This window comes from Escherichia sp. MOD1-EC6021, from assembly GCF_002965245.1.
Lineage (GTDB): Bacteria > Pseudomonadota > Gammaproteobacteria > Enterobacterales > Enterobacteriaceae > Escherichia > Escherichia coli_F.
Map to the genome: position 1 here is coordinate 1 of NZ_PTRU01000030.1, position 42,889 is coordinate 42,889.

Here is a 42,889-nt window from a genome sequence, read left to right on the forward strand (position 1 = left end):
TCCCACTACTTATTTGGTGGACACCACTTTGTCTAATTCGTCAGATTCTGACCAGACGGTTCAGGCTGTACGCTTACCAATACGGCGCTCCGTTGACGCTTACTGCCATGCGACACCGTGTCTCAAACGGAAACGCGGAGGCGCTTAACAGTAAGATCAGGCTACTGAGGATAAAGGCCAGGGGATACCGCAATCGGGAGCGCTTTAAGCTGGGCGTGATGTTCCACTACGGGAAACTGAATATGGCGTTCTGAGCCTTCCCACCATGATCAGGGAAGACCCATATATATTAAGCACATCCTTCGATGTGACTGGCGATATAGACTGACTACCCGGAAAACCGGAGTGATTTCTGACGGTTTAAATCGTAAGTGAAATACTGTAGTGCGCCATCATCATCAATGGCGCTAAAGTGTAGAGTTGCCTTTCCTGCCGGTAAGACTCCCGAGTGTATTGTCAGTGGAAATGCTTTATCCGAAAACGGGGCAACTGCCTTGTCTGCGCCGAGATATACTTTGTTCTGCCACGAACCAATGGTGATGTTCATCTGTCCGGGGGTAAAGTAATAGGGCGTTGGATTAATGACAGTTAGCATTATTTTCCCCGCCATCTGTTGTGTTTGGAACTTCAACTTCTGTGTTCTTTCCCTGAAATTGTATGAGTCCCTGAAGGGGCGGTTGATAATTTTAAGCTGTGTATTCATCGCCAAATTAAACTTATTCAGCTTCTGTTGGGCTATATTTTTTTTCACTGCGCTGATTTCATAAATATTCAACCAGTAAAGAGACTCTCTGTCTGCGGGTAAGCTCGCGGACTGGGCACTTCGAATCAGGGTTATCACCCTTTTTTCCGCCTTGTTCAACCTGAAGACTGCAGGAAGTGCCACGAAAGGAAAGTTTTTCTCTCCGGGCTTCTTATCTGGCCTCCCCAGATCCACCCAGCTTTGTACCAGAACAGGGGCATCCTCGTTGTTAACTAGGAGAAGGGAACGCTTAACCTCTCCTGGATGAAAAATAACACGGCTCTGTTGTGGCATTACTGTTGCTTGGCAGCTTACAGAAAGCGCAACCAGCATATACGCTATTTTTTTCATTTTACTGAAGCCTCACTAACAGATAGGCAGTAGCATCTATACGCCCGGCGCTAATGTCTTTGCCCGGTAGCTTTGTCAACCGGGCAGTGAAGTTCCTTTGGTACATTCTACTCGCTTTATCATTGCTGTTTATCTGATGGGCATCCTCCAGCACGGGCCGCCATCCAATGCTACTGTTGCTCAGGTCATGCCAGCCCAGAAACGACACTTTATTGCCTAGTTCGGTGTTCAGTTGGATACCAACGCCTTTGGCCAGTGTTGTGTCCATGTTGTAATGGTCAGAAACCAAGTAGTCAGATGTACCATCGCTGCTGGTTAAACCAAGCTGCTGCGCTTGCAGCCATGCTGGATAGCTGGCCTGAAATCCCAGTGAAATCTGTCCGTTGCCGACGCCCGATATTACAGAAGCACCGGATGAACATTCCAAGGTTACACTGAGAGGCGCGCTGACTGATTGCCCCTGCGAAAGCGCAGCAGGACTGATGGCCGGAAACGACACGTTCGACGTGTAACTGTCTACTCGGCATCCTTGCGAGAGATTCTGCGTCATGGTAGCTACAGGTGAGGTATTCATACCGAAAGCCATATAACGTCCAGTAAACCATGTGTCAAAATGGTTATAACTGTCTTTGCCTGCTTCAGGAACATCCATTCCAGGTCCCTTGAAGACCACATATCCGTTAGGCTGATTACAGTTGTAAGGCCCCGTGTAGTTATCTGCAGCAGCAGCTGGACACCCCCAGCTGGCATAAGCCGCTTTGCGTTCGTTTGTGCCGGTACGAATTAGCTCTGCACTAATGGGGCTGAAGTGTTTACCTTTGATTAGGATCTTATTACCGCTTACTTCATATTCGGTCAGTGGTACCTGCTGCCAGATGCGCGTAAATGGTTTGCCGCTGCGCATATGTACAAGCTTTAGTGCCGTAAAAGGAAAATAGGTTTGAAAATGATAGTCGCCCATGTCCCAAGCCCCGCCCACATTGCTGTCACCATTGGTAGCAAAGACCTCATAAATGCTGTCTTTGTCGGCTAGGTCGCACTGATAAAGTACACGCTCCGGATCACTGTTACGTATTGCTGGAACCAGCCGAAAAACTGAGCGCGCCAGTACTGTGCCAACAGGCTGATAATTGACGTTCATTAAGCCAATGTTACCAAGGTTGAGTGATGCCCCACAAGCGTCACACCCTTGGTCAACAGGATTAACCCTAACGCAATTTGCATTGACCTGCGCACTGATAACTAACGCCAGTAACACTGCTGTAAGGTAATTCAGATATTTCATATTCATTTTCCTAGTTACGTCAGAATCGACAGACAGCGTTTGCATAGGTAATCACCGCATCTGGTTTGGGGGCAGGTATTTGATAATTGATCTGGCATGATTGACCCGGCGCGTCTCCCCAGACAGCCTTCAGAGTACCCTTCGTATCGTTCAACCGCAGGTAAGCGTTGCTGCCCTGCCCGAAGGTACCTATGGTTTTACCATTTGCATCGATAACGTCTGCACCCATTGGAACATTCTCATCCCGATTGGTGGACGCCTTCATCATTACGGCATATCCCTGCAATGTCTGGAATTTCACTCTAACCATTGCTCCAGCATAAGGTGCGACGGTTTTCTGACTACTCAATACCTCAACTTGACGATTACTTCCGCTGCTATCTAGGGCTATCGTGTTATAGTGGTAAGGCATCAGTGACGGGACCAAGGCATAGCCATTATGGTCTATCTCAATGCCTTGCCCCATTATGCGGGCACCATGGGCACCTTTTGCCTCCACAAGTGCAAAACTGTCACTGAGGTAGTTTCCGAGAGAAAGCCCTCCGCTGTGTAACACTGCTGCTCCCATCGCATTCACTGACATCTGGCTAAACTTTGAAGACTTTGATGCAGTTGTCGTCAGGTTCATCAGGTTCGTTTTTCTGTTCAGGCTACCGCTGAATGCAGTATCTCGTTGCTGTTGGTCACGGTTAATATTGATGCTATAGCTCATCTTATTATTTTCGCCCATCAATCCACTCAGCGAAGCGTTATAGCTGTTGTCACTGGAGCCTCCTAGAGTCAGATAAGATGAGTCAGACGCATTACTCAATGGAATGGAAAAGTTGATCTGAAAATGCATGTCTTTCCGGTACTCATTATACTCATTCGTTTGAGCGGCAAGGTTCTGACGGATATCACTATGCCGCGCCATCACGCTATATTGACGTGCCATGGTGAAATTCATGGAGATATTTCCCGGGAGTACTGTGCCATAACCGATCTGATACTGCGTATCATGTGAACGATGATCATAATAATTCTGTTGGGCCCATGACACGTAAAGGCTTCCCAAGTCCCCCAAAGGTTGATTAAGCGTCAATTGCATGCGGTTACGTTGTAGGTACTCACTACTGCTACCGTCGGAGCCCGGTATGGAATTATTATTTAGCACAATGACATCATTCAGATCGCGGTAACCCTGCGTGGAATACCTATATCCTGCAAATGTCAGCGTGGTGTTTGTGGGGGCAAAAGTCCGGCTGTAGTTGAGCTCATAGCGCCAGCCCCGAGACGATTCCCCATTGCGAAAATCCGCAGACGAAAACGCACTGTTCAAGCCGAAAGCGCCCAGTTCTGAGGCCCAAACACCGCCCGCCAAGACCGAACGATAGTTATTGGCCAAGCGCAATCCTCCATTCATAGTCAGAGCGTTTGTCAGGCCACGTTTGACAGTCATCTCTACAAAGTTATTGTATCTGGTGTAATCCCCGACTTTACCGGCAGAAAAGCTGTAGTCTGTTCTACCCGGACGCAATGATTCAGGCAGAATGGCATAGGGAACACGAAAACGGCGATGACGACCGTCTGACTCCTGAACTTCAACGTTTAAATCCCCTCCATAGCTCACTGGGCTAAGATTATCAATAACAAACGGTCCGGGTGGGACCGTGGTCTGATAGATCTGTTGTTTTCCTTGCCAGACGGAAACTCGAGCATTGCTGCCAGCCATGCCGCGAACTTCAGGTGCATATCCACGTAGGGAATCCGGCAACATTCGTGCATCAGAGCTGAGACGAATTCCACGGTAGCTGACTGCGTTGAACTGGCCCCCGCTGCTGAAAATATCTCCTACTGATATCTCGCTTCTTAGGGATGGAAAAGCTCTCTGCAGCCAAGTTCTGGTATGCTGCCAGTGATTGCCATATTCATTGTGCGTAAAGTTTCCCTGCTGCCGAAAGCGCCACTTACCAATATTTATTCCATCGTTAAAACCAAGGTAAGTGGATTCAAAGTGGTCAGCATTTTTATAGTTCGAGTAGAACTGGTTGACGTTGTAATTGATAAAGCCCATCGTTGAACCGGCTGTCAGGTTTTCCGGTGAAATATAGTCATCAGGCCTTATATCCAGCATGGCCTGAGGAATTATTACGTCCACACGCAGGCTGGCAGTGTCTACGCTGACCGAGGTACCTTTCAGAAGGTATTCGGGATTTGAACATTCCTTTTCAGGAAGGGCAGCTAGATAGGCTTCCCGTACTGCAAACGCCCGGTAAAGCCGAGGTGGTAGGCAGACACTGATTTTCCCTTTATCCCTTATCAAATCCAGTGATGCTGTACTCTGATATTTACCATTAAGATAGATGTCCACATCATATGTTCCAGGCTGAAAATACGGGTCGTTAGCACCATTTGTTACGCTGATCCGGCCTGGAATCGCATCACGTAACAGAGAAGGATCAAAAATATAGTCATTTACTGTTTCAGCAGCCTGCACAGAGCAAGTCAACAGAATAAATCCTGGAAGAAGAAATGGATGAATAAACGAGATTTTTTTCATGTTATTTTTTTGCAATATCTACTTTTTCATCTGCGCCGAAATCATTGATAATCAACGCGGTCATTTTCAATCCGGCATATGTCTCGCCAACTTTTTTTACTTGCACGCGACTTTCACCGTATGGCGGTACAGTTACGCTACCTGGATAATTTATATTTCCGGTTTTGCCTGTCAGGTAAAAAGAACGTATATTAGCGTAAAAAGGGGAGTTATTTTTTATCGTCACGATGTTTCCGAACTGTTCGTAAGAAAGCTGTTTGTGAAGTTTATTAACAGAAAATACCAGCCCTTCAGAACGAAAAATAACTTTCACCCGACTGCGTATGATCAGGTAAAGCTTATTTCTATTCTGGTCATCTTTTTTCACTGACGGAACTTCTATATAATCCATATAGAATAGTGATTCCCTGTCTTTAGGAATATCTCTCTTAGTAAGGCTTACCTTTACCGTCTGGCCTGCTCCTGGTAACATTCTGAATACTGCTGGCAGGGCTATAAATGGTGGACAATCGTTTTCTCCATTCTCCTGTGCCTGAATTTGAACCAGAACAGGGTTATCCCCTGAATTGGTAAATTGTACGTTTTTTTCCATTTTTGCATTGTCAATCACAATACGGGTGTTATTAAGGATCACGCTGGCATTAGCTACATTAATGACTAAAAAAGCCACTATAATCGCAGTAATATTTCTTAACATAACACTCTCTCCTTCCCTCTCTACCTGCTTAATTAAAAGGAGAGAGGGAAATTAGAAAAACGTGTGGATTTTATTATGGGTAGCTAATAGCGTACTGCACGCTGCCTAAAACAGAACCTGCTTCTACACTCCCTGTTGGGGTATAGTACTGAACAGCGAAGTTTCGTGAGGCGCTTGTACTTCCACGGGTTAGAAGCATCCCTTCTACACTTGCAGAACCTGAAGATAAATCGATTTTTTTACCTCCAACGGAATCAAGCAGTTGAAGTTCAACATTTTTCGCTGAACCGGTATTACCCAAGTTGCCACTGGGCGTAACGTTATTACCTGCTAGAACAAGATTAATTATTTGATCGCCTGCCGTGGGAGCCTGACAACCAGAAATATTAACGGTAAAGGAAGTAGCCCCTGCGCGAGCTGACGCATTTGCTAGCTGATTTGTTGATACTGTCGGTAATAAAACTACCGGACTGCCTGATGCTCCATTCACGTCGACATGGCAGGTCTGTGCATTCACTTCTCCCTGGAAACGAATAGTGTTTTGGGACATCGCGTGAGCATTAATTGTAGCAAACCCCGTACTAAGAGCAGCAAGCATGATGCACAGGGAAGACAGTGTACGGGATTTTTTTCTTGCTGAAACCAGAAGACACTTTTTTTTCATTTTTTCATTTATCCTATTAAAATCATCGATCGGTTTTATGAATGATTTATGGGAAGAGCGAAATCCCCATTCCCGAACAATAAACTAAACGCATCGTCCTGTTTTATTAACTAATGATTTTTATTTTTATCTCACATAACCTTCATGACGTTCTCATGAGAACATCATGAAGGTTATGTGAGAATCTAAATGACTCTTGACTCTTTTACTGTTTTCCTTGAAAATCAAATGATTATACATTCTTTAACATAGCTAAACGCTTATATTATTTCAAATAAAACATAAATTACGGTAAACAAAATGTCACCCTCAGAATAGTGTTGGGTGCTATTTGTACATATATCAGTTCAATGCATTTATATCATCAAATTTGATTCAGTTATATGAAGTGATTTTTGGCGTTACTCTGACTCCTGACCGGGGCCTATTCATAATGTCTATGAACCGCAATTGATATTACAGCATTGGCCATATTCTGAACATCACTCGCAATGGGCCCCGTTTGGGAAACGGAGCCCTCAATACTCGATTTTTCGCCATTAAAAACTGGCACACTGCAGTTGCAGCCAGTTACTGCCCTAATATCTGGTAATGAAGTTATTATCAGAGTTGGAACAGATTAAACAGAGGATCTATAACGGTGCCCAATCACATTTGAGGATGTGATTAATCGTGCAACAAGGTAACTGGCCGCGGCATGAGTCACGGCTAAAGGGGAAATTGCATGTATATGCATGTTGGCGATATGCTCAGGGAGCTAATCGCCATATCAGGAAAGGTGGAGAAGAAAATCACGTATCTTTTGATACCAGTATACCTCCGTGACAAGTTTATCTGATATGATCATTATCAATGAGTTAGGTTCATTACCAATTTAGGTAATGAACTCTAACTTATTTCTCACAAAGATATAGTGGTACTGGGTTAGAGAAAAACAGCCATGAATTGAGACCTATCCTGTTTATGACCCAAGTAATGTTGGTATCTGGCTTAATAAAAAAATCAGGAAGCCAAGCATTTGCTTCTTCAGGAAGCACTTCGTTTTCTGGGTAGTTATGAATAGTAACGGATTTAGCAGTGATGACATCGTTGTTCTGACTGTAGTTGAAATTAACTTTTTTGCTTATCTCCAATGACTCATTATTCCCGTTATCAAGCGTTCCAGATAAAGTGATGAATCCTTTTCCATCATCCATCTTGTTACCCACGATAAGCGATAATTTTTCTTTGCCTTTAATAAAGGTAATATTACCTGTACAATTGATCTCTTTACTCTGAAAACTGAGTATAAAAAAAGCAGATGTAAAAATTATTATAAAACACACTATTATTAAGTTATTCTTCATCAGATTTTTCCTATGTTGTAGTAAGAAATACAATTTGGCAATGAAAAAGTTGATAACGGCTTCCGGCATTGGATCAGTGACTCTCTGTCCCCTCCTTGAAAATATGTGACGTAAACATATCTTCTGTCTTCGCATTTTATCCCTGTTTTCAACACAATATCCATTGTGTTGTTATCATTAGAAGCATCACGGCTGTAGACATAGCAACCGTTAAATTCAAATCTTTTTGAATAATGTTCACCATCACTCAGGAAAACAAGATACACTGGTACAATCAGTGACAATATAGTGAGTAAGATCAGAATATAATAAAAAATGGAACTATCTATTTTTCTTTTTCTACACTGTTTGTCACGAACATATTCTGAACTGATTTCCATCATTTCTGATTCAGAGGGAATAGCCCCCCACATTTCCTTCATCAAATTTTCGCCATGTGTTTCGTTCATCTTATCTGATCCATTCAACCAATCAGAGGATTGCTCATCCATCGCTTCCTGTAAATTATCACAGGAAATGCATATTTCCTGTGATAATGAAAATCCCCTCCGAGGGGCTGTAAGGATAATATTATCCGGGGTTCCACATGTAGACAGTGCTTTCCTCAACATGGATATACTTTGATAGAGCGCGTTCGGGCCTACCTCCATACCAAATCGTCGCCAAACGTACTCATAAAAAGCTTCGTGCTCAACGATCTCTCCTTGATGTTCAATAAGTAATTCTAAACAGTACACGCAGGAAGAGTGTAATCTGACCGTTTGATTTTCTGAGTATATAATCCTGCGGTCAGGATCAAATACAATAGTCTCTCCTATGAGAAATCGTCCCATGAATAAAAAACCTCAATAATGTTGATTTATTGCTCTATATTTAAATAGGACAGTAATTTTTTACTAAAAGGCGTCTGAGTTTTTTCTTGTCATCTTGCACTTGCGAACTACACTGATATATTTCCCCTCCGTTTCTGGACTGTTTTCACTTATGTATTCTCTGATTTCCAAAAGCCAAGAGACCAGAAATGAATGATCAGTTTCCATATTCTACCGTCGATATCGCTCCTGTCGTCAATTGAATAATGGTTAACTCCCTCTCTGTTAGACTATAATGTAAGCAATGAGATGTTCTTCTCTTCTCAATCATAGTTGGTAAGCGTCAACGGAGCGCTGTATTGACGCTTATTTATTGGTGAGTACTACGTGCCATGGCAGGAGTTCATCAACACGGTTGGAAGGCCATTCCGGCAGTACGCTCAGTGTCCTTGACCCACGATATTCAGACAGTCGTTGTATCTTAAGTTGACGTTACCCGCTGACTTTTATGTGTTGAAAAACATCCATTTTAGATGTTTTTCAATCTTTTGATTAGAAATACATATCGTTAACATGCAAATCAATAGACAGCATGAATATTGATGGTTGCACCACAGGCCTGAGCATATTTTGTTAAAGTTTTCATACTGGCTCCTAAAGGATTACTTTCCAAGCGACTGATGGCTGACGGGCGTAACCCCATTCGTTCAGCCAGAGCAGACTTTGTTAACCCCGCTTTTTCTCTCATTTCGTACAACATTTCTACCATCTCCAGTTCCTTATCGGCATCTTCATACCCTTTGACAGCTTCTGGAGTATTAAGCAGTTTTTGCTTTACCTGACTGAACGGAACACCTTTTACTTTCATTATTTCATCTCCTTCAGGCGCATCCTAGCGATTTCAATAGCTTTCGTTGGTGTCTTTTGCGTCTTTTTCACAAATGCATGCAGCAGATAGATTTCGTTTCCAGTTGCATAAGCGTACAGTGTCCTTGCGATATTTTTATCCCCAACTCTCAGTTCAAAAAGTCCTCCGCCAATTACACGACTATGAGGCATTTTCATTTTGTTACCTTCTTGTTCCAGTCGTTCAATCAGCCTAGCCATGCGACCACGCAGATTATCTGGTAATTCAATCAACTCATTCAGTGCGGCCGGGTGAGTAATTACATTAAACATATTATAGCCTCCGAAAGGATAAAATACACCAGAACAGGAAAATTGCGCAAATGTCAAATTTCACTGATAAATGAAATACATGTTAAGTACAGTTTTGATGCCGCATCAGCGGCATGGAAGGCGGCATTCCGTTGTTGCATATGGCACAGGAGTAAAACCGCCGAAGCCCGGCGTCAGCCGGTACTGATTGATAGATTTCACCTTACCTATCCCCAGCCCTGCTAAGCCATACCTGCTTTCAGCCATGACAGAGCTTTTGTGCGCGGTCGGAGTGGTCCCGACGAGGGTTTACCCGAAGTCGGGGCGTATCTCCGCGTTAGCGGGCCGTCAGGGCCGCTTACGAGCGTGTACTCAATACTTCCAGCCAGAAGACTGACAGCGATGATAATGTAGTTACAACATTCATAATTAAAAGCGACTCTGTTCCGGCCCTTCGGGCCGGGGCGGCGGCGCTTTTCAGTTATGAGGAGGAGGCTTTGTGGTTTCAGTTCTGCGCGGAACTGGGGTTTTTCCGGAGTCTATGTTTGAATGTTGTAACTAAATTGGCTCCGATCGGGGCCCGCCGCTTGCGGTGGGAGGTGCATATCTGTCTATCCACAGGACAGGCAATGAATAGGTTTTTTTTTAAATGAATGTAATTAGGTAGTTTAAAGGAGATATAAACAGGTGTTTAAAAGATACATTGCACCCTGTAAGGCTGACGGCTGGCGCTTTATGACATGAACGGTTGTAACCTTATGGGGAAGTCCCTTGCAGTTAAATGTGGATAAGCAAAATCCCCCGTCTGTGAGGCGTGTTTTGTATCAAAAACAGGGGGGACCGGATGCACCAGAAGGTGGATGATGAGGTTGTTTTTTGTATGTAGTGCTGATTTTTTGTGCACTGGCGGGCTTCAGGCGTGCGAATGCCTCCGGCGCGTGCCGGATTATTCTGATGAGGTCACTTTCAGGGGGAAGCTGTGGCCAGCCGGCTGTAATTACGGTTACGTGACAGAATCATGCGCTCCTTCACACGACGCTCCACTTCGCGTTTTACCGCCTCACGACTGGCAGTGAAACGTCCTTCCGCGATTTCACGCGTCAGCTGCCGTTTCACCAGGGTGACAATATCCTGACGTTCCCTGTTCGCATCACGACGCGCACGGGCACGTTTTATTCCACGGGACTTAAGCTCTGTCTGGTAACTGCGGAAACGCTCACGCACAAAACGCCAGGCTTTCGCTATCAGTTCATCCATACCCAGGGTATCCAGCCCCTGCTTTTTGCGCTGTCTGTTTTCCCATTCAACACGACTGCGGCGCGCAGCTGCCACTGCATCCTCAGACACATCAAGGGCAGCAAACAGAGCCGGTGTGAACGTGATGTCGGTCGGAATGTAGCACCCGATAAGCGGGTCATATTCCGTCTGGTAGGTAATCAGTCCCAGCTCTGACAGGAACGTCAGGGCCCGGGTGGCACGGGTGATGGAGAGTTTTCCTGCACCGGACTCTGTCGCCAGTCCGCACTCAATGGCCAGCGTGGTGATGGAGCACTGGACGCGGTTGGCCAGCGGATCATAGTGAAAACAGAGCCCCTGCAGCAGCGCATCAATGGCCCGGCGACGCAGTACCGGTGGCATGCGCCGACGCAGACCACGCGAACGGGCATGCGCCACATGAATGGCGAAATCAAAACGGGAGGTGAAGCCCACCGCCTTTTCCATCAGTTTTTCGCAGAACTTCAGCGTTCCGGCACCTTTACGGGGTGTAAACACCGGATTCGGGTTCTTTACCTGGCGGTAATACGTTTGTTGAAGATCAGTCACACCATCCTGCACTTACAATGCGCAGAAGGAGTGAGCACAGAAAGAAGTCTTGAACTTTTCCGGGCATATAACTATACTCCCCGCATAGCTGAATTGTTGGCTATGCGGTTTTATGGGGCCCCGGTAATCTTCTCGTCGCCAAACATAGAAAGATTATCGGGGTTTTTGCTTTTCTGGCTCCTGTACATCCACATCAGAACCAGTTCCCTGCCACCTTATGGCGTGGCCAGCCATAAAATTCCTTAAACGATCAGCAATCTATCACGCACACCAGAAACAGGCAAGAATGTGATGTCGCTACATTTCAGTTAGCTAAAAGCACTCTTCTGCTTTATCAGTTCGGCAATCATCTCAGCCTGAGTAACACCCTCAGCTTCACACATCTCCTGCAATTGCGCTTTTAACGCAGCAGGAATAAACACTCTGAGTTCTTTATGTGTGGCTCGTTTTCTTGCCAAGGATGCCTGCTGACGTTCTGCAAGCGTCAGAGGATTACCTTTTCTGTATGCTCGCTTTGTACCTGATGAGGAAGTCACTGCATTTTCTGTCTGCGACATCTCGCCTCCTCAATTCTCAAACAGGGATCGTTTCGCAGAGGATACTACAGTTTTTTGAAATCAGCGACTTGAAAGTTGTGACGATGATCTGTGTTGGCGCACAAATCATGTCTGATTACGACCGTTTAATGTGATTTTGATAATGAAATGACTGAAAAGATGGAAATGCCTTAACCTGTGTGCCGGCCCCGGGCGGGACCGGCTGTTTCTGGCATGTCGGGTGTCTGCCCCTGAAATACCTCACACTTCCGGAAAGCGGGGACTTCCCTCCCCGCCCGGCAGCTTACTTCCGTGCTTCGTAGGCCAGAGTTACCTGCACCACTGTATTTCCCCTGTGAATATTCAGCTCACATAACCGTTCCCTGAATATCAGTGAAAAACACAACACCGTGGCGCACACGGCGAGCAACCCGATAAGGGCATATTTCGTCATAAACTTTGACCTCTCTGCAAGGAAGAGGCTACAATCAGTAGTGTTAAGGTACTTCATGCAGGCCTCACGAGTTAATGGATTAACAAGTGGGGTCTTCGCATTTCTGGTACCTGCGTCTTGCCTGAACCAGAAAGGCTCAGACACCCGCCGCGATAATACCACATTCCCTGTTACTGACCATTCCCTCCATTTCCCGCTTTTCACTACAGAAAAGCCGGGGGCGGGGAAAACTTGCTTTTTCCCGTCCCCGGGGTTGGACAACTGAGCAACGCGAAGGCGTCAGTGGATTTTTATGATCCTTCCAAACTCTGCTTCCATTTTTTTCATATCCTGTTCTCTTACTGCGACTATCAGTTGTTTTCCTGATTTTCGTGCCACTCTGGCAAACTGCATGACGGCAGATTCATTATTCAAATCAGACCATCCTGTACAATTAAAAATAATAATATGCTCACTGGCGTTCAGCGCATTCCTGATAAAAATAACAGCATAATCATTTAATGTTCTGTCAGAACAACTGTAAATCTGGCTGAAATCATAATACTTATAATCAGTGATATTCAGTTTATTTAAAAAGCTATCAACTTCAGAAGCTGATTCCCCCACTATAAGAACATTATGATTAGACGATGTGATTAATTCTGATACTGCCTGATAGTTCATTTGTTCACCTTTCATTAACAGAGAAATAAGTTAATAATGTAATATGCTTCATGCTTTTAAATATCGCATTTCAATGAGAACTCAATAGCCACAGAAATATCATTATTTCCGTGAGCGCCATACCCAGGGCGGAACCGGAGCGCTGTCTGCCCACAGACCACGTTTCTGCTGTCGTACTTCTCCCTGCAGGACAGGAAGAACAGGATCGGTGTTGTACTGCTCATAAACCCATGCATCGCCTGCACGGACCATAAACTGATTAACATTCATTCCGTCTGGTGCATAAACCTGCCCGAGAATACGACCATAATGATCTCGCTGAAAATATGTGACAGTAACCGTTTTTCCCGCAACCAGAGATTTCATTATTTTTTCAGACCACCGTCCATATTCCTGTTTCTTTTCAGGTGCATCAATATTAACAAGACGGACACGCACCGGATGCTGAGATAACATGACGTCAATGGTATCGCCATCCAGAACACGCACGACCCGTCCATGAATATCAGCAGAAAATACCTGACATGAAAAAACAAATAATACCACTGGTATATATTTCTTCATTTTACTCTCCGTCACTGATTACTTTTCGTGATTGCATGAATTCCATGCCGGGATGAATAATGGCTCACGTATCACGCAAAAAATAAACCGTTGAGTTGTGATCAATTCAACAAAATAAGATGAGGTGACTTAATACACATATGGCTATGTGTTACTAAAAACGCTGGTCAGCCAGCCTGACCAGACACATAAGAAACAACGTCTCATGCATTATTCAGCCTCCTGATACCTGGAGTAACGGAGGCTGCTTTTTCTGTCACATATTTCCCGTGAAGGCGTTACCAGTTTCCGTGGGTAACATGTGACGGAGATTATATTTTTAATCTCCGTGTATTCATCATACCTGCTCTTGCTGACAGGATAACTGTGTTATATCGCAGGCTACCGGATGTGGCGCTGAATATAACGGTCATAGATAAGTCATACATGCCCTGCTCAGGGGATTAGCGATAAGACGGACCGGGAGAGTCATCTCCCGGTTTTTCTTTATCCTGCCGCGAATACAGCCCGGCTGTCTGTCAGATTCACCGGATAACCCTACTGTTATGCATGCCACTGTCACCTCCTGCTTCTTGAAATTCATCACATTTTTTATCCCTGCTGGCTTACCCGGGATGTGAAATATGTTAATTCTGTGATGTCCGTTTGAAAGACAGGGCAACTCCTTCTTACACCACTATAATAATAATAACGATCTGCCATATAAGTCTGATCCCCCGGAGCTCCGCGACGGGGGTTATTTTTATCGGCACTTACACCGACATGCAGATGCCCTCTTCAGAGCAAAATCCCGCCATGCTTCACAGGGTGCCAGCCGGGCCGCATTCTGCCAGACCTCTGCCGCTTCCCTGAAAAAGCCACGAATCTCCTGACGGACGGCATGACGCCCCTCGCGCTGATAGCGATAAATACTGCTGTGTTCAGATAATCCACTGGATACAGCCATTTTTTATCCCTCCTCTTGACCCGACACCCGGATTATGTCAGAAACATTATGAAACATCCCTGAACGGTTGGATGTTTTTCTCCATCAAAACTCTGGATGTCTGTTTTCCCGATTTTTTTCGCTGTTGCCCTCTGTCATACAGAGGGCGCTTTTCTTATTCTGCCAGGATCGCCCGCAGCTCATCCTTGATCCGGTTCTGTCTGCGCACCTTTTCCAGGCGCGCCTGCGCATACTGTTCTTCTTCCTGTGTGATATGTTCTGTCACATAGCCTTCTGTATCATAGCGGCAGGCACCGGCTTTCATGGCGCCAAGATAGCTTTCTGAACGGGTGATGGCCTTCAGTGCCCTGCGCAGTTTTTTATGAGAGAGCGGGATATTCCGCTGAGACACCTCATCCAGTAAAACTTCCCGGATACCACAGGCAAGAAGCCGGGGCGTGTTACCGTCAAACAATCCCGGCCACCAGGGTTTCAGAGTGTTCACCGCCTCATCCAGCGAGGGCAGCGTCAGATAAATGGACAGCGCCTGTCTGGCCTGTGCTTTCTTCGCCGCCAGCTCTGCTTCCCGGGCAGCCTTCTCCGCCAGTTTCTGCTTTTTCACCTTCCATTTTGGTGGCGTGGTGACATTGATGATGGTTTTCCGGCTCCGGGTCGGTGTTTCCCCTTCCGTTTTCCGTTTCAGTGTCAGTACCGGTCGTTTCTGCTCTGTCATGATTGCCCTGACCTTTGTGAAAATATGTCCTCCAGGTCGTTGAAACTACTCACTATGATATTAAGCTGACCTCAACGACCTCTGACATATTAATACCGACAATTAAAGATGTTTTTTAAACCATTGCGTCTGTACTGCCGCCACACGTTCAAAAAACGCGCCTTCATAAATATCATAATGGCATGCGTCAGCTTCCTCGTATAATTCCTTAGTACCAGAAGCAACAGCATCATATAAGGCTCTTCCCTGTTCTGGTGGATTAACACTATCCTGGCCGGCAATAACAACCAAAACTGGGCACTGTACTTTGGCTGCGCTCTCTGCCGGTTTATATTGCAACGTCTCCATAACCGTAAGGAAAGGTATTTTTATATCCATTTCAGGATACTGACCTTTTACCTTCTCGAAGAATACCTTTGATTCATTATCACTCAGTACCCGGGTAACCCCCACAAACATCTCTTTCCCGGTATTTTTCTTCTTTTCTGCCATTTTATTCAGCGTGGACAGAAAAGAAGCTTTCTCCAGTTCATTCATTTCTCCGGTAACCAGAACCTCACCGTCAGCAAAAGCCAGCTGGCTGACAATACTTTTCACTCTTTTATCCTGCGCAGCTGCATTGAATACATGACACCCACCCAGCGATGTTCCCCATAATCCTATACGCTGATTATCAATACATACCTGCTTTTCTGCCCAATTGATAACTGAAATAATATCTTCGGTCTGCATTGCCGGAACCAGACGACCTCGTTCCCCTTCACTCTCACCGAATCCACGATAATCAAAAGTAATCGTTGCAAACCCGGCTTCTGTAAACGCATTCGCAAAGGAAGGCAGCAGAACATTCCGGATACCGCAAAATCCATGGCATAAGAGAATCAAAGGATGTTTTATATTTCCTTCCGGGACACGAAATGTCAGGGCAATACCTTCAGGGAGTTTGTGATCTGTAACTTTCATAAATATCCTGTGTTATGTTGTTTATTAATAAGCAGAATCAGCGCCAGCATCATACCAGTCACACAGCCAGAACGCCCAGCACAGTAAGATGACAGGCATAGAACGTCGGGAAAAAATCCCCGTACCAGAAACGGGGTAGTGATTTCCCTGTACAGGACACCAGACCAACAGTCAGCACCGTCATCACAAGGCCGGCCACCGCCGCTGCATCACTGGTGGCAAGGTTAAGCGCCGGAATAACAGCCAGCAGGCAGGCGACCAGCGTCAGACGTTCCATTCTGTCTTCCGCCCGGTACAGCCTGTGGCTGACTGCCAGCATCAGCAGCCCGGCAATGCCGTAACTGGTGCCGGAGAAAGGCAGCCACATTGCCAGAAGCAACATGGTCTCTGCGGAACGCCACCAGGTGCGCGTTTCACACCATGTCAGCACCTGTGCCGCAACTGCAAAGGCAAACAGGATATTCCCCTCATACCAGGGAAAGCCGGCCAGATAATATGCGAACTGGGCAATCACCGCCCATCCCCACAGCCGGTTAATGGCCTCCTGCCGGATATGCGTATGACGGGACAGATTCAGCCCCCACACCAGGGCAAACAGCGGAAAGGCCCCACGCCCAACCAGAAACATCCACGACTGGTCCAGATGCAGAATGCGGTTTGCATGGTCCAGAACCATCAGCACCAGTGCCACCGTTTTGATGATATCCCGCTGTCCGGGTGACCAGACCAGCAACGACTGCAACCAGGTATCGGTCCGGGCAGCCAGTGAATCATTACGTGTTGTGTTCGTGTTATCCGTTGTCATCAGCGTTTATCTTCCTGTGTCAGTCTCCGCCCAGGGTTTTCTCTTTCTGCAGGTCACGAACCATATCCCGCTCCATCTGCTGCAGTCGCTCCTGCAGCAGATTTTCCCGGGCAACCTCCCGGACCGCTTCCCGCACCCGTTGTGGTTCACGCAGTACACTCTCCGGCAGCGCGGCTTCCCGTTCAGATATGGCAGACCGGTCACGCTCCAGCCCGGCAATATCCCTGACAGCCTGCTCTGTTTTGCCGTCCGGCAGGTCAGGTTTGTTCTCTGCCATTTTACGGACAATTTCATCCGCACGGCGTTCCGTTTCACGGCGGATGGCCTCTTCAGCCTGCCGCTGTGCCAGTACCTCTGCCGTGACCGGTTCGCCATTTCCGGCTCCCGGCTGAACGCTGTTGTCCGGGATATCCCCCCACACGCGACCACCGGTGATGGTACCGGGATTCCACGGACGACCTTCACCGGCGATTCTTACCACCACACCGCTGTCAGGATTATCACGGGCAATCCGGACACCATCCTGCATATTATCAGCCAGCAGGCTCTCTCCGTTACGGCTGCCCTGCAGGGCCACGAACTGCGCATCCCCGCTGCCTTTCACCCGGCCTTCACCACTGAAGCCCCGCAGCCCGTTTCCGTCATCCGTGGTCAGCGGATTCAGCCAGATACCAGCTGACTTGCCGTTACTGTCAAAAGCCGGCAGTGCCACATACGGCTGCGGATATTTGCGCCCGGGTGCAATAAACCGTGCAGGACTGTCTCCCCCGGCCAGCCCTGCCTGACGGAGAACGGCACGGCCGGCCGCCACGTCCCGCAGTTCCCGTGCCGTACTGAACAGCCGCTCTGCATTCATGACCTCCCGGTCAGCTTTTGGCTCCAGCACATCGTGGGCAGTCCCTTTCTGTACGGCATTGTTAATGGCATCCGTCCAGCCCTGACGGTTATCGGTGTACACCTGCACATGCTGCTTCATACGCGACAGGGCCACGTAGGCTGACTCAAAGCCGGCCATCAGTTTCCGGTTACCTTCCGTGCCTTCAAGCGCAATGGCAAAGGTTTCACTTGCCCCCTGCGCACCGTGAGCGGTGATGGCATAGGCCAGGTCAATATGTTGCTCTGCCTGCTCCTGGCCGGGGCGAATCTCCCGGGTCTGCTGTCCGTCCGACAGCGTGACACTGTCACCGGAAACTGCTGTCACCGTCCAGACGCTGTTGGCAACATAACCGCGCTCCCGGTCACTCTTCGTGAAGCGCATCCGGTCACCGGTCCCCACCCTGATGGTGTCCGGGGTGTACAGTGTGACACCTTCAGCCACCGCCTCCCGGGGAGAAATCAGCCGCGTGTTACCTTCCGCATCCTGCAGGGTTATCAGCCCGTCATCCTTACTGATACCGGCAATCCGATGATACACATTATCCACCAGGACAAGTGCGTCCCGATGTGTCTCCCAGGTGGAGAGACGACGCAGCTCCCCGTCACGTATATTCGCTGTGTTCAGGACAGGCACCATGACCTGCTCTTTCCCCAGCTCACCGGCCTTTTCCCGTACATCATGAATCATGCTGTTCAGTACGCGCCGGTCCTCATTCAGGTGCGTGACAATCAGCGTCTGCTCCCGTGCTTCCGGTGTTCTGCCGGTATAGTCGCGGACAATGGCTTCATACAGTGTCATGGGGACATCCGGAAAAGCCTCACCTTTCAGCATCGCCTTCTGCTGCGCTTCTGCCAGTTTCGCTTCCTGGCTGTGACTGAACTCCGTCACGGAGTGCTCCGGTACCCATGCGCCCTCCTGACGTGGCACCTGAGACGGCTTCACACTCTCAAGCCCGGACAGTGCCCTTTCCACATCCCGGTTAATCAGGCTGTATACCGCCTCCCGCAGCTCCGGCGTCTGGCGCACAATCTCCTTCATGATGGCCACATCGGCAGCACTGCGCGTCTGCTGGAGACGGAAAGGCTGACCGGGCGCGATGGCCTGCAACTGGTCCGTGTCACCACTGGCCACGGCACGACCGCCACCGGCCGCAATCAGGGCGTATGCCCGTGCCATGTCGGTATTGCCCACCATAGAGCTCTCATCGAGCAGGAACAGCGTGTTGCTGAAATTCGGCGTTTCTCCGCTGCGCTGCAGCAGCTGCGTGTCATGCAGAAAGGACGCCAGCGTCTGTGCATCCACGCTGGCGCTGCGCATCTCACCGACCGCACGGTGCGTGGGCCCCAGCCCCACGACACGGGGACGTTCACTCTCCGGCAGCATGTTCACGGCTGACATCACCGCCCGGAACTGTGTGGTCTTACCCACACCGGCATAGCCCTGCACCACCGTGAAACGGTCGGACGTTTCCAGTATCATGCGGGTAGCGGCACGCTGTCCTGATGTCAGTTTCTCCATGAGTTCGCCAGGTACTCTCTCCATCAGCGGCGTGACCGCCTCCTTACCTTCGAGAATATGGCGAAGAATGCTCTTTTCTGCCTCATACGACGCACGGGAAACCAGCAGGCCTGTGCCATAGCCTTTTGCCACATCCACATACAGTAAATCACCGCGTTTTATCTGCGCATTGATTTCCCCTCCCAGTTCAGTAAAACTGGTTCCTTCTGCAGCAAACGACTTCACCTCTGTCAGCAGGTCCACCATGCTGAAGGCCAGGTTTTTACTTTCCACCACAGGAAGCGCCAGATGAATAGCCTGCTGTGCCGGCGTGTGAAGCCAGGCTTTCTGCAGACTGATAGCGGTTTCCAGCAATGTCTCACCGGCACGCGCCTTTATCTGCTCAGAAACCACCGTAAAGGAGGGATGGCGGGCAAGTTTTTCCGCAGTACGGGTTTCATCCAGTGAGGAATACAGCCGGACATCACGACCGCTGCGGGCCAGACCGTTCAGGGTGGCGTTGTCCATTGCCATCTGTGTGACGGAGGCAAAAACCTTCGCACTGTCGCTGACGGAATGCCCGGGCGTTTCCACCCAGCCGTTCTCCAGCTTCAGTGCCGTGAACGGTGAATCAGCCACAGGCAGGGTGGCCGGTTCAGCCCGCCCCGGCACAACAACCGTCATCGCATCTTCACTGACGGATGCCACCTGCAGGCGGTCACCGCCGGAGACGCGGAGTCCGGGAATTTTCCCTGTCACCCTCAGACGCTCGCCGTCTGCCACCGGCATTTTTTCCGGCCGGAACAGCGACCAGCTGCTGTCCAGAGAAGAAATACGCACCACCTGCGTTTCACCCTGCGCATCCCGCAGGGTCAGGCTGTGACTCTGCGCCGTCACCCGGTCTATCACATAGCGGTCATGACTGCGTGTCTCCGGGTTCCACTGCTCCATCACCATTCCCGGGCGGTACATATCCCGCAGATAACGGCTCCGGCTGTCCAGCCAGACCGGTGACAGTGCCGTCATGGTCACCTCCTGATGTCCGAGCACGCCCTGTGTTTTCAGCTCACTGCGAATGGCCTGTGTCAGTATGGCCTGTTCCCGTACCCCGCTGACCTGTGCCACGCTCTCTTCTCCGGCTTTCACGCTGGCCGCAAAATCTCCTGCCAGCCGGGCATAGCGGACATTACGGTCCGGTTCACTGATGATGGTGGCCGGTCGCTGTTCTCCCCCCTGCCAGCGATATGTGTTCACCCCGGCATCCTTCATGGCCATCAGCGCACTGCCTGTACCGGTTCGCTGCCCGCTGTCGGTTATCAGGACCTGTACGTTATGACGTGCGGCACCGTCCAGCAGGGTTAACGTCTCTTTCAGGGAGAGTTTTTCGCCCTGGTCAACGATAACAGTACTGCCCGGCGTGAAGGCCATGCCTTCCAGCAACTGACGACGTCCGGTTATCAGCTCACCGGACAGCCGTTCATCCTGCTTCAGGTTCATCTGCGAGCGACGGTCAGCAGCGATAATCTGCACTTCCCGCCCCTGCTCCCGGGCCATCATGACCAGTTCAGCCACCCGCTCACGCTGCCCGGCTGCACCGCCCTGCCCGGACACAATGGCCAGCGACGGACGGTCCTGTGCCAGAACACTGACCGCATCGCTGTAACCAGCCGTCCGGGGGACACTTTTCTCCGGATGTATGGTCACCCGGTTCTGTTTCATGATGTCACGACTGAGTGCCCGGACGGACAGCTCATCGAGCACATGAATTCCTGATGTGAACAGCCCCTTCTCACGGTCGAGGGGGATAAGCTGCTCACGACTGATGGCCTCATCGATACCGGCGCGTGCCCGTTCAATCACACCATTTTCCGGCGGCAGTATACCGACCGTTCTGGCCAGCACGTCCGTGTACGTAAACTGCACTTTTCGTTCACTTAATCCGGCAATCGCCTGTGTCACCGCCTGCTGCACATCCGGCCCCTCCTGTGAAACAGCCCCGGGCGCCTGCGTGCGGGTCTCCGCACGCTGATCCGCCGCGTCACGATATGCCCGGATGTCGAACCCGGTTTCCTTCAGCGTCTGCATCCATTCAGCCATTCTGACTTCAGGATCGACGTGCTGTTTGGATTTTCGCGTATCCAGTGCCGCCACATCCCGAGATTTCAACGAGGCGTCCTCCCCGACGGCCTCCCGGATAGTCTGCGAGCGTCCGGAAAAGGCCTCCACCGGTACGCCCGGCATTTCCCACATACCGTGCTTACCGACCACTTCAGTTTCATAGCCCAGCGCCTCAACCTGCTCTTTCAGTTTTTCCCGGTAGAGCCTGCCAAAGGCAATCTGATTAGCGTACACATTCTCAATGAACCCCGTTTTCCCCACTTTGTCACTGCTCAGTGTCTTCCATTCGCCGTTATGCTGCGTGACATTAGCCACCACCGCATGCGTGTGTAACTGTGGTTCCTGATCGCGACTGGTGTCGTGGTTAAACAGTGCCATCACCAGATTACCGGTCAGCACCGTTTCTGACTGTCCGTCCGTCATCACCCGTGTGGAGGCCAGCGCCTCCACCTGACGGACAGCAAAATCCACGGCCTGGTTATGTGCTTCAATAAGACGTTTGTCCCCCCCGAGCATGGCCATCATGGAGACACTTTTGGGAGCGGAAAAGGTCAGGTCGTAGCCGGGACGATGCCTGTTACGGCCATCCTGCATGCGGCTTAAATCCGCCCCGTCTGGCAACCTGCCCTCCAGAAGGCGGGTAAAGACATCCTTATCGACACTGCCCTGCAGCCCCAGTTGTTCAGCCCCCTGGCCGGCCCAGCGTTCTCCCATGCTGCCCAGCACATAGTAATTATCCTTGTCGGTATAATAGTTCCCGGCACTTCCGGCCGATCTGACCTGCGCAATACTCATCATAAACGTATATCCCTTTGACATATCCCGGCATCAATCCCACAATGGATATACACAAGACATATCCACATAAGGAGGCAAATAATGGAAACCACCGTATTTCTCAGCAACCGCAGCCAGGCGGTCAGACTGCCAAAAGCGGTTGCATTGCCGGAAAACGTAAAACGCGTTGAAGTGATTGCTGTCGGACGAACCCGAATCATTACGCCTGCCGGAGAGACATGGGACGAATGGTTCGACGGAAACAGTGTCAGCGCTGATTTTATGGATAACAGGGAACAGCCTGGTATGCAGGAAAGGGAGTCATTCTGATGCTGAAGTTTATGCTCGATACCAACATCTGCATTTTTACGATAAAGAACAAACCCGCCAGTGTCAGGGAACGTTTTAACCTGAACCAGGGGAGAATGTGCATCAGTTCGGTCACCCTGATGGAGCTGATATATGGTGCAGAAAAAAGCCAGATGCCTGAACGTAATCTCGCTGTGATCGAGGGATTTGTTTCCCGCATTGACGTTCTGGATTACGACGCTGCTGCTGCCACACACACCGGCCAGATAAGAGCAGAACTTGCCCGTCAGGGACGCCCTGTCGGGCCATTTGATCAAATGATCGCAGGTCATGCCCGCAGTCGGGGACTGATTATTGTGACTAATAACACCCGGGAATTTGAACGTGTGGGCGGCCTGAGAATTGAAGACTGGAGTTGACCTGTTCATCAGAAATCATCTCCCGGCTCAACATCCTCCCCGCGCTCCCGGTGCACATTAATGTTCACCTCTTCACGACGCTGCATCTGCTGCTGGATGTCCGGATGATTTTCCTGTTGCCATGCCTCATAAGCGGCCATATCCACCACTTCACCGGATTCACTGATCCCGGGTGGCAGTTGCTGTTCCATCTCTTCTTCCGGTTTCATTTTCAGCTCCTGCTCGATCCCCCCTGCCGGAACATTCACACCTGAATCTGACTTCTTATCGTTGATGGCAGGAGACACCGGCTGTTGCGGCTGTTGCGGCTGTTGCGGCTGTTGCGGCTGTTGCGGCTGTTGCGGCTGTTGCGGCTGTTCAGCCTGAGTCACGTCTTCTCCGGAAACAACCTCCGGGACATCCGGTTCGAAGAGGCTGGCCATCTGACGACCTTCTGCTTCCCTTGCGGCAAGTACGGCACTCAGACGGTTCTCCATTTCCGGGTTGATGTCACGCGGAATAAACTCCGGAGCGACCTTCGGTCGTGTCTGATATTTCAGAGAGAGTTTTACTGCCGGATACGGTCCGGGCAGGGTGACATAACAGGTCAGATCCGGCAGAGACTGAATGTCGGAATAACTGACCAGCGTCTGGCGCTCCATATCCTTACCGGTCGATACCCCGTCACGTACCGGATCAGCACCGTAGGAATACTGCTCGCTGGCTTTCAGGTGCTCTTTCTCACCAATTTCACCGGCAGCGAACTCTGCAATCTTATGGCTGGGAGAACGGAAAAAGGCACGGGTGTTCATGACGTCAAACAGCGAGGCAGCCGCTTTCTCACCGTAGATATCTTCCAGCTGGGCATAGGACTGGATACCAAACACATAACAGCCACCGAACTTACGGGCTTCCGGCAGGATCTCCACCAGGTCCGGCAGTTTGTGTAACGTGGGTAACTCATCACAGAAAAACCACACACGACGGTTACGGTTTTCTCCCATTGCCAGCAGACCACGAATGGCAATGGACAGCCACATGGAGATCACCGGCTTCAGGGAGGCATGGGTGTCGGCATTCGACGAAATAAACAGCCAGCCGTTTTTCTGATCTTCCCGGACACCACGCATCCAGTCACGGATGGTAAAAGACTCACCGTTATGCTCAATCCCCTGCAGGTAACGGATGGCTTTCACGTAGTTGGTCAGCACAGCACGGATGGAAATCGCCGTTTTCTCAATTTTCTCTTCCACCAGGTTGGCCGCCGGTGAATTACGCAGGAAGGTACGCAGTTTTTCGATTTTGATGGAAAGCAGTGTGTCCACCAGTTTGCTGTAGCTGCGGTTGGGGTCATTACGCATCAGGTACGCCGCTTCCGCAAAAATGGTACGTCCTGACCCCTGCCAGAACGGGTCCTCTTTTGTGCCCATCGGGATCAGCGTGTTCGCGGTATTATCAAAATCCGGCTGTGTCAGGCACTCCTTCCACAAATCCCAGGCGGCACAGCGGGCATCCAGCGGATTCAGGATTTTATCGATGGAGGGATCATAGTAACTTTTAACAAATTCCCCTGAACGGTCATAAATCACCACCATATCTCCACGCTGACGGGCGTAGTTGGCCAGACGACGGATAACTTCCGACTTACCGGCCCCGACCGTGCCGTGCAGACAGAAGTTCTGGATTTCGGAATCCCGGATAATCGGCAGGTCGCCAATCCGTATATCGGAGTCCTTGCCGTCTTTTTTCAGTATCCGGGCAACGTCTTTCGGATTGTCTGTCAGCTGACGACCACCTGTGACTTCATTTTCGCTCTGTTGTTTACCCTGACGCCCCAGAATCCAGGAGACAACAAAGAAGGTAATCAGGCAAATAACCAGTGCCACAACTGTGGCCAGAACGAATGCGGACCATAGCTGCTCTCCGCACCAGATCATATATTTATCATGCAGTACCTGAGCAGCATTCATCCGGAAGGTTTTGCCGTAATACTGGATCTCATATACCGGCTGGGACTTGATTAAATCCCGCATGCCTTCCAGCGTGGTACACCACCAGTAAATACAGCCGTTCACAAACGTCTGCCAGCTTATTTTTACCCATAAAACCAGACCAACGAGTATCCAGAAAAAAATAAACAGGCAGTAAAGCATGATATTGGCGATCTGGCTGAACATGCGGATACGCATGGACGCAATCTGACCGCCCTGGGTCATATCCTTTGCGTTAAAACTCATGATGATATTCCGAAGAAAAAAAGTCAGTCGGACTGATTATTAATGATGAAAAGATTAATAACCGTTAAATTCCGGCTTCGCCGGCAACACTTCACGGTCGCACAAAGAATTTGCACAACCGCTCAGTGTTTTCATATTTATTTCGGAAACCCCGGAAAGAAATAAAATTTATTTTATTTCTTTCCGGGGTTGGACCACGAGCAAAGCGAGGCGTCAGTCAGGAGGCCGGTCAGACCAGCCTCCGGAAGATAATCAGAGAATATTTGCGATTGATTTGGCCAGCTGGTCTTCGAGAACAGGCTTCGCCTCTTCAAATTTCAGGTTAACCTTGTTCGCATTTGAGACCACACGGGTCTGGTATTTATGCTGGTTACCTGTTTCAGTACTGGTCTGAATTTTCGCACCTGATGTGCCCTGACGCAGGGCGGCAACATTATCCGTTGTCACCGTTGCCTTAGTACGCTCTGCAATCTGCACATCCGTGATCATGGTATAGTTCACATCTTCCACCATCGCATCTGCAGCCATACCCACCAGACCAGCAGCAAGGCCCACACCGAGTGTGGCACCGGCAGAATTGGAATTATATCCGGTAATACCGGCACCTAACGCTGCACCAACAGCTGCGCCTTCATAACCACGGTTCAGCCATCCCTGAGACTCCCGCAGATCCATCTTATCGGCCTTCAGCACATTCGCCTGAATCCAGTAGTAGGCTTTATCCGGAGAAGTCACCACCTGATACCCTTTTGCTTTCACAGCATCAGCAATTTTGCCCTGCAGCCCACTCATGTCTTTATCAGACGTGTTTTTGATCTGCAGAAATACCGTGCGTTCGCTGGCGGGTTCAAGCCAGATGGTCTCACTCATCTGGGTCTTCACCTCAAGGTTACGCTTCTTGATTGCTGTGCTCATCGCACCACACCCTGAAAGGGCCAGAGTGGAACTGACCAGTGCAACCATCATCAATTTTTTCATTTTCATCAATGTTCCTTCATATTGAATAAAACGTCATAATATACAAATTAAGATTCACTCATCATATCGTTTTGAACTATAACCATATGAATTACCACCGATATCCACACCAATACCTGACATAGGTAACCCTGTTGCAGGATTAGTACGATGAAAATCCATATTATCAAAATCCAGATGCAAATCTTCATTAGTTTGTTCATTTACCTGAGATTGCATCCATTCTCTTACACTTACACAACCACTAACTCGCCTTAATTCGTATAGTGTACCAATGATAAAAACCATCAGGCTTAATAATGGAGAGAGTAAGGAAGATACTGGCATCGTTATATACCAAACGCCTTTACTAAACTTAAACTCATCCGACACATTCCGTTTTTTTCGTATTTGAGAGAACAACCATATAAACAGTCCCTGCCATAGTACTATGAAGAACAGCATAAAAATTGTTTCGGCATTCCCCCAACCAGCCAGATAACAGGCGATAAACTGTATCACCGTTACCAGAGCAATATGGGTTAAACATCTCATTATCATCTCCCAAAAACAGCATTATTGCTTATACTTATCCTGATATTCCTTTGCCCTTTTCATAAGTTCCTGTGGACTGTCAGCCCCGGGCATTCTTTCCTGAGCCGACTTTTCTTCATTATATTTATTATTCTGAGATAATGCCTCTGTTTTATGGTGATTCTGCAGTTCAGAATACTGTCCTCTTACAATATTTTCCTCGCCACGTATGCTGTTCTGAGTATCACCTATATTCCCTTTATATTCTGTGACCATATTATCAACCTGATGTTTTACATCATTACGGATATTACTGTCCTGCGTTCTTTGCTCAATAATGGCCTGATGTCCCTGATGGTCAGCAATAATATCCTGACTGCCACCACCCGAAGGTACGCTCTCCATTCCTTTACCAATATCGCCACGGGATTCACGCCAGGCATTATCAACACCAGGCTGTACCTGTTCCTGCACAAAAGACCAGGCCATCGCCCGACGACGTTCTGCAATCTCCGGTGAACTGGTGTTTGTCAGAATAGCTTCTGCATCCTGTGGCGCGTGTTTCATTACATACTGTGCAAACTGTTGCGACAAGTCTTCACTCATCTGCCCACTCATGCTTTCAGTACGGGATGCCATTTCAGCATATTCATGGCTGCGGGTCATATTCGTCGTGTACTGGTCGTAACTCTGCTTCGCTGAATTCAGAGCTGCAGACAACTGATCCACACGGGAATCAGCATTATTGTCAGTATGGCTGCCGGACTCACTGACCTTGCGACTGGTAAAGTAATCGCTGGCATCTTTAAAGTCTTGTGTAGCTCTGGCATCGATATCATGACGAGCATTATGGCTCGACTGAGTATTACTACTTGCCGTATGCGCATCATTATCTTCCCAATCAATACCAGCCCGACCACCACCTCTAACGCCTAATCCTCCACCAACACCAAGAATTTTAGGTTTAACCCCCCATTCAGCATGAGCATCTCCATACATCCCGGCAGAAGCTCTCGTACTTCTGGATGCCAGTTCCTGAGTCGCCTGCTCCTTACTGATATTATGCGCCTTCGCATAGCTTTCCACTGCACTGCGCATACGGCTGGCCATCATGGAGTCCTGAGCACTCATCGTGCTGTCAGCACCACCGGTGACAGAATCACTGCTCCCCCGGTTAGAACCAAACTGACTGAGCGTGTTCCAGGCACTGGCAATACTGCTGCTGAACCCATGCAGGGCACTTTCGGCTCTGTTCGACGCCTCCCGGGCCATTTCCTGTTGTGCCGCTGCAATCTGACGCGTTGCATTGATACCAACCGGTAACCGGGACATCGCTCCGCTTGCATCCATCACCATATTACCGTCACGGGTCTGTGTGGTGGTTGCACCACTGCCGGTCTGGTACATCATCTGACCAAACGACGTGGTGCTGTTGGTGCTCCAGCTGAAGCCGTTCACGTTTTCCGTCTGCATGTTGCCGTAGGAGTAATTACCGTCAACCACACTACCTGCCGCACTGGCAGTCGGGCTGATAGCAGAGGAAGCGAAATGGCTGTACACACTGGAAAATCCGGCCCCAAGCCCCCTGACCATCATCCAGGATAATGGCGGGATCATCATGGAAAGATACCCGGCAGTGGAAGCCAGATCGGAGTATTTCAGTTGTATCTGTGAAATTTCAGAGAGCACCACCGGCGCACCATTCTGTTTCGCATAAAATGTCATGGCACTGTTCAGAATGGCGTACAAGAGTGGCCATGACTGCAGCCACATCAGGGCAAACACATAACCTTTCAGGACAGACAGCGTCAGTTTGTTGAATACAGCCGCCAGTACCAGGAGCGGGAAAATACCGATGGCGATCCCCGTCAGGATGGTCTGCGTCATGGGCAGTGTCCGCATCGCCACATGACCGATGGAGACATGTGCCAGACGTTGTTTCTCCATCGATGACGTGGTGGCCAGATTCACCAGGCTGGCCGAATCACCATTACGTGCGGCATAACTGGTGATCCCCTCCTTCAGCGCATTGATGGTGACATTCTGGCGGATGATCTGGCTGGCTGATTTACTTGAGCCATAGAAGTAACTGTAACTGTCGCCAATCAGCGTACTGAACAGCAGGTTAGGATCAGGGCGTCCACCAAATAGCTGCTGGGCATAATAATGCCAGGTTTTTCCGCCACTCTGTGTGTCCAGATTCAGCTTGTCTTTCAGCGAAACCGACGCGTCCTTACAGGTTACGAAATTATTATTGCTGTCATAAACGCCCCGCAGCGGGCTGGGGCGGGAAAAAATCAGCGTGTAGGGATCAGCGGAGGCCATCAGCTCCTCCAGCGTGTATTTGTGGTTCAGGTAAATATCCCCCATCACACAGTTCTGCACATAATCCTGGAAAAGATTGGCGATTTCCGGATTGCGGGACAAAAAGTCGGTGCTTTTTGATACCAGTTCTGCGCCAAACAGCATCCCCGTTTTGCTGTAGGTGACACTGTCCGGTTGCGTGAAGATCATCTCGTAACTGGCCACCATTGCATGCCCGATACGGGTCGTCAGTGAAAGTGGCATCGCCAGTCCGACCGGCACATTATCCACCCGGTGAACTTTGACCAGGTCACTGTTATCAATAATCTGCACCGATGTGCGGACATTAACCAGCAGGCTGATAAGCACAAATACGGCCACCCAGCCCAGCAAATCCATCACGTTGTGCCGCTGTACCCACATTACGGCCACCGCGAGAACAGACAATGTGAGCGCAATTTTTTCAATGGAATCCCACGTCCTGGTTCCCATAAAGGCGGCAATGGCGTTCAGGTTATTCCGCAACCACTCACCACCGGCAATCACATAAACTTCATTCACCGCGTGCTCCCTCCGAAGTGATAGTTGTTCTGGTAACGACTGAGCATGCGGGCGGAAAGCTGCTGACGCATGTAGCTCATCTGACGATCGACAACCAGCAGCGCATCCTGCTGTACCTGCACCTGTGACTGAAACGCCGCAATCTGCCGGGTGGCATCATTCATGTTGTCGTTAATATGTCCGATAACCGCTTCGTCATAATTTCCCGTGGCCACCATCGCCCGGGCCTGCTGTATCAGCTCCTGAATGTACTGCAGCAGGATGTCGTAACCGATATAGTCCGTCAGCTGGTAAATCATGCTGTTGGAAACTCCGAGCATCTGCGGGTCAACCAGGTATTTGAAGACGGGGATGGTGGTACTGGAAATAAAGCCTTTTTCCTTGTCATCCAGAGGCGTGTCACTGACCGCCTTGTTCTGAATGCTGGCCAGAAGTTTAGTAATCTGAGACTTCAGTGCATTATCCCGGCTGATAGTCACCGGTGTGTCTGCCACCACTTTCAGGCATTTATCAGAATCGTTGCAGTGATAAATTTTTGCTGTGCCGCCTTCCATCATGGCCCGGATAATTGAGCGGTCAGTGGTTCTGGCTGACAGCGGTGTGATTTCGCCGTTGGGACCAAACACCAGTGAGCCGGTCAGCGTCATCACAAATTCTTTCAGCTCTTTGTTGCCGTCAAACATTCTGTTTTTGGAAAGCGCATTCCACATGATGTTGATGTTTTTGGTCACCCGCTCCTTATCCTTGTCGCTGGCTTTATCCCTGACACTGTCAGATTTCCCGCCAACGGTACATCCCTGCCGGGAAGCCGCCCAGTCAGCAAAAATATTGCTCTCACCGGCAATGTCCTGACAGACTTTCTGCTGGGACACCTGCGTCCGGGGGAAAAGCCCGCCGATAATCCCCTGTGCAGCCTGGCAGGAACTGAGGTTCATACTGTTAATGTCGCTTGCCATTTTCTGCACGAAGTCTTTTGCGGTTTTTATTTCCGGCACCGTTGTCTGCAGGGCAAGGTCAAAAAAGTAACCGGCAGCATTGCTCATAATCTGCTTAACAAAACGCTGCAACTGCTCACCATTAATAAAACTGAACGAGCCGAGATAGGCGTCGATGCCGCCACATCCAGCATTGATATCCGGCAGCGTCATGGAAATTAGCTGAACATTTTTGACCTGAGTACGGGCATACAGGGAGCCACCGTAAGCATAGCCGGCGGCCTGCCCCTGCCAGACGCCCGGCTGTGTGGTATTGGAAGCAAATCCCAGCTTATTAAAGAACTGATTCATGTCGCTGTTCACATCCGCTGACGCTGCAGGCGTCACCGTCAGTAAGGCGGCACAAAGAACCAGAAGAGGTTTAATGCGTGGCATCATTCTTGCCCTCCCTTAATGTGTTCTCCCGGTGCATACGACATTTCAGCAGGAATATCTCGATATTTCCGTATATTAATTCGTACATTGGGGACAGAAAAAAATGTAACAAGAAACCCGGCTGCAAGCGCATATAACGTATACGGAATGGCATATATCAGGATATTCCACATATAACTCAAATTATTTAATTCCGGGTCCGCTTTCCACGAATCAATACAGGCATCAAAAATAATATCCATAACTGTCCATAAAACAATTCCGGCAGTCAGGAATACCAGAGACAACCCAGCATACCTGCCAGTAATTCTGGAAATGTATTTATAATCTCGTTCTGTACTTCTGATTTTGAGCTCAGGATTACTTTTATTTTCTCTCATTATAAGTTCCCTCTGATATTTCCGATTATTCATTCAGACCGGTCATGCGGCTGTAATATATTTCAGACACCGAAATCCATCCCACAATTGCCCCCACAAAAAACACAACAGAAACAGAAAAGGTAAGACTCAGCGAAACGACAATTTCTACAGGGCTGGCGGGATAAAAAAGCCCCTGACGGATAAAGGGGATATTCCGGCAATGAGTAACACCACCTGCTTATTTCGCACCTTTTTTTCCTCCGTACATCTGCAAAACGGTATCCACCCGCGCCATAAAACCGGCGGCATCCGTTGCCCCCTGTAAAAGCGGTAATGCCTCAAGCGTGTTGACGTTGACCAGGAAGGTGGTCGGTGTGGCCACCGGGATATTCGGGAAGAAGGTCTGCATCACCTCCGGTGGCACCGGTAATGCTTCAGGAAAGGCCGTATCCCCCTGACCATCCAGGGTGTAGGAAAAAACGGAAAAGCCGTACTGCTGTGCCAGCTGTTTCAGTACCGGGTCAAACTGGTGACAGTAAGGGCAATGCCCCTGCATAAACAGCACCACCTTCCAGTCGGCCAGGTTAACCTGCCTGCCATTACTGAGGCGGAACCAGCGGGGAGCCGGCTTTGCTGTCCTGGCTGACGTGCCTGCTGCCGGTTGTGCAGGCTGCGTAGCCATACCCTGCGGATTCCAGAGTCGCTCTATTTCATCCCGGGTGGAGGCCTGCACAGCAGCGGCGCTCAGCAACAGGGTGAACAGCAGTGATTTAGTGAGAGACATGTCCGCCCTCCTGCTGCCCTTCCATCATGGCCTGTTGCCTGGCTTCCAGTGCCTCACGCTCTTCCCGGCTGACACGGGCAATCCATGCATCCAGCACCTGGTATGCGCCGAACAGTACGAGAATGGCCGCAATCAGCTCCGCCAGAAAAAAAGCCATCCAGGGTTTGCTGTAAACAAGACGGGCGACGATATGAAACCAGACACCCAGGGAAAATACCCACATTCCCGTAATATCAAGTCGGGGTAAAGAGAATCTGCGTTTACTTATCATGTTAAACTCCGGTTATTATTTACATGAGAGTATTCATGTCTGTAATATTCGCGTTTGTGTGATATTAATCAGAGGTACAAATGGAAAAGCGATCTTTTAAAGAAAAACTGGAAATAATCAGAAACATAATAAGAGAGTCGTTACTGGGAAATGCGGCAATTATTGCGCTGATATATGCAGCATCACATTCATTACCGGTCAATGCCTTCCCTGACTATCTTGTAATAAGTTTATTAAGTATCGCAGCAGGCATCGTTGTATTATGGTTATTTTCAATTATCTATATTTATTTTTGTGAGCTATTCAGAAGCCACTGGATTGCGGTATGGTTTATCATATGGTCTTCAGTAATCAACCTCATTATTTTGTATGGTTTTTATGACCGTGTTATATGACTTAGCCTGTCATAAGCCCCCTTATAAAAAACCACATCACTCCGGACCATACCGATGACAACACAATACAGATAAATATTCTTCTGAACCTGTCGAAGCTCGTAACGTCCGGTAATGCGGCCGCAACTATTGAAACAACCAGTGCTGCGCCCTGACTCATAATTGCACCACACAGAAACCAGAGACTGGCGGTAAGCACATATAAACACGCGATATTAATAACAAGGAAAACCAGTGAGCTCAGGAGAAACATTTTCCTGTCATTACGCTCAGAAAAGAAATAACCGGCAATAATGACAAATATTAACAGAACACCACCTGTAAACATTTTCAAATAATCTTCACTCATAAATCAAATCCGCGATTAAAAATTGGGTTTAAAATCTTCAGAAACGTTCAGGAACTGTTTTGCCAGGTCGTCCTGCGAAATAAAGCCGTATGATAACGGGCGAACACTGCCCTGTTTCGGGTCAACCAGCATCATGGCCGGGAAATATTTCACGCCGAGGCGCTGCGCCTGCCCCTGGTCAGTCCGGGAATCCGGCAACAGCGGATTAATCACGCCATCCACGGAAACGGGAATAACACTCAGACCATACGTATCCCGGAAGCCATTAATGACCTGCGCCAGTTGCCCGTCGATGGGGTCCTGCCCCCGGTAAAAAAACATGATGCCGTAGTGTTCAGCCAGTTTCGCAATGGCCTGTCGCTGCTGCGCCTGGTCTGCTGCCAGCTGGTTCCGTACCGTGCCGTTGTAATGGCTGTACTGCAGGTTATAGTCCAGTTCAGGATGTGCCAGCATGGCCTTTCTGGCGCTCATGGTGAAAAGCCCGGCCTGCTGAGTCCAGTAATTTTGCAGCCGGAAATATTTCACAAAATTATCCACGCCGGGATACAGAATGGCTTCGTACAGCGCCCGCTTTGTTGCCGTCTGCAGTGCGGCCAGTTTCTGCATAATATCCGGTTCCTGACGGGGGGCTGCAGGTACAGGTTTATTTTCTTTTTCCTTCGGATTTATTTTCTCGTTATACCACTGCCAGCCTGCATCTTTTCCTGACGCCGGAAAAATAAAGCAGCAGAGTAACAGTGGCAGTAATGCTTTATTCATCTTCATTCCTTTCATCACTTTTTCTTTCATCAGGTTTCTGCAGGTCAGTCAGGGCAGAAAAACAAAAATACAGAATAAACAGGAGCACACCGGAGTAAAGGATAACGAAAGCAGCGGCAAGCATCCCGTCTGCCGTGGTTTCTTTTACCGTATCCCACGACCAGATAATTACCGGAGAAATGACAATCGCTGTAATCAAAAGCCGGATAAGAAAATCAATAAAACGGTTCGACGTGAATATGACTTTCATCATTTCCCCCGGTTATTTCCCATACCTTACTGTCCTGCCTGTTTCAGCTGGTCAGCAATCTGCTCTTTCACTTTCTGCGTCAGAACGCCACTGTCCGGGATTTTCTGGTTATTCATCAGGTCTTCGTAGAAGTTAGTGAAATCCAGTCTGTTGAACTGAATTTTCTGCAGCTCATCAACCGTAATCCCCCGACAGTCAGGATGCTTCGCACTACCAAAACTGATACGCAACTGACCGTTGCGCCCCTGCTGCTGGACTATCTGCGCCAGCTTCGAATCAAACTGACAGTAGCTGCGTTTTTTCTCCAGACAGACACCCAGCACTTTCTTCGAACAGAACTCCCCGACGCTGACGGTCAGTTTGTTTGATTTTGCTTTAGCCAGGGCTTTTTCATCACTGCTGCATTTGGCCAGCCCGATATCCTGTCCCCAGCCGCTGTCCTTACAGCAGTTGCTGTATCCGGCTGCAGCCTTCTTACAAAATTTCGCCTGACCGGTGAAAGCACGGACATCCACCCCGTTCAGCGCCGCAACATCCTTACCTGCTGCGGCCAGTGCCGCCAGCTGAGAAACGGCTTCGGCAAAATCATTACTCTTCCCGCTCTGAGCCTTATCGCATTCGCCATCGAGACAGAAGACGTCTCCCCCACAGACCATCACTTTCCCGGATGTTTTTGACTCACAGGAGTACGTGGCATATTCATGCAGACAGGCACCTTCTTCGGAGTAAAAGGCGCACTGGTGTGACACCAGGGTACAGGCAGGATTGTCGGTGTAGGTCTGACAGGTTCCCTTGTCTGCTGACTGTGTGACATACGTGTCCCGGTATGCCCAGCAGCTCTGGTACATGCTGTATGACTGACCGTCTTTCACCAGCGTCCTGTTCCCGCCAGCCTCCGTACATTCTGTTTTTGTCAGTTTCCCCAGCTCCTTGCTGAACGGGCAGCTTTCAGACCAGACAACATACGGGGTGTACGAGGCTTTTTTTACCCTGACAACCAGACGCAGCTTCATTGCCGTATGACGTTTGAATTTTGTATTCCCGACCCGGACGGGGTGAGATGACGTAAAAGCCACACCGGCAGTCAGTGTTTTCTGTACTGGTGTAAATGAGGCATCTGCTGAGTATTTGGCATTCCAGCTCAGTGGGGTTCCCAGTACTGTAATTGTCATAGGTACACTCTTCTGCAGGTAAGTACGACTCCAGCTGTAATGCGCATCGACAATTTCACCGGTAACGGGAGAGGTAATGGAGACAACATACTGACCATTCACTTCACGTGCAGGTAGCTGACTCATTTCATACTCCAGCGTCCGGGTTTCCCATGTGGTACTCCCCTGCAGCTCCATACGGGCAGTTCGTGTGCAGTACTGCTCCACCTGTAAATCCCGCTCACAGGTGTAATTCGTGTATTCACTCCGGCTAATCTCCTGCGCACTGCACTGCTGCCCGGTGTTTCCCACAATGCTGTCAGCCCGGTTCACCACATCCCTGCCGGTCTGGATAAACGGTGCATCCGGTGAAAGAATGTCTTTCGGCTTGTTCATGAATGACTCTGTGATGGTTTTTCCGGTTTCACCGGTCGCCCATTCCGTGGTGCCGTCATTTTTCAGGCCGCCATCCCCGCCGGCAGTCACGCCACCGTAGTATTTTGTCTCGTCCGGATTCGCGTTATAGCCGGGGATACTCTCCTGTGGCTTAAAGCCCTGAATACTGCTGCTTCCCTGTCCTTTGATCTGGTGAGCAAAATCAGAGCCGGCCCGGTAATCACTGTTGCTGTCAGCCTGTGCCATGCCGGCAACCAGAGCCAGTATCAGAGGTAAAATACGTTTCATTTCCCGGAATCTCCTTTCCCTGCCAGTAAATCATGAGCCACCTGCCGGCAGTCACCCGTGGCGGCCACTTTCTCCAGCGCCTGGCCGACCCGCAGGTTTCCCCGGATGATGTCGTATCCCTGACTGCAGAACACCACCAGTGCCGGTACACTGCGAATGCCGTACTGTGAAAACAGCGTCGGGTCGATCTGAACACCATCAGTCGCGCCGTCTTTCACCAGGGACAGCACGGCTTCAGCGGTGGTCTTCAGGTCATTGTTCACCATGCCCCGCAGTGTGGCGGGTATACCGTAGTGCCGGGTTTCGCCCAGCATTCGTTTCAGCCCCTCTTCGGGAATGGAAAACGACACAAAATACAGGGCACCCTGCCGGGGTTTCCCGTCCTGCGAAGCCTGCTGTTTACGAACCAGCTCATCCAGGAAATGGTTATCTGAACGCTGAAGGGGGTTTTCCAGCACCTGCTTCTCCGCCCAGGCTTTCAGCTGATGGTCAGGTTTTTCACGCAGTTGTCTGCTTAAATTTTCCTGCTGCTTCAGGAACTGGCGGTTTTCAGGAGTGTTCACGTTTTCTGACGCCATAACCGCCCCGTTCAGCATCATCAGCAGTGCTGCCAGAGATTTCATACTCAGCTTCATCATTCACCTCACAGGAAGACACAGTTACGTTTACGCCACATCAGGTAGCCGAAGTTTTTCTTTGTATTGGGCGGATTTTTCCCGGTTTCCCAGCGGGTCACACTGCGCCCGAACGGGTGGCACTGTCCGCTGTCCGGGTACATATTCACCATCTGGTAACGCCAGCGTTCTTTGGGCAGGATTGGGGACGGATATTCATTACAGACGGCGTTATTTTTCCCGATGGTTTCCATAATCATGCCCTGACGGTGCAGCTTGAACGCCATGCGTTCACTGACCAGCAGGGAGGACTGCAACGGACTGGACTCATTACTCACCCAGCCATTGAACGGGTACATACTTCCCTGCGAACCGGCACACCAGAACAGAACATCGAGAGGCATATTAAAGGCGCTGGCAATCGCATCTGCTGCACAGGCCCCCTGTGCTATCGGATTGGCAAAGATGACAGCTTCCGGATTGAGAATGGTGGTCAGGCTGCTGTCCGTCCAGGTGGGGTCGATTTCAGAAAGATAAGCGATATCCAGGTCACCACCTTCCAGACAGCCCAGCGATGTGATGATGTTAAGCCAGTACGTCAGCGGGTATTTGTACCAGTGAACGTGATAGAACGCCCCGTTCACCTGCTTCTCATCCTTTTTCGCCGTTCCCTGTGCCGTTTTACCAAAAGCCGGCAGGCTGAAGCCCAGGTTCACCATGCATCCCGGTGATCGGGTGACGTCCGTCAGCGCCATCGGCTCCCAGTAACCAATGGCCAGCCCGATACGCCTGAACAGCGGCGGCGGTGCCGGACAAATCTGAATGGGCATCGACGGGTTCGCCGTGTCGGGGACCTTACCCTGACTGACTTTGATACTGCCCAGCGAGAGCGGGAAAATACAGCTCCAGCAGATATCCGTGATCGGGTTTACAAAACGCCCCTCACAGGCAGAATCCGCAGACGCTGCAGGGACATGACCGGCGAGAAGGAATAACATCAGCAGCCACAGGCTTCGCTTCATTTTCTGCCCTCCTCTGCCGGAATAAATTCCACCTTCAGGAAGCGATCGCCGGGAACGGCGCTCACCCGTGCCGGGACCTGATCAATGCCGAGGCGCTGGCAGAGCACACCGTTCTGGTCAAAGTAAACACGGCTGTCCAGAGACTTCTGCATCTCCGGGATACTGCCCTGCACGAGGATAATTTTGCTCTCCAGTGTGGGCGGCGTCTGGCGTTTCATCCAGGCCACCTGCGCCGGATCATCGCCATTGATGAAATACAGCGTCTGGTTAAAAGGAACATACTGCAGCGGATTCATCACTTCTCCCTGACGGGCAAACACCCGCCCTTCGTTATCCCGGATATCCGCAGCCAGTCTGACGGACGGGTCAAACAACCGGCTGCCGTATTTCTCCGTGCGTCCGATACCGGGCACGGCAGGGGGCCGCAGACTGTTGCGGATCACCCGCTCCTTAAAGGCATCCATTTTCCGGCCCATCTCACCGGACTGCTCCAGTGCCGTCAGGCGCTGCATGATCACCGTCAGCATGTCCGGCTCCTTTACCGGCCACAGATCGCCCCAGGTACCAAGATCGGCGGCGGCCACACTCTGCCCCCATATCAGCAGGGCAATCAGCCCCCGGCATCTCATGGCTCCGCCCTCATTCGCCGGGCAATATCCTGCTGGATTTCCCGGGTGATATCCGGTGCCCCCTGTACCACAGCAGGCGACACCAGAATGACTGCGTGGTGTTTCTGCTGCCACGCCTGCAGGCTGGCTTCCAGTGCCGTGTTAAAACGCGCTGAAAGGGCTTTTGACTGCGCTTCTGACAGTTGTTTCTGACTGGCGCTGTCAAAAAACGCATCCACGGTCTGTTTCATGTTGAAGGCGACAGTCACCGGTGCGTTCAGTCTGACAATGCCGTAACTGACGGCTGCGTTCAGTAACACCATTGCCAGGCATCCCGGCACCGTCCACCACCAGTGGCTGCGTCGTTCTGCCGTGACGTCGGCGGGTTTCTGCGTTGAACTCATGCCACACTCCTGTTTTTCTCATGTTCTTCCAGCCAGGCTTCCAGCGAAGCCATCTCCGGCCCTGACTTCTTCCACGCCAGCTGCCACACCGCCTCATGAATACTCAGCCCCTCTTTACGCTTCTGCTGCACAAACTCAAAATCCGGGCCGTCAGAGCTGTACATGGCGCGGCTTAACGGGTCCACAAACAGGCGGTGCCAGGAGGAGTGGTTCTCCACCTGCAGCAGGAAGGAACTGAACCACTGGTCTTTGGCCGCACCAAACTTACCAATCATGTCGCGCTGCAGTGGCAGGAACTGGTCCGGATACAGCTGGTTGTATTTCGCGAACTCCTTCGCACTCTGTTTGAGGATAATTTTGTAGGAGGAGTTACCCCATGCCGCGCGGGCAGCACTGGAGGCCTTGTCAGAGTCAAAGTCGACGATGTTCTGTGTGATGGTGATATAGGCACCGGTATGACGGCGGGCGGTACGGTAGCCTTTCTCAATAAATTCACCGACCTTGTGATTTTTGAAGTCCAGCAGACGCCAGCCTTCATCAATAACGTTCAGTTTTTTGAGATTACGCGGCGTGCGGTACATCCTGTTCTCGATGTAAATGATAAGGCTGAACATCACCGCAACCAGCAGTGACGGACGGTCTTCCAGTCCGCCCAGCTCCAGCACCACCATTTTTGCGTCATCCCGCAGGGACGGCTCATCAGAGTTAAAATACTGGCCGTAAGTGCCGTTGGCAGTGTACTGGTCAAGCAGCACAATCATTTCGTCCAGACGGCTGCGGATAGTCGGTGACTCGGCATACTGCTCGCTGTCACTGGCGTTTTTCAGGAAATCCACCACGTCATCAATACGTGCTCTGTTCTCTTTGGCCAGCCAGGAGGCTCTGACCGCCTGCAACAGCAGACCTTCATGCACTTCATCCAGGTTACCGTTGGGGCTGGCCATCACTGACAACTGGTCACGGACACGCTCCGCTGACTGGTCAATATCGGTGATGTTCGCAAACGGGTTAAAACGCAGGGTTTCACCGTCCAGATACACCCCGCCCATGTTCTCACACAGGGACTTGTATCCATCCCCCATGTCGAACACCACGGCAAAGCCTCCGGAGTCCAGCACGCTGCGGATAAGTGGCTGTATCAGCCCGGTTTTACCGGCCCCGGAGGTGCCACAGACCGCCATGTTGTAGTTGGTGTTATTCATCCCCCGGAAGAAAATATCGATAAACGCCAGCTGGTTACGGTAGGTGGGTGCCAGCAGACCTGCCGGTGTCAGGGGGTTATCCGCCACTAACGGCATCAGGTTGGCAACATTAAAGCTCTCTGCGCGCTGAACCACTCCGGCCTCTTTCAGCTGTTTAAACAGCCCTTTCCCGGCCATAAAGGGCAGGCAGGTCAGGAAATTGCGCATGTGGTTAAAGCGCGGTGAAATCAGCTCAAAACCGTTTTTACGAAAGCTGTTCAGGATGTCCTGCTCCACTTCCAGTGCCGTTTCATTATTGTCCTTGCAGAAGGCTGTGATGTTGAGGAAGTAGGACACGACAGAGGACTGACCGGAGCCCAGCCGCTGACGCAGTTCCCCCCACTCCTTCGCCTCTTTCTCCACGGACGGAAACCATTTGGCATAGGAGGTCTTCGACTTTTTCTCCAGGTCCATGTACTTCAGGTTGGCTTCGCTGTGGGTTTTCACCTGGTCTTCCACCACCAGAGTCAGCGTCAGGATGAACGGACAGGAGATGGACAGTTCCGGGTTCAGCAGGTTGCTGTAGTTGTCGGCCATGTTCCACAGGAAGGCGATTTCCGGGTTACGGGCCAGATGGAAATTCAGGATGCGGGCCGTGCTGTTCCTGCCGTTCTCACGCAGGCCCAGCGTCAGGTAATCAGCCCGGACTTTCAGATCAAAACTGTCCTCCACACACTGATAATTCAGATCAGAATACGGGTCCAGCTGACGTCTTTTCGGGTACAGGGAATCCGGGTTATGGTTAATCATCTCCCCGACAATATCGATAAAGGCCTGTGCATCCACCGTCTGTGTGGTGATACTGGCCCCCTGTAACGACGCCCGGATGATTTTCACCAGGTTTTCCATTTCCAGAATGTCGGCCCGGCTTTTTTTCTTCGAGGGAGAACAGTACGAGATAAACACCCGGTAATGGCGCAGGGTCAGGGGCAGATTCATTCCCTCCGGCAGCGGAAACTGTGTCGCTGCCGCTTTCATATAATAGGCCCGGGTAATCGCGTTAAACCGTTCGGCCTGTTCGCCAGACCAGGAGAACTCACGCAGCCCGTATTCAATCCTGTCACCAACCAGCTGACTGGACATCAGATGGATACACAACGGAATACCGCGCGGCAGTTTGGTGCGCAGCATATGATCGAGGGCCTCCACAATGGACTCATTCGCCCCATTGATGGGAATGGCTTCCAGCATAAAGCCCATCGTGGTGTCATTCATGAACAGACCGGATTCCTGGTTGTAATCACGGTACGGCAGCAGACGGCTGAACTGCGGGAAGCTCATTTCGCCCAGCACTTCATTGGCCTTTGCTGATTCGTCAGGCAGTTTCAGTGCTGTGACGAGGGAGTTAACCGCCTGAGTGACGGCCTCAAGTGGGTTATTACTCATATGAGTATTCCTTAGTGCGTTTAAAAAAGGAAAATATCAGTCTGTGGCCGTGGATATATCACGCAGTGCCATTCCTGAAACCACAGCACAAATAAGAGATGGAGGCTTTTAACAGGAAACCTGGATTAACGTTCCTTTACTGAATGAGCATCATTTAATGCCTGAATTTGTTTTTCGCGAATCTTATTGCGCTCATTTTCTCTTACCCGTTTCACCTCTGCCATTTCGTTTCTTTCTCTACACGCTGATGCAAGCTCTTTTGCCTTACCAAGACTTAAAGGTTCAGGCTGATAATCAGATGTGTCAGACTTAATAGCTTCCTTAAATGCTTCTGCTGCACAGGGGATATCCTGTGTAATCTCTGTCAGTTGTTCTGGTGTTGCAGGTTGTTGCTCAAGGTAGTCATTGTAAAAAAGACCACATATCAACATAGCCATAACGCCAACAAATATAAAAGCCAGAACAGATTCTAAATATATCGACTTCATTTCATTTTCCTTTGAAGCAGTAAGCACTCATTGCCCCCCATTCAGTGTATCCATCACGTTGTTCAAAGGTTTATTTGTTTTAACTTCAATACATTCCCCTGTATTTCCAAATCCCCTGCCTCCGTGTGATTCGATTGTCCGAAGAACCTGCACGCATACGTCCGTATTTGGCATGGGTGTAATATTCCAGCTTCCGCCACCGTTAATATTTTTTATCAGCACAAGAAAAATAAAGGTATGCATTCTTTATTACCTCCGCTTGTATATTAATCACTGAATATCCCTTCAGTTAACTTATGAGGCCATAAAACACTGCAGATTCTCATTCGGATTTATTCCCTTCAGTAAACTTCCGAATAGTATCCTGTTCACGCTGACGGGTGGCAGACTCCTGCATTGCATCCACTTTCTCCTGCCAGAGACGCCGGATATCCTTTTCATCCCGACCAGTCAGTTTTTTACCGGACAGCAGACGGTTAAGCAGTTCCTGTCTCGCATCCGGTACGTCTTCAGTCAGACGCATAAGCTGAACCAGGCTCTGACGGCTGAGGACCATGAGTGATTCCGGCAGGAGGGTGAAGAAGAAAATAAAAAAGCATACCGCACCACAGCAGGCAAGGACCGCAAACAGGATTTTCAGATATATACCATCAACGCCGAACGCAGCAATAATACAGGGAACCCATGCAATACACGCACAAAACGCCAGGATGTTATCTATTCGGTTATGTCTGCGATATATCTGTTGATGTTCATCCAGAATAGAATCTATTTTTTCAGCTTCTGATTTATGCATAGTGTTTCCTCTGCGTTTCCTGCCAGAGACGCCGGATATCCTGTTCATCCCGACCAGTCAGTTTTTTACCGGACAACAAACGGTTAAGCAGTTCCTGTCTCACATCTGGTACGTCTTCAGTCAGACGCATAAGCCGGAGTAATTCCTGACGACTGAGTACCATGCGTGATTCCTCCGGTACGCTGTAATAATTAAAAATACGACTGAATACCCCACAACAGCAGGCAACAGACAGGCACAGGGATTTCAGTAGACTGGCCCCCTGAATCTCCAGACAACCAATATCACTTATTTAAGTGATAGTCTTAATACTAGTTTTTAGACT

General features: G+C 49.8%; 44 protein-coding genes and 3 pseudogenes. 4 read left to right on the plus strand and 43 right to left on the minus strand.

Annotated elements, in window-relative coordinates:
• The coding region (locus BEB54_RS29995; protein ID WP_416371876.1) for a transposase at positions 1-254 on the plus strand (254 nt) is incomplete at its 5' end.
• Positions 255-328: 74 nt separating this feature from the next.
• Here BEB54_RS29995 and BEB54_RS22975 read toward each other — a convergent pair.
• From BEB54_RS22975 to traI, 21 genes and pseudogenes are all read right to left on the minus strand, one after another.
• Complete coding sequence (locus tag BEB54_RS22975) at positions 329-1,093, minus strand: fimbrial biogenesis chaperone (protein ID WP_000717590.1); 765 nt, start codon at positions 1,091-1,093, stop codon at positions 329-331.
• A 1-nt stretch (position 1,094) separates the two neighbouring features.
• Positions 1,095-2,378, minus strand: a complete 1,284-nt coding sequence (locus tag BEB54_RS22980; protein WP_050437769.1) for a fimbrial protein — start codon at positions 2,376-2,378, stop codon at positions 1,095-1,097.
• Positions 2,379-2,397: 19 nt separating this feature from the next.
• Complete coding sequence (locus BEB54_RS22985) at positions 2,398-4,917, minus strand: fimbria/pilus outer membrane usher protein (RefSeq protein WP_000723943.1); 2,520 nt, start codon at positions 4,915-4,917, stop codon at positions 2,398-2,400.
• A 1-nt stretch (position 4,918) separates the two neighbouring features.
• The gene (locus tag BEB54_RS22990; protein ID WP_105282292.1) at positions 4,919-5,614 is read right to left on the minus strand and encodes a fimbrial biogenesis chaperone; all 696 of its coding nucleotides are present in this window, start codon (positions 5,612-5,614) and stop codon (positions 4,919-4,921) included.
• A gap of 73 nt (positions 5,615-5,687) precedes the next feature.
• Positions 5,688-6,212, minus strand: coding sequence for a fimbrial protein (locus BEB54_RS22995; RefSeq protein WP_012775885.1), 525 nt, complete (start codon positions 6,210-6,212; stop codon positions 5,688-5,690).
• 959 nt (positions 6,213-7,171) lie between these two features.
• A complete protein-coding gene (locus BEB54_RS23000) occupies positions 7,172-7,624 on the minus strand; it encodes a hypothetical protein (RefSeq protein ID WP_000794564.1) in 453 nt (150 codons plus the stop codon).
• A complete protein-coding gene (locus tag BEB54_RS23005) occupies positions 7,624-8,457 on the minus strand; it encodes a winged helix-turn-helix domain-containing protein (RefSeq protein ID WP_000532379.1) in 834 nt (277 codons plus the stop codon). The genes BEB54_RS23000 and BEB54_RS23005 overlap by 1 nt, the downstream gene beginning before the upstream one ends.
• A 345-nt stretch (positions 8,458-8,802) precedes the next feature.
• Positions 8,803-8,880: pseudogene (locus tag BEB54_RS30000) on the minus strand (hypothetical protein); the annotation flags it as partial.
• A 136-nt stretch (positions 8,881-9,016) separates the two neighbouring features.
• Positions 9,017-9,304 (minus strand): helix-turn-helix domain-containing protein, encoded by a 288-nt coding sequence (locus BEB54_RS23010; RefSeq protein WP_000865085.1) that lies wholly within the window; start codon positions 9,302-9,304, stop codon positions 9,017-9,019.
• Entirely contained in the window at positions 9,304-9,615 is a 312-nt protein-coding gene (locus BEB54_RS23015) for a type II toxin-antitoxin system RelE/ParE family toxin (RefSeq protein WP_000483535.1), read from the minus strand. The genes BEB54_RS23010 and BEB54_RS23015 overlap by 1 nt, the downstream gene beginning before the upstream one ends.
• Positions 9,616-10,560: 945 nt before the next feature.
• Positions 10,561-11,418 carry an incFII family plasmid replication initiator RepA gene (gene repA, locus BEB54_RS23025; protein ID WP_000131007.1) on the minus strand — a complete coding sequence of 286 codons (858 nt, stop codon included), beginning with the start codon at positions 11,416-11,418 and terminating at the stop codon, positions 10,561-10,563.
• Positions 11,411-11,485 carry a RepA leader peptide Tap gene (gene tap / locus BEB54_RS23030; RefSeq protein ID WP_001365705.1) on the minus strand — a complete coding sequence of 25 codons (75 nt, stop codon included), beginning with the start codon at positions 11,483-11,485 and terminating at the stop codon, positions 11,411-11,413. Before tap ends, repA begins: the two co-directional genes overlap by 8 nt.
• Before the next feature lie 241 nt (positions 11,486-11,726).
• Complete coding sequence (locus tag BEB54_RS23040; RefSeq protein ID WP_000083838.1) at positions 11,727-11,975, minus strand: replication regulatory protein RepA; 249 nt, start codon at positions 11,973-11,975, stop codon at positions 11,727-11,729.
• Between the two features lie 283 nt (positions 11,976-12,258).
• Positions 12,259-12,465, minus strand: a complete 207-nt coding sequence (locus BEB54_RS23045) for a Hok/Gef family protein (protein WP_001362723.1) — start codon at positions 12,463-12,465, stop codon at positions 12,259-12,261.
• 222 nt (positions 12,466-12,687) lie between these two features.
• Positions 12,688-13,071, minus strand: coding sequence for a hypothetical protein (locus tag BEB54_RS23055; protein ID WP_001109067.1), 384 nt, complete (start codon positions 13,069-13,071; stop codon positions 12,688-12,690).
• 102 nt (positions 13,072-13,173) lie between these two features.
• Positions 13,174-13,635 carry a thermonuclease family protein gene (locus BEB54_RS23060; RefSeq protein ID WP_000760085.1) on the minus strand — a complete coding sequence of 154 codons (462 nt, stop codon included), beginning with the start codon at positions 13,633-13,635 and terminating at the stop codon, positions 13,174-13,176.
• Between the two features lie 742 nt (positions 13,636-14,377).
• Positions 14,378-14,581, minus strand: a complete 204-nt coding sequence (locus BEB54_RS23065; protein ID WP_001327131.1) for a hypothetical protein — start codon at positions 14,579-14,581, stop codon at positions 14,378-14,380.
• 154 nt (positions 14,582-14,735) lie between these two features.
• A complete protein-coding gene (locus tag BEB54_RS23070) occupies positions 14,736-15,293 on the minus strand; it encodes a fertility inhibition protein FinO (RefSeq protein WP_000139319.1) in 558 nt (185 codons plus the stop codon).
• A 102-nt stretch (positions 15,294-15,395) separates the two neighbouring features.
• Entirely contained in the window at positions 15,396-16,256 is an 861-nt protein-coding gene (uilS, locus tag BEB54_RS23075; RefSeq protein WP_000868986.1) for a UilS family quorum-quenching N-acyl-homoserine lactonase, read from the minus strand.
• 58 nt (positions 16,257-16,314) lie between these two features.
• Positions 16,315-17,061: a conjugal transfer pilus acetylase TraX gene (traX, locus tag BEB54_RS23080; RefSeq protein WP_032285008.1), complete on the minus strand. Its 747-nt coding sequence runs from the start codon at positions 17,059-17,061 to the stop codon at positions 16,315-16,317.
• A gap of 19 nt (positions 17,062-17,080) precedes the next feature.
• On the minus strand, positions 17,081-22,351 hold the full coding sequence (gene traI, locus BEB54_RS23085; protein ID WP_105282293.1) for a conjugative transfer relaxase/helicase TraI: 5,271 nt from the start codon (positions 22,349-22,351) through the stop codon (positions 17,081-17,083).
• Between the two features lie 81 nt (positions 22,352-22,432).
• Between traI and vapB the strand changes: the two genes are divergently transcribed.
• Positions 22,433-22,660 carry a toxin-antitoxin system antitoxin VapB gene (vapB, locus tag BEB54_RS23090; protein ID WP_000450532.1) on the plus strand — a complete coding sequence of 76 codons (228 nt, stop codon included), beginning with the start codon at positions 22,433-22,435 and terminating at the stop codon, positions 22,658-22,660.
• The gene (gene vapC, locus BEB54_RS23095) at positions 22,660-23,058 is read left to right on the plus strand and encodes a type II toxin-antitoxin system tRNA(fMet)-specific endonuclease VapC (RefSeq protein WP_000911317.1); all 399 of its coding nucleotides are present in this window, start codon (positions 22,660-22,662) and stop codon (positions 23,056-23,058) included. Before vapB ends, vapC begins: the two co-directional genes overlap by 1 nt.
• Before the next feature lie 8 nt (positions 23,059-23,066).
• Here the strand turns inward: vapC and traD are convergent, their stop codons facing one another.
• The 9 genes and pseudogenes from traD to traQ form a co-directional block, all read right to left on the minus strand.
• The gene (gene traD / locus BEB54_RS23100) at positions 23,067-25,274 is read right to left on the minus strand and encodes a type IV conjugative transfer system coupling protein TraD (RefSeq protein ID WP_105282294.1); all 2,208 of its coding nucleotides are present in this window, start codon (positions 25,272-25,274) and stop codon (positions 23,067-23,069) included.
• 252 nt (positions 25,275-25,526) lie between these two features.
• On the minus strand, positions 25,527-26,258 hold the full coding sequence (traT, locus tag BEB54_RS23105) for a conjugal transfer complement resistance protein TraT (RefSeq protein ID WP_000782451.1): 732 nt from the start codon (positions 26,256-26,258) through the stop codon (positions 25,527-25,529).
• Between the two features lie 48 nt (positions 26,259-26,306).
• A complete protein-coding gene (locus BEB54_RS23110) occupies positions 26,307-26,792 on the minus strand; it encodes a hypothetical protein (RefSeq protein ID WP_000605868.1) in 486 nt (161 codons plus the stop codon).
• A 15-nt stretch (positions 26,793-26,807) separates the two neighbouring features.
• The gene (traG, locus tag BEB54_RS23115; protein WP_032285005.1) at positions 26,808-29,630 is read right to left on the minus strand and encodes a conjugal transfer mating-pair stabilization protein TraG; all 2,823 of its coding nucleotides are present in this window, start codon (positions 29,628-29,630) and stop codon (positions 26,808-26,810) included.
• On the minus strand, positions 29,627-31,000 hold the full coding sequence (traH, locus tag BEB54_RS23120; RefSeq protein WP_001517790.1) for a conjugal transfer pilus assembly protein TraH: 1,374 nt from the start codon (positions 30,998-31,000) through the stop codon (positions 29,627-29,629). Before traH ends, traG begins: the two co-directional genes overlap by 4 nt.
• Positions 31,000-31,380, minus strand: a complete 381-nt coding sequence (trbF, locus tag BEB54_RS23125; protein WP_032285004.1) for an F-type conjugal transfer protein TrbF — start codon at positions 31,378-31,380, stop codon at positions 31,000-31,002. The genes traH and trbF overlap by 1 nt, the downstream gene beginning before the upstream one ends.
• Positions 31,381-31,405: 25 nt before the next feature.
• Positions 31,406-31,671: pseudogene (gene trbJ, locus BEB54_RS29475) on the minus strand (P-type conjugative transfer protein TrbJ).
• Positions 31,601-32,146 carry a type-F conjugative transfer system pilin assembly thiol-disulfide isomerase TrbB gene (gene trbB, locus BEB54_RS23130; protein WP_000059851.1) on the minus strand — a complete coding sequence of 182 codons (546 nt, stop codon included), beginning with the start codon at positions 32,144-32,146 and terminating at the stop codon, positions 31,601-31,603. The pseudogene trbJ and the gene trbB overlap by 71 nt, the downstream one beginning before the upstream one ends.
• The gene (gene traQ / locus BEB54_RS23135; protein ID WP_000624109.1) at positions 32,133-32,417 is read right to left on the minus strand and encodes a type-F conjugative transfer system pilin chaperone TraQ; all 285 of its coding nucleotides are present in this window, start codon (positions 32,415-32,417) and stop codon (positions 32,133-32,135) included. The genes trbB and traQ overlap by 14 nt, the downstream gene beginning before the upstream one ends.
• An 80-nt stretch (positions 32,418-32,497) precedes the next feature.
• Between traQ and BEB54_RS23140 the strand changes: the two genes are divergently transcribed.
• Entirely contained in the window at positions 32,498-32,812 is a 315-nt protein-coding gene (locus tag BEB54_RS23140) for a toxin ArtA (protein ID WP_105282295.1), read from the plus strand.
• Between the two features lies 1 nt (position 32,813).
• Here BEB54_RS23140 and trbA read toward each other — a convergent pair whose 3' ends face one another.
• The 13 genes and pseudogenes from trbA to BEB54_RS23205 form a co-directional block, all read right to left on the minus strand.
• Positions 32,814-33,161 carry a conjugal transfer protein TrbA gene (gene trbA / locus BEB54_RS23145; RefSeq protein WP_105282296.1) on the minus strand — a complete coding sequence of 116 codons (348 nt, stop codon included), beginning with the start codon at positions 33,159-33,161 and terminating at the stop codon, positions 32,814-32,816.
• A gap of 15 nt (positions 33,162-33,176) precedes the next feature.
• Positions 33,177-33,920 carry a type-F conjugative transfer system pilin assembly protein TraF gene (gene traF, locus BEB54_RS23150; RefSeq protein ID WP_001030378.1) on the minus strand — a complete coding sequence of 248 codons (744 nt, stop codon included), beginning with the start codon at positions 33,918-33,920 and terminating at the stop codon, positions 33,177-33,179.
• Positions 33,913-34,170, minus strand: a complete 258-nt coding sequence (locus BEB54_RS23155; RefSeq protein ID WP_000864318.1) for a conjugal transfer protein TrbE — start codon at positions 34,168-34,170, stop codon at positions 33,913-33,915. The genes traF and BEB54_RS23155 overlap by 8 nt, the downstream gene beginning before the upstream one ends.
• Before the next feature lie 26 nt (positions 34,171-34,196).
• A complete protein-coding gene (gene traN / locus BEB54_RS23160; protein ID WP_000821835.1) occupies positions 34,197-36,005 on the minus strand; it encodes a type-F conjugative transfer system mating-pair stabilization protein TraN in 1,809 nt (602 codons plus the stop codon).
• Positions 36,002-36,640 carry a type-F conjugative transfer system pilin assembly protein TrbC gene (gene trbC / locus BEB54_RS23165; protein ID WP_000777692.1) on the minus strand — a complete coding sequence of 213 codons (639 nt, stop codon included), beginning with the start codon at positions 36,638-36,640 and terminating at the stop codon, positions 36,002-36,004. Before trbC ends, traN begins: the two co-directional genes overlap by 4 nt.
• A gap of 8 nt (positions 36,641-36,648) precedes the next feature.
• Complete coding sequence (traU, locus tag BEB54_RS23170) at positions 36,649-37,641, minus strand: conjugal transfer pilus assembly protein TraU (RefSeq protein WP_000830839.1); 993 nt, start codon at positions 37,639-37,641, stop codon at positions 36,649-36,651.
• A complete protein-coding gene (gene traW, locus BEB54_RS23175; RefSeq protein WP_001203720.1) occupies positions 37,638-38,270 on the minus strand; it encodes a type-F conjugative transfer system protein TraW in 633 nt (210 codons plus the stop codon). The genes traU and traW overlap by 4 nt, the downstream gene beginning before the upstream one ends.
• Entirely contained in the window at positions 38,267-38,653 is a 387-nt protein-coding gene (gene trbI, locus BEB54_RS23180; protein WP_000099690.1) for a type-F conjugative transfer system protein TrbI, read from the minus strand. Before trbI ends, traW begins: the two co-directional genes overlap by 4 nt.
• Positions 38,650-41,280 carry a type IV secretion system protein TraC gene (gene traC, locus BEB54_RS23185; protein WP_000069754.1) on the minus strand — a complete coding sequence of 877 codons (2,631 nt, stop codon included), beginning with the start codon at positions 41,278-41,280 and terminating at the stop codon, positions 38,650-38,652. Before traC ends, trbI begins: the two co-directional genes overlap by 4 nt.
• 125 nt (positions 41,281-41,405) lie before the next feature.
• The gene (locus BEB54_RS28700) at positions 41,406-41,768 is read right to left on the minus strand and encodes a hypothetical protein (protein ID WP_000836675.1); all 363 of its coding nucleotides are present in this window, start codon (positions 41,766-41,768) and stop codon (positions 41,406-41,408) included.
• A gap of 27 nt (positions 41,769-41,795) precedes the next feature.
• The gene (locus BEB54_RS29480) at positions 41,796-42,011 is read right to left on the minus strand and encodes a hypothetical protein (protein WP_000556747.1); all 216 of its coding nucleotides are present in this window, start codon (positions 42,009-42,011) and stop codon (positions 41,796-41,798) included.
• Positions 42,012-42,090: 79 nt separating this feature from the next.
• Complete coding sequence (locus tag BEB54_RS23200) at positions 42,091-42,564, minus strand: hypothetical protein (RefSeq protein ID WP_024214916.1); 474 nt, start codon at positions 42,562-42,564, stop codon at positions 42,091-42,093.
• A pseudogene (locus BEB54_RS23205) lies at positions 42,557-42,814 on the minus strand (hypothetical protein); the annotation flags it as partial. The pseudogene BEB54_RS23205 and the gene BEB54_RS23200, both read right to left, overlap by 8 nt.
• Positions 42,815-42,889 lie beyond the last annotated feature (75 nt).

Bases quoted from the DNA above. Each gene is read 5' to 3' on its own strand.
- traI (WP_105282293.1), bottom strand. From the start codon at position 22,351: ATGATGAGTATTGCGCAGGTCAGATCGGCCGGAAGTGCCGGGAACTAT.
- traU (WP_000830839.1), bottom strand. From the start codon at position 37,641: ATGAAGCGAAGCCTGTGGCTGCTGATGTTATTCCTTCTCGCCGGTCAT.
- BEB54_RS28700 (WP_000836675.1), bottom strand. From the start codon at position 41,768: ATGAAGTCGATATATTTAGAATCTGTTCTGGCTTTTATATTTGTTGGC.
- traX (WP_032285008.1), bottom strand. From the start codon at position 17,061: ATGACAACGGATAACACGAACACAACACGTAATGATTCACTGGCTGCC.
- trbB (WP_000059851.1), bottom strand. From the start codon at position 32,146: ATGTCTCTCACTAAATCACTGCTGTTCACCCTGTTGCTGAGCGCCGCT.
- BEB54_RS23060 (WP_000760085.1), bottom strand. From the start codon at position 13,635: ATGAAGAAATATATACCAGTGGTATTATTTGTTTTTTCATGTCAGGTA.
- BEB54_RS23040 (WP_000083838.1), bottom strand. From the start codon at position 11,975: ATGTCGCAGACAGAAAATGCAGTGACTTCCTCATCAGGTACAAAGCGA.
- BEB54_RS29480 (WP_000556747.1), bottom strand. From the start codon at position 42,011: ATGCATACCTTTATTTTTCTTGTGCTGATAAAAAATATTAACGGTGGC.
- trbI (WP_000099690.1), bottom strand. From the start codon at position 38,653: ATGAGTTCAACGCAGAAACCCGCCGACGTCACGGCAGAACGACGCAGC.
- traQ (WP_000624109.1), bottom strand. From the start codon at position 32,417: ATGATAAGTAAACGCAGATTCTCTTTACCCCGACTTGATATTACGGGA.
- traF (WP_001030378.1), bottom strand. From the start codon at position 33,920: ATGAATAAAGCATTACTGCCACTGTTACTCTGCTGCTTTATTTTTCCG.
- traW (WP_001203720.1), bottom strand. From the start codon at position 38,270: ATGAGATGCCGGGGGCTGATTGCCCTGCTGATATGGGGGCAGAGTGTG.
- trbF (WP_032285004.1), bottom strand. From the start codon at position 31,380: ATGAGAGAAAATAAAAGTAATCCTGAGCTCAAAATCAGAAGTACAGAA.
- BEB54_RS23110 (WP_000605868.1), bottom strand. From the start codon at position 26,792: ATGATAATGAGATGTTTAACCCATATTGCTCTGGTAACGGTGATACAG.
- traD (WP_105282294.1), bottom strand. From the start codon at position 25,274: ATGAGTTTTAACGCAAAGGATATGACCCAGGGCGGTCAGATTGCGTCC.
- BEB54_RS23015 (WP_000483535.1), bottom strand. From the start codon at position 9,615: ATGTTTAATGTAATTACTCACCCGGCCGCACTGAATGAGTTGATTGAA.
- traN (WP_000821835.1), bottom strand. From the start codon at position 36,005: ATGAAACGTATTTTACCTCTGATACTGGCTCTGGTTGCCGGCATGGCA.
- uilS (WP_000868986.1), bottom strand. From the start codon at position 16,256: ATGAAAGTTACAGATCACAAACTCCCTGAAGGTATTGCCCTGACATTT.
- BEB54_RS23005 (WP_000532379.1), bottom strand. From the start codon at position 8,457: ATGGGACGATTTCTCATAGGAGAGACTATTGTATTTGATCCTGACCGC.
- BEB54_RS23070 (WP_000139319.1), bottom strand. From the start codon at position 15,293: ATGACAGAGCAGAAACGACCGGTACTGACACTGAAACGGAAAACGGAA.
- traT (WP_000782451.1), bottom strand. From the start codon at position 26,258: ATGAAAATGAAAAAATTGATGATGGTTGCACTGGTCAGTTCCACTCTG.
- BEB54_RS22990 (WP_105282292.1), bottom strand. From the start codon at position 5,614: ATGTTAAGAAATATTACTGCGATTATAGTGGCTTTTTTAGTCATTAAT.
- BEB54_RS22995 (WP_012775885.1), bottom strand. From the start codon at position 6,212: ATGCTTGCTGCTCTTAGTACGGGGTTTGCTACAATTAATGCTCACGCG.
- BEB54_RS23140 (WP_105282295.1), top strand. From the start codon at position 32,498: ATGGAAAAGCGATCTTTTAAAGAAAAACTGGAAATAATCAGAAACATA.
- BEB54_RS23065 (WP_001327131.1), bottom strand. From the start codon at position 14,581: ATGGCTGTATCCAGTGGATTATCTGAACACAGCAGTATTTATCGCTAT.
- vapC (WP_000911317.1), top strand. From the start codon at position 22,660: ATGCTGAAGTTTATGCTCGATACCAACATCTGCATTTTTACGATAAAG.
- vapB (WP_000450532.1), top strand. From the start codon at position 22,433: ATGGAAACCACCGTATTTCTCAGCAACCGCAGCCAGGCGGTCAGACTG.
- trbA (WP_105282296.1), bottom strand. From the start codon at position 33,161: ATGAGTGAAGATTATTTGAAAATGTTTACAGGTGGTGTTCTGTTAATA.
- BEB54_RS23155 (WP_000864318.1), bottom strand. From the start codon at position 34,170: ATGAAAGTCATATTCACGTCGAACCGTTTTATTGATTTTCTTATCCGG.
- traC (WP_000069754.1), bottom strand. From the start codon at position 41,280: ATGAGTAATAACCCACTTGAGGCCGTCACTCAGGCGGTTAACTCCCTC.
- traH (WP_001517790.1), bottom strand. From the start codon at position 31,000: ATGCCACGCATTAAACCTCTTCTGGTTCTTTGTGCCGCCTTACTGACG.
- BEB54_RS23010 (WP_000865085.1), bottom strand. From the start codon at position 9,304: ATGAAAGTAAAAGGTGTTCCGTTCAGTCAGGTAAAGCAAAAACTGCTT.
- BEB54_RS23200 (WP_024214916.1), bottom strand. From the start codon at position 42,564: ATGCATAAATCAGAAGCTGAAAAAATAGATTCTATTCTGGATGAACAT.
- BEB54_RS23045 (WP_001362723.1), bottom strand. From the start codon at position 12,465: ATGAAGTACCTTAACACTACTGATTGTAGCCTCTTCCTTGCAGAGAGG.
- BEB54_RS22985 (WP_000723943.1), bottom strand. From the start codon at position 4,917: ATGAAAAAAATCTCGTTTATTCATCCATTTCTTCTTCCAGGATTTATT.
- BEB54_RS22980 (WP_050437769.1), bottom strand. From the start codon at position 2,378: ATGAAATATCTGAATTACCTTACAGCAGTGTTACTGGCGTTAGTTATC.
- BEB54_RS23000 (WP_000794564.1), bottom strand. From the start codon at position 7,624: ATGAAGAATAACTTAATAATAGTGTGTTTTATAATAATTTTTACATCT.
- trbC (WP_000777692.1), bottom strand. From the start codon at position 36,640: ATGAAGCTGAGTATGAAATCTCTGGCAGCACTGCTGATGATGCTGAAC.
- BEB54_RS23055 (WP_001109067.1), bottom strand. From the start codon at position 13,071: ATGAACTATCAGGCAGTATCAGAATTAATCACATCGTCTAATCATAAT.
- BEB54_RS22975 (WP_000717590.1), bottom strand. From the start codon at position 1,093: ATGAAAAAAATAGCGTATATGCTGGTTGCGCTTTCTGTAAGCTGCCAA.